The sequence below is a fragment of the Phenylobacterium sp. T106 genome, assembly GCF_057219735.1.
This window is the reverse complement of the sequence record NZ_JBXVWA010000004.1, coordinates 437303-493337: the sequence shown is the minus strand read 5'-3', so window position 1 is coordinate 493337 and position 56035 is coordinate 437303. Positions and strand designations below refer to the sequence as shown.

Here is a 56035-nt window from a genome sequence, read left to right as displayed (position 1 = left end):
TTGGCCTTGTCGAGGTGGCGCACGAAGGCCTCGATGCCGCCCTCGTAGCTCATGACCTCCTCGAACGGCTCGGCGCCGCGCAGGTCCTTCAGCCAGATGGTCACGCCCGAGTTCAGGAACGCCAGCTCGCGCAGGCGGTGCTCCAGGGTCTTCAGGTCGAAGTCGATGAACTTGAAGGTGTCGAGCGAGGGCAGGAAGGTGACCTCGGTGCCGGTCAGCGGCTCGCCGTTCTCGCGGAGCGGCGAATCGCCCGTCACCACGAGCGGCGAGACGGCGTCGCCGAGACGGAACTCCATCTCGTGGACCTTGCCGTTGCGATGGATCTTCAGCTTCAGGAAGTCGGAGAGCGCGTTCACGACCGACACGCCCACGCCGTGCAGGCCGCCCGAGACCTTGTAGCTGTTCTGGTCGAATTTCCCGCCCGCGTGCAGCTGGGTCATGATGACCTCGGCCGCCGAGACGCCCTCGCCCTCGTGGATGTCGGTGGGGATGCCGCGGCCGTCGTCGGTGACCGTGCACGAGCCGTCGGCGTTGAGGATCACCTCGACGCGCGTCGCCCAGCCCGCCAGCGCCTCGTCGATGGCGTTGTCCACCACCTCGTAGACCATGTGGTGCAGGCCCGAGCCGTCGTCGGTGTCGCCGATGTACATGCCCGGGCGCTTGCGGACGGCGTCCAGCCCCTTCAGGACCTTGATGGACTCCGCGCCGTACTCGGCCGCGCCGTTGCCGCCATTCCCGGTCTCGGGGGTCTCGCTGTCTTCGCTCATCACGCGTCCGGTTGAATCCGCCCGGAACGCCCACCTGGACGCCCGGCCCGATCCGATAGAGGGGTTGAGGGCGCCGCCCGCAGGATGAAGAGGCGCCGCCGCCGGCCGTTCGCGGGCCGATTCTCGTTGTGGAATATAGGGGTTCCCGGCGCCTTATGCACCTCCCGCGTACGCGTGCGCGCGCGAAGGTTTGAGTTCCATTCTTTCGGCATTACGCTCCGGCAGAGCGCGAACGTCGGGGGGCGGCTTGGAGAGGTGGCTGCTGGCGGCACTGGTCTTCGCGCCGTGGGCGGCCACGGCCGCGGACCGGGTCGCGACTGTGGTCGAGCCTGACTGGGCCGAGCTCCCCTCGCCAGAGCTTCTGTCCGCCAACTATCCCAAGGCGCCTCTGCTGCTCGAGATCGAAGGTTTGGCGCAGATCAGCTGCGACGTGGACGAGAGGGGTCGGCTGAGCGGCTGCAACGTGGACCGTGAGGTCCCCGCAGACCTGGGCTTCGGCGTCGCGGCCATTCGGATGAGTTCCAGCTTCCGGATGAAGCCAAGACTGTTCGCCGGCGTGCCTGTGTCGGGCGGGACCGTCTGCATTCCGGTCCGCTTCACACTTCCGCCGCGCAGCGATTCCCGGCGGCCGGCGGGACCTCCATCGGCGGAGGCCCTCCGGGCCGTTGACGCCCTGGAGCTGGCGCCATTGTTTCTCGCCTCTCTCGACGCAGACCTGACGGCTCTGGAACAGGACGACGGCGCAGCGACGCCCAAGGCGTCCCGGGCGGCGGCGACCGCTGCGCTTCGACGGGCGATCGAGGCGCGGAAATCCGGGGCGCGCGAAGCCCTCGCGCAGGCCATGACGGCGGACCTCTCCAGAGACGAGATCATGGCGTTCCACGACTTCGCAGGATCGCCCGGCGCCGCGGTGCTCCAGCGAAGCGGAGAGGAGGTCGCCGCGGCGATCACGCGCGCCGTACCGCGCATGGCGGACCTGATCGGCGCGGAGGTGAGCCGGACGCTCTGCGGCCGCGAAACGTGCGACGGAGCCGGCCTGCCGCTGCAGCCCCCCTCATCCGGAGCCTCCGCCCCGGCCACGGAACAGGCGCCGTCACCCGCAGTCCAGGCCGCACGGGAGCTCATGGCGGCGCTGGATCCGATAAAGCAGATGGAACCCGGGATCGGGGTGCAGCTCGCGAGGCTGAAGGCCGCCTCGGAAACCGGCGACCCTGTCTCGAAGATGACGGCCGAACTGGTGGAGAAGGCGCTCCGCCGCGTCCTGGCCGATCTCGTAGACGAGGCCGCCGTGGCCCTCGCGGCAAGCTCGCGCGAGGACGACATCCGGGCCGCGACGGCCTTCACTACGGCCCCGGCCGCACGCCGGGTAGCGTCGAGCGGCCCGGACGCACCCGGTCTCAGCTCGTTCGCCTCCGAGATCGCCGCGGCGGCGCGTACGACATACTGCCAGGACCACGATTGCACCAGGCCGCCGCCACCTCGCTGACCGGCTGACGCCTGCCGCCGGGCTGAGGTCGGCGCCTCTCCATGCCCCCAGACCCATGAGCTGGCGCGTCGGCGCCCAAAACGCAGGCAGGGCGCGGGCGACGGGGGCGCCGGGGCGGGTTTGGCGCGCGGGACGTGGCGGAGGTCGCCTATGGCTTGGCCATGTCCGCGGAACTGCTCGACCTCTGCGGCGACCTTCCGGTCGTCGATTTCGCCCCCGGCGAGGCCCTGCTCGACGAGGGGCAGACCTCGGGCCGCCTCTATGTGCTGATCGGAGGCGAGGTCGAGATCGTGAAGGGCGACTTCCAGATCGACGTGGTGACCGAGCCCGGCGCCATCTTCGGCGAGATGTCGGTGCTTCTGGCCGCGCCGCACATGGCGACGGTCCGGGCGGTGACGCCCTGCCGCGCCTACCGGTCGACCGAGGGCGAGACGTTCCTGCGGTCGCACCCCGAGATCGCCTATCACCTGGCCCGGGTGCTGGCGCAGCGGCTGAACGGGGTGACCGGCTACCTCGTGGACCTGAAGCGGCAGTTCGAGGGCGAGCGCAGCCACCTGGGCTTCGTGGACGAGATCCTCGAGACCCTGGTGCACAACCAGGGCCCGGCCTTCACGCCGGGCTCGGACCGGGACCCGGGATAGCGGGCGCCCACGCGGGCAGACCCGCAAGCGACTCCACGGGGCGCGACAGAGGCGCGTCCAGGCGCACGATCTCGGCGCCGGCTAGCGAGATCCAGGCGGCGGCGGGCTGGGCGGTGTCGAGGATCACGTGCGCCGGTTCGGGGCCGATCTGCTGGCCGGCGTTGAAGACCCAGGTGTCGCCGATGCGATCGACCCACGAGCCCTCGCGCTTGAACGGGGCCTGGTGGATGTGGCCGCAGAGCACGATGTCGGGGCGGTAGAGCTCGATCCAGGCCGAGAGGTCGGCGTCGCCCCACGACCGGCGGCCGTCCCAGCTGGTGGGCGAGTCCGCGGGCGGCGCGTGATAGACCCAGATCCAGGGCCGGCGGGGCGCTGCGGCGTCGCGCGCCAGCTGGTCGGCGATGCGGGCACGGGCGGCCGGCCCGTCCCACCAGGGGCAGATGGTCACCCGGGCCGCGTCCAGCTCGAGGGTGTCGCCGTCGGTAGGCACGCCGAGGCGGCGCACCCGCTCGATCCAGGCCGGGATCCGCTCTCCGGCGGCGTCCCGCCGGTCCAGGTCGTGGTTGCCGGACGAGACGACCAGGCGCGTCGTGCGCGCCAGCCGCTGCAGGTACTTGAGGATCACCACCACCTGCACATTGCCGTCCAGGCTGCTGGAGATGTCGAGGTGGTCGCCCGCGATGACCACGAGGTCGAACGCCGGCGCGGCGGCGGCCGTCCAGTCATACTGCTTCAGCGCATAGTGCAGGTCTGAGACCAGCAGGATCCGCATCGCCCTCCCCAGCGAACGCGGGGCCCGAACCCCGCGCGGACGCTGGGGCCGCGCCGGCCGCGGCGTCAATCGGGCGGCCCGCTCAGGCCGCGGGCGCCGCCAGATGCTGCAACAACAGGCGATTGATCGCGTCCGGGACCTCGTCGGTGAGGAAATGACCGGCGCCTTCGATCACCTCGAACCGGTAGGGGCCGGTGACGAAGTCGGCGGTGGCCTCGGCGGCCATCCGGCCCACCGTGCCGTCGGCGTCGCCCCAGACGTAGAGGGTGCGGGCGGCGACGGGCGGGACGTCGGCCGCGCGCAGTGAGCCGGCGCCGGCGCGGTACCAGGCCACGGCGGCTTCGAGCGCGCCGGGCGGCGCAAGCGTGTCGATGTAAGCCTGCGCCGTGGCGGCGGGGACGCCGGCGCCGGCGAACATGGCCCGCAGCCCGGCGAAGTCGTCCGCGCGCATCGCGGTCACGGTGGCGTCGTCCTGCAGCGCCTTGTGATGCCCGGACCGCTGCGCCTGCCGCGGGTCGCCGGCGAAGGCGCGGGCGAACGCGGCGGGGTGCGGCCGCGAGAGGACGGCGAGGCTCAGGAGCCGCTCGGGCGCGCGCACCGCCGTCAGCCAGGCGATCTGGCCGCCCCAGTCGTGGCCGACGAGGTGGAAGCGGGCGTGCCCCAGGGCGTCCATCAGGGCGAGCGCGTCGCCGACGATGAGGTCGGCGGCATAGGCCGCGACGCCGTCGGGCCGCGCGCCGGCCGAGTAGCCGCGCTGGTCGGGCGCGATGGCGCGGTAGCCAGCCGCCGCCAGCGCCGCGCCCTGGGCGCGCCAGGCCGCCCGCGACTGCGGGAAGCCGTGCAGCATCAGGACGGGCGCGCCGTCGTCGGGGCCGTAGAGGTCGACAGTGAAGTCGAGCTGGCCGGCGCGAAGGGTTCGGGTGTCAGGCATGGGGCCGAGCGTAGGCCCGGCGATCCGCGTCCGCCAGGGCGTGAGGGTCTGCACGCGGCGGCCGCCCATCCTGGCGAACGCCTGACGATCGGGCGTTTCGGACTCGCTGATCTCGATCGAGGCGGCGCTGTCGACGAAAGACCGGGCCTTCCTACTTTGCGGGGGTCAGCCCGGAGGGCTCCACGCGGAACCCCTGCGCCCGCCCCGCCAGCCCTTCGAACAGCGGCTCGTCGGCGCCGGTGAGGAACGCCTGCAGGCCCAGGGCCTCGATCTCGTCGAACAGCGCGGCGCGGCGGCGGGCGTCGAGGTGGGCGGCGACCTCGTCCAGCAGGAGGATCGGGGCGGGCGCCTCGGCGCGGGCGAGCCGGGCGGCCTGGGCGAGCACCAGGTTCAGGATCAGCGCCTTCTGCTCGCCGGTGGAGCATTCGGCCGCGGCGCGGTCCTTCTCGGCGTGGACGACGGCGAGGTCGCCGCGGTGCGGTCCGGTGAGCGCGCGGCCGGCGGCGGCGTCGCGCTCGCGGGCGGCGGCCAGGGCGCGGGCCAGCCGCGCCTCGATCTCGGCGAAGTCCGCCCCCTCCCCCGCCATACGTTCCCAGTCGCCGGTGAGCGACAGCCGCGCCTGCGGGAAGGGCCGTTCGCCGCGCGTGGCGATCTCGGCCGCCAGCGCCGCCAGGGTGCGCGCCCGCGCCTCTGCCATCAGGGTTCCGGACTCGGCCAGCCGGGCTTCCAGCGCGTCGAGCCAGGCGGCGTCGGCGGGGCCGTCGGTGAGCAGGCGCATGCGTTCGCGCAGCGCCTTCTCGTAGGCCTGGACATGGACGGCGTGCTGCGGCTCGGCCGCGAAGACCAGGCGGTCGAAGAAGCGTCGGCGCTCGGCCGCCCCCTCGAGGAAGAGGCGATCCTGCGCCGGCGTCAGCCAGACCTGGCGCATGTGCTCGGCGAGACGCCCGGGCGGCGCGGGCTGGCCCTCCACGCGCACCACCCGCCGCGCCGCCCCCGCCTGCTCGACCCCGGTGCCCAGACGGACCTCGTCGCCGCCGGCCCTCAGGGTCACCGACACGGCCCAGGCGCGACCCGTCGCCTCGCCGGGCAGCCTGCGGCCCACCTCGGCCAGGGCCGAGCCGCGGAGGCCGCGTCCGGGGATCAGGAAGCTGACGGCTTCCAGGAGATTGGTCTTTCCCGCGCCGTTCGGGCCCGCCAGCCAGACGGGGCGCCCGTCGAGCGCCAGCTCGGCGCCCGCGTAGCTGCGGAAGTCCGTCAGGGAGAGGCGGGTCAGGGCCGTCGCGGTCACCGCGGCGTCTTAGCGGGTTTCCGCCGGATCCGGGAACAGCCAGGGACCCGGCGGCGGCGGGTCTTCGGCGCCGTTGAGGTCCGGATTCCGCCAGCGGATGTCACAGGCGTGGCCATATCTGCGTCCTGGCCGCACAGACGAGACGAGGAACGACACATGGACCAGACCGCCAAAGCCCGAGCCTTCCACGAGCTGCACCAGGGCCCCGAGGTGCTGGTGCTGGCCAACGTGTGGGACGCGGCGTCCGCCGCCACCGTGGAGGCGGCCGGGGCCAAGGCGCTCGCCACGTCCTCGGCCGCCGTGGCCTGGGCGCACGGCTACGCCGACGGCGACGTGCTGGCCGTGGAGACCACCTGCCGCGTGGTGGCCGAGATCGTGAGGATCACCGACCTGCCGGTGAGCTGCGATTTCGAAGGCGGCTTCACCGACGACCTGGGCGTCCTCGCCGACAACATCAGGCGGGTGATCGACGCCGGCGCGGTGGGGATCAACTTCGAGGACGGCGGCCGCGACCCGGAACTGCACGCGCGCAAGGTCGCCGCCGCCCGCGCCGCCGCGGAGACGGCCGGCGTCGACCTCTTCATCAACGCGCGGACCGACGTCTACCTGCGCCAGCTTGCGCAAGGCGACGCGGCCGAGGCGGAGGCCATCCGTCGGGGCCGGCTCTACGCCGACGCCGGCGCCAGCGGGGTGTTCACCCCCGGCGCCGCTGATCCCGAGCTGATCCGGCGGCTGGCGGCGGCGCTGCCGCTGCCTCTGAACGTCATGGCCTGGCCCGGCGTCCCCGATGCGGCGACCCTGGCGAGCCTCGGCGCACGGCGCCTCTCGGCCGGCACGGGGACGTTCCGTGCGGCGTTCGCCGCCCTGGCGAAGACGGCGGCCGCGTTCCTGGAGACCGGCGACGTCCACGGCCTGGGGGCCGCCGGCGATGGCGCGCCGGCGCTGCAAAAGCGGTTCTCGGGCGGGTGACCTCGGCGCACCGGCCGCCTATCTTGCGCCGATGACCGAGACGCTCGACGCCGAGACCGCGGCGCTGCCCGACACCCCCCGCGACGCCACGCAGGACGGCCCCGCGATCCGCCTGTACCTGGTGGACGGGTCGGGCTTCATCTTCCGCGCCTTCCACGCGCTGCCGCCGCTGACGCGCAAGTCCGACGGCCTGCCCACCGGGGCGGTCGCCGGCTTCTGCAACATGATCTGGAAGCTGTTGGTGGACATGAAGGCGCAGCCCGACGCGCCGACCCACCTGGCGGTGGTGTTCGACAAGTCGGAGGTGACGTTCCGCAACAAGCTGTACGACCAGTACAAGGCCCACCGGCCGCCGCCGCCCGAGGACCTGGTCCCGCAGTTCCCGCTGGTGCGCGAGGCCACGCGCGCGTTCGGCGTGCCCTGCCTGGAACTGGGCGGCTACGAGGCCGACGACATCATCGCGGCCTACGCCTGCAAGGTGCGCGACCTGGGCGGCGAGGTGGTCATCGTCTCGTCCGACAAGGACCTGATGCAGCTGGTGGGCGACCGGGTGTCGATGCTCGACACCATGAAGAACGTGAAGATCGGCCCCGACCAGGTGATGGAGAAGTTCGGCGTTCCGCCGAGCCGCGTCGTCGATGTGCAGGCCCTTTGCGGCGATTCGGTGGACAACGTGCCGGGCGCGCCGGGCATCGGGATCAAGACGGCCTCGGCGCTGATCAACGAGTACGGCGACCTCGAGACGCTTCTGTCGCGGGCGACCGAGATCAAGCAGGAGAAGCGCCGCCAGACGCTGATCGAGTACGCCGACCAGATCCGGCTCTCGCGCCAGCTGGTGCAGCTGGATTGCGACACGCCGCTGCCCGAGCCGATCGACGACCTCGCGGTGCGCGACCCGGACGCCGGCGTCTTGCAGGCCTTCCTCGAGCAGATGGAGTTCCGCACCCTGTCGCGGCGGGTGAGCGAGGCCATCGCCCCCGGGCGCGAGGCGGGCGTGGCGGCGGTGATGGCCGAGATCAAGGCCGCCGGGCCGACGGCGCCGACGCACGAGGCCATCGATCACGCCGTCTACGAATGCGTGCGCGACGAGGCGGCGCTCGAGGCCTGGATCGCGCGGGCCTACGAGACCGGGATCGTGGCGTTCGACACCGAGACGGACGCGCTGGGCGCCTTCCAGTCGAACCTCTGCGGGATCTCGCTGGCCGTCGCGCCGGGCCAGGCCTGCTACATCCCGGTGGGCCACGCGGGCGAGCATGAGGGCGGCCTGGCGCTCGACGCCCCGGCCGACCTGCAGCAGGTCGCGCAGGACGTCGCCCTCGCCCGGCTGAAGCCGCTGTTCGAGGATCCGTCGGTGCTGAAGGTGGCGCAGAACGCCAAGTACGACATGGCGGTGCTGGCGCGGCACGGCATCCGCGTGTCGCCCATCGACGACACCATGCTGCTGGCCTTCGCCCTGGAGGGGGGGCTGCACAACAAGTACGGCATGGACGAGCTCAGTAAGCGCGTCCTCGACCATGAGCCGATCCCGTACAAGCAGGTGGCCGGGACCGGAAAGGCCCAGAAGAGCTTCAAGCACGTGGACCTGGCCGCGGCGACCGCCTACGCGGCCGAGGACGCCGACGTGACGATCCGGCTGTGGGAACACCTGAAGCCGCGGCTCGCGCACGAGCGGATGGCCACGGTCTACGAGCGCTTCGAGCGGCCGATGCCGGCGGTGCTGGTGGGCATGGAGATGGAGGGGATCAAGGTCGATCCCGAGATCCTGAAGCGGCTCTCACACGACTTCTCGGTGCGCATGGTCGAACTGGAGGCCGAGGCGCACCGCGTCGCCGGACGGCCCTTCAACCTGGGCTCTCCGAAGCAGATCGGCGACATCCTGTTCAAGGAGATGGGCATCGCCTCGGGCAAGACCACCGCCACGGGCGCGCAGTCGACGGACGCCTCCCTGCTCGAGGACCTGGCGGCCCAGGGCCATGAGCTGCCGCGCATCCTGCTGGACTGGCGGCAGCTGTCGAAGCTGAAGGGCACCTACACCGACAACCTGGTGGATGCGATCCACCCGCAGACCGGCCGCGTGCACACCAGCTACAGCCTGGCGGCGGCGACCACCGGCCGCCTCGCCTCCACCGACCCCAACCTGCAGAACATCCCGATCCGCACCGAGGAAGGCCGCAAGATCCGCAAGGCCTTCATCGCCGAGCCGGGGCACGTGCTGATCAGCGCCGACTATTCGCAGATCGAGCTGCGCCTGCTGGCGCACATCGGCGACATCCCGCAGCTCAAGCGGGCCTTCGCCGAGGGCCTCGACATCCACGCCATGACCGCTTCCGAGATGTTCGGCGTGCCCGTCGAGGGCATGCCGGCCGACACCCGCCGGCGGGCCAAGGCGATCAACTTCGGCATCGTCTACGGCATCTCGGCCTTCGGCCTCGCCAACCAGCTGGGCATCCCGCGCGAGGAGGCCGGCGCCTACATCAAGACCTACTTCGAGCGCTTCCCCGGCATCCGCACCTACATGGACCGCCAGATCCAGCAGGTGCGCAGCCAGGCCTTCGTCACCACCATCTTCGGCCGCAAGGTCCACATCCCGGCCGCGCGCGGAAAGAGCCAGGCCGAGCGCAGCTTCGCCGACCGCGCGGCGATCAACGCCCCGATCCAGGGCGCGGCGGCCGACGTCATGCGCCGCGCCATGATCCGCATGCCCCAGGCGCTGCTCGACGCGGGCCTGAAGGCGAAGATGCTGCTCCAGGTGCACGACGAACTGGTGTTCGAAGCGCCGGAGGCGGAGGCCGACCAGGTCATCGCGGTGGCCAGGCGGGTGATGGAGCGCGCCGCCGAGCCCGCCGTCTCGATCAGCGTGCCCCTGGTCGTCGAAGCGCGCGCCGCCGCCAACTGGGACGACGCGCACTGAGGCGCCGGCTTAGACGATCCAGCCGCTCGACGTGGCTTGAAGGTCGGAGACGTCCAGACCCAGGAGCACGATCTTGTCGCCGTTCGACCAGCTGATCGTGACCCCCGAAGGCGTCTGCGAAAGCGTCGGCTTGAGACCCGCCGCCAGGTAGTCGGACACGACGATCGCGTCACGCTCGCCGGAGGCGCCGAAGTCGGTCACGACGTCCTGACCGTCGCCGCGGCGAAACACGAACGTGTCGGCGCCAGGGCCGCCGGTCAGCCTGTCCGCACCCACGCCGCCGTCGATCGTGTCGGCGCCCGCGCCGCCGTCAAGGGTGTCGGTCCCTTGACGGCCCTTGAGTTCGTTGGATCCCGTGTTGCCGACGATCTTGTTGTTCAGCTCGTTTCCGCCGGCGGGGACGTTCCATCCGCCGGTCAGCACCACATTCTCGAGGTTCGCCTTCAGCGTCACGCCTTGCGCTGTCTTGACGGTGTCGATGCCGCCGCTGGCGTATTCGGTGATCTTGTCGCTGCTGTCGGACACGTAGACGTCATTGCCCGCGCCGCCCGCCAGGGTGTCGGCGCCCTCGCGCCCTTCAAGCGTGTCGCCGGAGGGCGTCCCGGTCAGGGTCTCGCCGAGGGCGCTGCCGACGATGCTCTTGCCCGCGCCGCTGGGCGACCAGAGGGACCGCGCCAGGTCGCCGCCGTCCGCCGCGGCCGGCAGGGTCGTGTTGAACCCCGCGACGACCGACGTCGAGCCGGGCGTGTGCAGCGAGTTGGCCCTGTTGAACAGCATTTCGCCGCCGCGAACGCCATCGAGCTTGATCCAGGACGTGTAGTCGCCGAAGCCCTGCACGACATTGTGGTCGACGACCACATCCCGACCGTTCTGGACGTAGATGCCGTTGTAGAGGGCTCCGACAACCAGATTGCCGCGGATGAGTACATCCAGGTAGGGCAGGTTGCCGACCTCGTCGCGCAGGAAAATGCCCTGGTTGGGCGTCCCGTCCCCACGCATGTAGACGTTGTCGACGATCGTGATGTGATGCGCCGACTTCGTCGTGTTCGTCGTCCAGAACTGGATCGCGTCCGGGTGCTCGTTGTTCGGCCGGCGGAAGTCGGTGAGGGTGTTGCGCGCGATGGTCACATAGGACGAGCCGCCGCCGCGGATGCCGTCCATCGATATATCGTGGAACGTGTTGTCCGAGATCGTCAGTCGCTCGCTATCCGAGTGGCCGATGCCCGAGAAGAGGTTATGCAGTTCCGACTGCTTGATCGAAATGTCCGCGCTCTGCGAGATGTAGAACCCGGGGGGACCATTGGAGAAATCGCCGTCCTCCGAGCCGTGGATCTCATCGCGCAGGAACGACACGTAGCGCGATGTGGTGACCTCGATCTTTGAGACCAGCGAGAACTCGAGATCCTGGAACGACAGGTTGCTGCTACCGCGGATGACGAGCCCGTGCAGCACGGCCGGGTTGGCCGCATCGGCCGACTTGAAGGTCACCTGCGATTCCGGGTTGAAGCTCAGAATCTTGATCGCGGCGTAGTCACCGGCCCCGAGCTGGATCGTGTCGCCCCCTTTGGCGACGCCGAGCGCGGCGGCGAGTGATGCGTCATCGTGCACGTCTATGATCACTTTGATCTCCGGACAATATATCGCGCATGAGCACTGATATTCGGCCAATATTCTGACGGAGAAATCACATCGTTCGGTCGCGACACGTAACAATGTGCGACTTGAACTAGACCTGTTGAAGCTCGATTAGATGCTGAACTATGCGATTCACCCATCGGCCACGACTTGTTAGTCAGCCATTGCTGACTTGCGAAGGCGCAATGGTGTCGCAGGAGAAATACGTAGTCGCGAGAAGGGCATGTCCATACGCGCCCCGGTGAGAAGGCCAGCAGCGAGAGCCGCTAGGCGCCTCACCGCGCGCCTGCGCCGGGCGCTGCTCGACGCGGGACTCAGGGCTTTGAGTCTGCCTACGCCGAGACCTGCAGGAACCGGCGGGTCTCGCCCTCCAGGCGCACGGCGCTGAGCACGCCCGTGAAGTAGACGCCCGTATCGACGTTGATGCGGTTGGCCTTGACCTCGGGCCGCCCCGGCGCGGGCGTGTGTCCGTGGACCACGACCTTTCCGAAGTCGTCGTCGCTGTCGAGGAAGGCGTGGCGGATCCACATCAGGTCGCGCGGGGACTGCTCGGCGAGCGCGACGCCCGGCCGGACGCCCGCGTGCACGAAGTGGTAGTCGCCGATGGTGCGGGACAGCTCCAGTCCGCGCAGGAAGCCGCGGTGCGCGTCCGGGACCGCGGCGGCGAAGCGCGCCCGGGCCTCGGCGCAGGCGCGCACGTCGTCGGGATCGGGCGCGGCGACGCCGTAGGACTCCAGCGTCTCCCGGCCCCAGCTGCCGATCCAGGCCGGCGCGAAGGCGGGCTCGTCGAGGAACCGCAGCATCGCCTCCTCGTGATTGCCGCGGAGCGGCGCGGCCTCGACGTCGGCGCGGCCCGCGAAGGCCAGCACCAGGTCCATAGCCCCACGGCTGTCGGGCCCCCGGTCCACGTAGTCGCCCACGAACACCACCACCGGCCGCTCCGCCGGCCGGCTCGCCTCGGCGTCGCGCACGATGTCGGCCAGCAACCGCTCCAGCGCCCCGGCGTAGCCGTGCACATCGCCCACCGCATAGACGAGCCGGCCCCCGGTGGAGGGCGGTGATGGTGTCCGGCGGTCTGTCACGGAAGGGTCCTGGTGGAGCCGAGGGGAGTCGAACCCCTGACCTCCTCATTGCGAACGAGGCGCTCTACCAACTGAGCTACGGCCCCAGGAAGGCGCGGAATAAGTCGATTGCGGGCGCTCCTGTCAAGCGGCCACGCCGGGCGGGGCGACGAACGGCCAACTTTGTCGCGGCGGCAAACCCGGCTAGAAGCAGCCCCCGAAGGCCATAGGACCCGTCCATGATCGCAATCATCCAGTTCGTCTTCTTCGTGGCGAGCGGCCTCCTCGAGTTCATCAAGTGGGCGATCATCATCAGCGCCGTGCTGTCGTGGCTGGTGGCGTTCAACGTGCTGAACATCCGCAACCAGTTCGCCTACAACGTGGTGCGGTTCCTCGACGCGGTGACCCAGCCGGTCCTGCGCCCCTTCCAGCGGCTGATCCCGCCGCTGGGCAGCGTCGACATCAGCCCGATCGTGGCGATCCTGGTCATCGTGGGCGTGCAGCGGTTCATCCTGCCGGCCCTGGCGAACTTCCTCATTGGCGTCGTCGCCGTCTGAGCCCCTGCGCCTGACGGTGCGCGTGACGCCGAAGGGCGGGCGCGACGCCGTCGACGGGTGGAGCCTGGACGACGCCGGACGGCCTGTGCTGCGGCTGCGGGTCTCGGCCGCGCCGTCCGAGGGGGCCGCCAACGCCGCGGCGACGGCCCTCGTCGCCCGCGGGCTGGGCGTGCCGAAGTCGGCGGTGCGGGTGATCGCCGGCCAGACCGCACGGCTCAAGCGCCTCGAGATCGACGGCGTGAACGCGGACGACGTCGCGCGCGCCTTCGGCGCCCCCTGACGCGGAACCCGCGGCCCACAACGCGGTTTAGACGCTGATCGCCCGGCCGTTCCCCTAGTGGGTCGAGGGCGACCACGATCGGCCCGGCCCACACCCCCCTGGCATCCCCCCGACCGAGGCCGGGCCGATCCCCCCTCCGAACCGTCGAGACCAGCCCCGCGGAACGCCTCGCGCCCGCGCCTGTTCTGTGATTGCGTAGCTTGCCGAGGAGCACACCGATGACCGACGCTGGACCTCATTCCGGGAAGGGCCCGCGGACGTGGGTCCGCACCGACGAGCGCCTGTGCGAGGAGGTGTCCGAGCGGCTGATGGAGGACCGGCTGATCGACGCGAGCGAGGTGGAGATCTCTGTGGCGGACGGGACCGTCACCCTCACCGGACACGCCCCGGGCGCCTCGGACGTGACGCACGCCGAGATGCTGGCCCGGCAGACCCCGGGCGTGACGGCCGTGATCAACCGCCTTGTCGTCCAGGCGGGCCCCCGGGCCGTCGAACGGCTGGGCGAGCCGAACCCGTACGATCACTATGAGGGCCGATGGGGGCGGTGGGTCCCGCCCGTCATCACCTGACGACAACGGAGCCGCGATGCCGAGCCGAGCCCACCTTGCCCGCCTGATCGCCGACGCGCGGCGCATGGTGGTGTTCACCGGCGCCGGCATCTCCACGGAGAGCGGCATCCCCGACTTCCGCAGCCCCGGCGGGGTCTGGAGCAGGATGAAGCCCATCTATTTCCAGGACTTCGTCGCCAGCGAGGAGCGGCGCCGCGAGGCGTGGGAGCGCGCGTTCGGCGGGCGCGCGGGCTGGGTGGGGCGCGAACCCAATGCGGGCCACCACGCGGTCGCGCGGCTCGTCGCGTCCGGCAAGTGCGCCGCGGTCATCACCCAGAACGTCGACAACCTGCACCAGGCCTCGGGCGTGCCGGCGGACAGGATCATCGAGCTGCACGGCAACGCCAGCTACGCCACCTGCCTGGAATGCGGCGAGCGGCACGAGCTCGACGAGCTGAAGACGCTCTACGAGGCGACCGGTGACCTTCCGGCGTGCCGGTCCTGCAGCGGGATCGTGAAGACCGCGACCATCTCGTTCGGGCAGGCCATGCCGGCCGAGCCCATGGCGCGCGCCGAGGCGGAGACTCTGGCCTGCGACTTGTTCCTCGTGCTGGGCTCGTCGCTGGTGGTCTATCCGGCGGCGGGCTTTCCGGTGCTGGCGAAGAAGAACGGCGCGAGGCTGGCGATCGTCAACCGCGAGCCCACCGACATCGATCCCTACGCGGACCTGGTGCTGCACGACGAGATCGGACCCGCGATGAGCGAGGCGACGTCCGCGAATTCGTGACCTGGGCCCGCGTCCACCCCCTCTCGCTTCGCGAGCTCCCCCACGGGGGGAGCATGGTCGGGAGGGTCCTTCCGTCCGGTTTCCCGCGCTCGCCCCGCGACGGGAACAGCCCCTGGGCGCTTCTGCGGCGAAACCGGGCGCTGGGGCGCTATTTGCCTTTGCGCGGCCATTTCGTCACACCCTCGCCTTGATCTTCACGCTATGCGCTCCGCCGCATGTCCCTGGAGCGCTCCGTGATCCGCATCCTCGCCGTCGCCGGCCTGTCCCTTTCCGTCCTCTCGGCCTGCAGCTCGGGGGGCGGCGACGCAGCCGCTTCGGACGACCCCAACGTGGCCCTGCGCCCGCTGATCGCGCAGTGGAGCAAGGACATCGAGGCGACCCACTCCGCCTGCTCGGCGAAGGTCGAGGGCAAGGGCTGCCAGGACTTCCAGGTGACCTGCAAGGCGGAGCACGCCGTGGGCGCGGCCGACGCCCAGCGGGGCGTGACGGCGCAGGTGATCGCGGCCATGACCTTCGCGGGCCGCAACCCGGACGGCTCCACCGGCAAGTCCGGCTCGTCGTTCGCGCTGTTCTCCAAGGCCGCCGACGGGTGGACGCGCGGCGAAGCGATGCCCGTCAACCTGCAGACCTGCGCGCCGGTGTAGGCCGGCTTCAGCCGCGCGCGCCGACGATCTTCTTCACCTGCGCCGCCTGGCGGCGAGCGACCGGCACCTCGGCGCCGGACTGCAGCACGACGGCCGACGGGCCGCCGGGGCGGCGCGCCAGGCGCACGATGCGGTCGCGCCGGACCAGCGCGCCGCGGTGGACGCGCAGGAAATCGGCCGGGTCCAGCTCGGCCTGAAGCTTCCGGATGGCCTTGCGCACGAGGAAGCTGCGGCCCCGGCTGTGGATGCGCACATAGTCGCGCTCGGCCTCGACCCAGTCGATCAGCGCCACGGGCAGCCGCAGCCGGTCGCCGCGGTCCGGCACCCAGATCTCCTCGGCGAAGCCGCTAGGGGGCGGCTCGGTCTCGGCGGCCCGAAGCGCCGCGACCACCTCCTCGAGCTCGACGATGCGGGACCGCGCGGCCCGGCTCTGGAGCGCCTTGCGGGCGCGTTCCAGCGCCGCGTGCAGACGGTCGAACTCCACCGGCTTCAGGAGGTAGTCCACGGCCGCGAGCTCGAACGCATCGGTGGCGAAACGGGAGAAGGCGGTGACGAAGATGAAGGCCGGCGCACGCTCGGGATCGATGGCCCGGGCGAGGTCGAGGCCCGACAGGCCCGGCATGCGGATGTCCAGCAGGACCACGTCGACGCCGCCGCCGGCGATGAGGCGCAGGGCCTCCTCGCCGGTGCTGGCCTGGCCCACCACCTCGGCGTCACGCGCCTTGTCGATGGCCATCTGCAGTCGTCGCAGGGCCGGGGGTTCGTCGTCGACGATCGCCACCCGCAGGGGCGTCGTCGCCTGCGCGATGTCCTGGATCATGCCCGCTCCAATGGAATTTCGACCGAGGCCAGGAAGCCCTGGGGCCGGCGCGGTCCGCAGGTGAGCTCGGCGGCCTTGCCGTAGATCAGCTCCAGCCGGCGACGGACGTTCTCGAGCCCGAGGCCCAGCTTCGGCGGCGCATGCCCGGCGCCGTCCTTGCCGTCGTCCGAGACGGTCAGCCGCAGCCGGCCGTTCGAGGCCTCGGCCGAGATCTCGATGGTGACCGGCGCGTTCGAGCGCGCGACGCCGTACTTGACGGCGTTCTCCACGAGCGGCTGCAGGATCAGGCTGGGGGCCAGGGCGTCGCGCAGGTCGGCCGGGATGTTCTCCACGTAGTTCAGCCGGTCCTCGAACCGCGCCTGCTCGATCAGCAGGTACTGGCGCTGGGCCTCGATCTCATCCGAGAGCGGCGCCTTGTCGGGCAGCTCCTTCTCCAGCGTGTGGCGCAGGAAGGAGGACAGCGAGAGCACCACCCGCTCGGCCCGCTCGTTCTCCTTGGCGAGGATCAGCGAGCTCAGCGCGTTCAGGGTGTTGAACAGGAAGTGCGGGTTGATCTGGTAGCGCAGCATCCGGTTCTGGGCGTCGATCGCCATGGCCTGCGACGCCAGAAGCCGCAGGTTCTTCTCCTTCAGCTCCTCCTCGTAGCGGATGGCGAAGTAGAGGGCGCACCAGCTGATGAACGTCCAGAAGAACATCGAGGCGGTGAACGAGAGCGAGATCGGCGACAGGGGCTCGACCTTCCACAGCGGCGCGATCAGGTAGAAGACGACGTAGTTCAGGTAGGCGTAGGCGAAGCCGCCCAGGATCGACAGCACCACGGCGGCCACGAGGCGCCGCCAGATCGGCTGGTCGGCCAGGGCCGAAAGGATGCGGCCGATCAGGAGGCAGGCGGCGAAGCCGAAGATGGCCATGGCCAGGCGGCGCAGCGCCATCTCCCCCGCGTGCGGCATGGGATCGGCCATCATGCGTGCGGTCACGATGACGTAGGTCAGCGTCCAGAGGACGAAGTTCGCGACCAGGTAGTTGTTGACGCGCGGCAGACGCATCTTGCCTCCCCCAGGCGGGGCATTCTGACGCCTTCGGCGCCACAACCAAGGCCGCTGGTCGACGCCGCTGCGCCGTTCGCCGCAATTCCGGGCGCATTTCCGGACGACCCGCGGCTTTCGAGCCGCCCCGCGCTGCGACGGCGACGCGGCTGCGACCGCTTGTCGCGGCCGCCTGTCCGCCCGCTGCAAATCCCGACCTTTCGGCCGGACCGGGACGCCCCTCGCCGCAATTCCCATGAAGCCGGAGCGGCCGCTGTCATGCTGGCCTCCGGAAGTGTCACGGAGAGGGAGATCGCGCGTGCCGGTGCGTCCGCCATCGCTCAGGGCCATAGCCGCTTTCGAGGCCGCCGCGCGGCACGAGAGCTTCACCAAGGCCGCGGACGAGCTCAACCTGACGCAGAGCGCCATCAGCCATGCGATCCGCTCGCTGGAGCTCCGGCTGGGGGTGGACCTCTTCGAGCGCTACGGCCGGACCGTCGCGCTGACCGAGCCGGGCCGAGCGTTCGTGAGCCGCCTCCGTCTGTCGCTGAACCTGATCTCGGAAGCCTTCGAGACGCCCGCGCGGCCGGGCCGCGCGCGCCTGGTGGTCGCCGCCAGCGCGGGGGTGGCCGAACGCCTGCTCGCGACCCGCCTCCCCCAGTTCCTGGCCGGCAATCCCGACCGCGAAATCGAGCTCAGGACCGTGAACGGGGCCGCCGAGGTGACCGCGGGCGAGGCGGACGTCGCGGTGCTGTACGGCGCCGGCGCCTGCGCCGGGCTGACCCAGCGCCGCCTGGCGGGCGAGGTCCTCTTCCCGGTGGCCGCGCCGGGCCCCGACCTGCCGCGGCGCCCCGAGGAGCTGGTTCGGGCCGCGCTGATCCATCAGCCCGAGCACCCGTGGCGGGTCTGGCTGGAGCAGATCGGCCTCTCCGAGCTGCCGACGCCGGCGACCCTGATCGCCGACAGCCCGCTGGCCGCGCTCGAACTGGCGCGCAACGGCGCCGGCGTGTGCCTCGCCCGCGGGCTGCTCGTCCGCGACGACCTGCGGACCGGCCGGCTGGTCCGGCTCTTCGACGCCGAGGCGGCGCTGCGCGAGGACTACACGGCGGTCTGGAACCCGGCCTCGCCGCGCGCGGACCTGGTGCGGCCGTTCGTGGACTGGCTGGCGGGCGCCCTGGACCCCGGCCCGGCCCCGGTGCTGCACGCGGCCTGAGCGGGCGCCTTACCTCCGCCGGATCAGTCGCCGATCAAGAGAAAGGGCCCTCGCCGGAACGAGGGCCCTTCGGTGTCGATGCCGTCGGCCGGGCCGGCGACGTCAGAACCTCGCGGTCACGCCGACGAACAGCTTGCGGCCCAGGAGGTCGTAGGTGGGGTACGAGTTGGGCGACCCCGTCTGCGAGATGCGGTTGTTCACCAGCGGCGGATCCTGGTCGAGCAGGTTGTTGATCCCGCCTCGCAGGGCGAACTTCTCGTTGATGTTCCAGATCGCCGAGACGTCCAGGTAGCTGCGCTGCGGCAGCTTGGGGTTGAACGGGTTCGTCGCGTTCTGCCCGATCGTGGGTTCGTTCGTGTCCTGCTCGTACGTCATCGAATGGATGTACCGCCAGGTGAGCGAGGCGGTGACGTCCCAGGGCGTCGTCCAGGTCATCCGCAGTGTGTGCCGCCAGCGCGGATTCAGGGTCTGGCACTGGGCGCCGAAGAGGCCCGCGCAGTCGTAAGCGTCGTCCCCGGGCAGCGGCGTGGTGGTGTTCTTGATGAGGTACGTGCCGGCAAGGTTCAGCGACACGCTGCCCCAGCCTTCGAGGCCCCAGTCTTCGATCGGCAGGACGTAGCTCGCCTGCACGTCCACGCCTGAGTTGGTGCCGGCCCCGACGTTGATGTTGGAACCGTTGATGTAGCCTCCCGCGCCCACCGTGGTGCCGAACAGGATGCCGTTCTGGGCCCGCACGATCTGGCTGCAGAAGCTGGGGTCGCCGGACTGCAGGCAGCGGGTCAGCGTGACGCCCAGGGGGATGGCCCCGATGATGTCGGTCAGCTTGATGTGGTAGTAGTCGACGCTGGCCGTGAACCCCCGGATGAACGCGGGCCGCGCCGTGACGCCGACCGAGAAGGTCTTCGCCGTTTCCGGGCCGAGCGCCGGGTTGCCGCCGTTCAGCACCGCGCACTGGCCCGACGGGCACTGCGGGATGTTCAGATACTGGGCCGCCGTGATGCCGGTGTTCAGGCATTGCTGCAGCGTGGCCGGGTTCACGGCGCCGGCGGCGCACGGGTCCTCGCCCACCTGGCTCGTGTTGGTCACGGCCTGCGGGGTGTAGAGTTCCAGGATGGACGGCGCGCGGATCGCCTTCTGGTAGGAGCCGCGGAACGTGAAGTCCCTCACGGGCGCCCAGGAAAGGCCGGCCTTCCAGGTCTCGGCCTGGATCCCGGTCGAGTAGTCCGAGTAGCGGAAGCCGACCTCGGCGGTGAGATCGTCCGCGAAGGCCATGCCCTGTACGAGGGGAATGCGGGCCTCGCCGAAGCCTTCCAGCACGCGCAGGCTGTTGTCGATCGGCGTGGACGCGCCGCCGGCCCCGGAAAGATCGCCCGAGAGCAGGGCGGAATCGGGCGCGTACTCGAGATGGTCGCGGCGGTGGTGGAAGCCGAAGGCCACGCCCACGCCGTCTTCGGCCCATGGCGACTTCACGCCGTAGTCGCCCAGGTCGCCGGTGATCGTGCCTTCGACAATGCGCTCGGCGATCGAGCCCCTCGCGGTGCCCTCGATGTCGAGATACGCCAGGGCCGCGTCGGTGACGCCGCCGTCGCGGAAGATGTTGTAGGGAACGCAGCCGCCGCCCGAGATGCAGACCGGGCCATTCGGCCCCTGGACGACCTGCAGCGCGTTCTGCAGCCGCTGGATCGACAGGTAGTTCTCCGAGGCGTTGGAGAGCGAGGTGTAATAGTACGAGCCGTACAGGTCGTACTTCCACGAGCCAGCGATCTCGCCCCGGCCTCCGAACACCGCGCGGTAGTTCGTGTGCTCATAGACCTGGTTTCGCCCGCCGCCTTCGATGTTGCGGCGGCCGATCAGCAGGTCGACGCTGGCGCCCGACGCGATCATCGCCGGCGTACAGCCCAGCACGCCCTGCTGCTGCCCGCTCAGGAACGGGTTGTTGCAGTTGACGAGGAAGCCGCCGTTCGGCGAGGCGCCGCTGCCCTGGAACAGGCCGGTGGGCGCGATCAGCACGTCGGTCCGGTCCCGCATGAAGCCGAAGTCGCCGTAGAACTCGAGGTGCCGGTTGACCTCGTAGCGCGCCAGGAAGCCCGCCGTGTAGCGCGTGCCCTTGTGCAGCAGGTAGGCGAAGTCGTTGGAGTTGAAGAGCGGAGGGGGCGTGGTGTTGGCCGTGGCGCTCCAGGGGACGAAGGTGTTGCCCACGACCGCGACCTGAGTGGGCGCGCCGGGCAGGTTGAACCCACCGCCGAGAGCCCGCACGTACTGGTTCGAATTGGGCGAGCCCGCGCAGCTGACAGTCCCGTTGGGGTTCAGCACGATCTGGCAGGCCGAGAAGTCGCGCTTGGACTGCGTGACCGGATCCTGGTCGTGATAGGTGAAGTAGCCGGTGACGTTGCCTCGACCCTCGTCAAGGTTCGCGCCCATGATGATCGAAAGATCGCGGGACTTGCCGTCCCAGCGGTTCTTCTTGGGTTGGGCGATGCCGCGGGCGGCGAGCAGGCCCTGAGCGAACTCGTTGTGCTGCTCGTGCTGGTACACGCCCCACTGGGCGTCGATCTCCACGCCCTCGAAGTCGCGCTTCATGATGAAGTTGACGACCCCGGCGACCGCGTCCGAGCCATAGGTGGCTGAGGCGCCGCCGGTCAGCACGTCGACCCGCTCGATCAGCTGCGACGGAATCTGGTTCAGGTCGGGCGAGGGGTTCGGATTCCCGGTATCGGGGTCGCCGATGCCCAGACGCCGCCCGTCGACCAGGACCAGCGTCCGCTGCTGGCCCAGGCCGCGGAGGTCGACGGTGGCGGTGCCGCCAGGCCCGGACAACGGGTTCGAGGTGGTGGAGAAGCCGGTCTGGCTGTTCTGGCTGACCTGAGGCAGCTGGTTCAGGATGTCGGCGGTAACGGGTCGACCGCCCAGCGTGACCTCCTGCGCGCCGACGACCTGGACGGGACTGACGCTGTCGAGGTTCGGCGAGGGAATCCGCGTCCCGGTGACGACCACCTCCGCAACCTCGTCCCCGGCCGCCTGCGCCTGGGCCTGACCGGCGCCGAGCGCCACTCCACAGATCATCGATGACGCCAGCAGGCGTGCGCGCATGCTCTTGATGTTCAAGGTCAAAATCCTCCAACGGCCGGCGGCGCAACGCGCGCGCCGGGCCGATCCCCACATGAAAGCCGGCCCCCGGACACGGCCGGGGGCGCCCGACCGCGCGAACAGCGCCGCCTGGAGGAAAACTATTGTCGCGCTCAGCTTGGCTTTACTGAATTTGTCTTATGCGAGACATGAGACAGCTTCATGTGTCGCCGGGCGCACATGGCATCGCGCCGAGGCCTGCCATCCTATTTAGCTTTATTACTCAATGACGTATTCGCCCTCTCGCGAGGTCGGAGTCCGACGTCGGCGAGATCTGGCGCACGCCAGGGTCGCCATACGTTGCTGGAAGAATGTTGCAAAAAGAGAACAGCGCTCGGCGCGGAATACAATTGTCACATGCATGTGACACATGAAGGCGGCTCATGGGAAGTATGACGACAAGTCGTCACAGTCTCTGATCTTTCCAGGCTAAAGTCATCGGGCATCGGAGCTCTCGGCGTCCGGTCGATTGCAGGAAGAGGCTGATATGACCGCCATCGCCTTCGAATTCGCCACGGGCGCCGCGTTCCCGCGCCCCGCCGCGCCGGCGCATGCGCCCCGGGTCCTCTGGATCGATTCGGACGCCGCGGCCGTGGAGCCGGGCGCCGACATGCTGCGGCGGCACGGCTTCGAGGTCTCGCGCGCCGAGAGCGCCGCGGAAGCCCAGCCCATGCTCGACGCCGCCGGCGCCGACCTGGTGATCCTGGAGACCGCCCTGCCCGACGCCGACGGCCTGACGCTGTGCCGCCGGCTCTCCGAGGCGGAGACGGCCCCCGTGCTCGTGGTGGCGAAGGCCGCGGACACCCTGGACCGCGTCGCCGGCCTCGAGTTCGGCGCCGACGACGTGATGCCCAAGCCCACCCACCCGCTGGAGCTGCTGGCCCGCGTGCGCGCGCTGCTTCGGCGGGCGGCGCGGCAGGCCCGCGGGCAGGCCGAAGGCGCGCTGCAGACGTGGCGGTTCGACGCGGAGCTCGGCTACGTGACCGCCCCCTCCGGCCGCACCGTCCGGCTGAGCCCGGCCGACGCCGCCCTTCTCCGCGTGCTCGTGGCCCGGCCGGGCGAGGTGCTGCGCCGCGAGGCCCTGGTGACCCTGCTGCACGGCGAGGGCGGGACGGCGGGCGGCCGGTCGATCGACGCGCGCGTCGCGCGCCTGCGCCGCACGCTCGCGACGTGCGACGGCGCGGGCGAGATGATCAAGACGCTGCGGGGCGGCGGCTATCTCTTCCAGGCCCAGGTCATGGCCCGCAGCGGGCTGGCCGCCGCCTGACCGTCCGGAAGAAGAAGATCGGCAAGAAGAAGGATGGTGCCGCCAGGGTGACTCGAACACCCGACCTACGCATTACGAATGCGCCGCTCTACCGGCTGAGCTATGGCGGCTCCTGTCCGGGACGGGGCTTTTACCCGCAAGGTCACGATTTGCAAAGCGTCAGGCGCGCGCGCCAGTAGTCGTCCAGGGCGCGGACGAACGCCGCATGGGTCCAGCCGCCCGCGGCCGCGAGGGCCCCGGCCCGCATCGCCCCGGCCTCAGGACCCTGCGCCTCGGCCAGCTCCACGGCCCGGACCAGCGCGTGGGCGGTCGCCTCGCAGTCGTCCTCGCCGACCCAGAGGCCGTTGTCCGCATTGGCGTACTCGCGGGCGCCCACGCCCGTGAAGCCGGCGATCAGGCAACCGCTCGCCATGGCTTCGGCGATGGTCAGGCTCATGCCCTCGAGCCGTGCGAGGCTGAGGAACACGGAGGCGGACGCCAGGGCGGACGCCGTCTCGGCCTCGGTGCGGCCGTCGATCAGCGCCCAGCGGTAGTCGCAGCCGGGGCGCAGGCGGGCGTACAGGTGGCGGATCACCCTCAGCTCGTTGCGGCGCTTGCGCGGCGTGCACGCGATGACGCGCGCCTTGGCCGCCGGACGGAATAGGCGCTCGTCGGCGAAGGCCGGGACGGTCGCCACCTCGTCGTGATCGACGTAGCGGCGGACCCAGGCCGCAACCCCGTCGCTGCAGGCCATGAAGGTGCGGTAGGCGGCGGCGCGCTCCGGGGGAATGGCGGGCAGGCCCAACACCGACGAATAGGGGTTCTGCACGAAGACGACCTTGGCGTTGGGCAGGGCGGCTGCGGCGTTCAGCTCGGCCGCGGCGTCATCAGGGAACACCAGGATGTCGTCGGGCCGGGGCTCGCCCGAGGCGCGCTCGACCGGCGCCTCGTGGCGGAACCACCTCGGCAGCGCTCCTGACGGCGGCGCGCGCACCACGGCGTCGAAGCCCAGGGCGGCCAGGGCCTCCACGTGACGGAAGGCCATCTTGTTGCCCCCGCTCGGAAACTCGGGATTGGGGACGAGGTAGACGATCCGGGGCACGCGCAACGCCTCCCAGGCGCACGGCGCGGCGGACGGGTCCGGCGCGCACTTGGGTTACGCGAAAGGGGCGCGATCGCGTCGCGACGCTACCGATAGCCGTCAGGATCGCGGCAACGCAACGGCGGCGTCACGCGGCGGCGCTTCTGGGGCCCAGAGCCGCGGCCCCAGCCAGGCCACCGCGATCCCGGCCGCGACGCAGACGACGCAGAGCGTCACCATGATCCAGAACACGGGCCCCATCAGCGGCCGGAGCCGCGCATCGTCAGGATCGGGCCGTGCGGCCTCCGGGGGCTCGGGCGGGATCATGCTGCCGGCTCAGGGCCGCCGGTCGATCAGGTTGAGCAGAGCCGCCTCGAGCGGGAACGGCGGGAACGCCTTGGCGGCCATGGGCGTGCGCGCCAGCGGCTTCACCACCGCCTTGGACAGCCCCAGCGCCCGCAGGCGGGGCGCGGGATGCGCCTTCAGCACCTTGGCCAGCACCTGCGAGGCGCGCGGGCTGTGCAGCAGGACGGCGTCGCAGCGGGCGAGGTCCTCGGCCTCTGCCGCCTCCAGCGCCACCGGGGCGGTCTCGTAGAGGATCAGCCGGCGCGCCTCGACGCCGTGCTTCTCCAGGGAGCCGGCCAGGTCGCCTGCCGGCTCGGCCGCGCCCGGGTGCAGCACCGCCCCGCGCAGTTCGCCGCGGCGCACCGCGATGCCCTCGGCCAGGGCCTCCACGTCGCCGTCCGCCGAGAGCACCGACCGGAAGCCCGCGCTGCGCGCCGCCTGCGCCGTGGCGGCGCCCACGGCGAAGACCTTGAGGCTGCGCTCGCCGCTGGCGTCGGCGAAGGCGCGGACGCCGTTGGCGCTGGTGAAGGCGAGCGCCGCGACGCCGCGCAGGTCGACCTCGACATCCGGCAGGACCTTCACCGCCAGCAGCGGGGCCACGACGGCGTCGTGACCCAGCGCGCGCACGCGCTCGGCCGTGACGTCGGCGCCGGGCTGGGCGCGGGTGATCCAGATCCTCTGCCTTCGGGCCATGTGGCGGGGTCTCTTGTCCGGCGGCGCCGGGGGCGGGAGCGACGATGCGGCCACCCGCTCCGGTCTTCAATCCCCGGATCGCCACACGGGCCAAGATCGCCGCCGAGCGTGGCCGTTGGGCGACGGCGCCCCGTCAGAGGACGATGGCGTCGCCCCCGTCGGCCTTCACCGCCGCGCCGAGCGAGGCGCCCAGGTCGCGGGCGGACGCCATCGGATCGGACAGCTGCGAGAGTTCGGACGCGCCGACGTGGCGGAACCGCGCCGTGCCGCCGGGGGACAGGGCCTCGACGACGAGGTTGAGCGTGCCGCCGCTCAGCCACGCGTGGGCGCCGACCGGCGTCTTGCACGAGCCCTCCAGCGCGGTCAGGGCGCCCCGCTCGGCGGCGACGCAGAGCGTGGTGGTCTCGCACACCAGCCCCGCGACCCAGGGCTTGTCGCGGTCGGCTTCGCGGGTCTCGACGGCGAGGGCCCCCTGGCCCGGCGCCGGCGGCGACTCCACGGGGTCGATCAGGCTCTTCACCTCGCCGTCCAGGCCCAGCCGGCGAAGGCCCGCGTAGGCCAGCAGGATGGCGTCCGCCTCGCCCGCGGCGAGCTTGGCCAGCCGGGTGTCCACATTGCCCCGCAGCATCTGGACGTCGAGGTCGGGCCTGCGGTGCAGGCACTGGGCCTGGCGTCGCAGGCTGGCGGTGCCCAGCCGCGCGCCCTGCGGCAGATCTTCCAGGCGCTCGGGCCCGCGGCTCAGGAAGGCGTCGCGCGGATCCTCGCGCTCGGGCACGGCCGCGATGCACAGGCCCTCGGGGAGCAGCGCCGGCATGTCCTTCATCGAGTGGATCGCGCAGTCGATCCGGCCCTCGAGCATGGCCTCCTCGATCTCCTTGGTGAAGAGCCCCTTCCCGCCGATCTCGAGCAGGCGGCGATCCTGCACCCGGTCGCCGGTGGTGGTGATGACGATGAGGGGGGCGACGGCCTCCACCTCGGCAGGGTTGGCGGGATCGGCCCCGAGCAGCGCGGCGATGCGGCGCTGCATGTGGCCGGCCTGGGCGAGGCTGAGCTTCGACCCGCGGGCCCCGATACGGACGACAGGTTGCGTGGCCACGGGCGGCAGTCTACCTCGGAACGAAATCTGACGTGGGCTGCTACAGGAGCCGCCCGCCCCCGGCAACCGGATGACCACGCTTCCACCCGCCACCCAGACCGTCCTCGGCCTCGAAACGAGCTGCGACGAGACCGCCGCGGCCGTGGTGCGCCGCCATGCGGACGGCCGCGTCGAGGTGCTGAGCTCGGTGGTCGGCAGCCAGATCGCCGCGCACGCGCCGTTCGGGGGCGTGGTGCCCGAGATCGCCGCGCGCGCGCATGTTGAGTCGATCCAGGCCATCGCCGAGGCGGCGCTGCGCGAGGCGGCCCTCGCCTACGGCGACCTCACCGGCGTCGCGGCGACGGCGGGACCCGGCCTGGTGGGCGGCGTCATGGTGGGCCTCTCGTTCGGCAAGGCCGTGGCGCTGGCCCGAGGGCTGCCCCTCGTCGCGGTGAACCACCTGGAGGGCCACGCCGTCTCGGCGCGGCTCGCGGCCGACCTGCCCTACCCGTTCCTGCTCCTGCTGGTCTCGGGCGGGCACTGCCAGCTTCTCAGCGTGGAGGGCATCGGCGCGTGCCGCCGGCTGGGGTCCACGATCGACGACGCCGCCGGGGAAGCGTTCGACAAGATCGCCAAGGCCCTGGGCCTGCCCTACCCCGGCGGTCCGGCGCTGGAGCGGCTGGCCGAGGGCGGCGACCCCGCGGCCTACGAGCTGCCGCGGATGCTGCTCGGCCGCAAGGACTGCGACTTCTCGTTCTCGGGGCTGAAGACCGCGGCCGCGCGGCTGGCCGAAGGCGCCACGACGCCGGCGCAGCGCCGCGACCTCGCCGCGGCCGTGCAGGCGGCGATCGCCGGCCAGCTCGCCGAACGGTCGGACCGCGCCATGAAGCTCTATGCCGCGGAGCACGCCGGCTCGGGCCTGCGCTTCGTGGTGGCGGGCGGCGTGGCCGCCAACGGGACCGTCCGGGCGCGGCTGCAGGCCGCCGCCGCCGCGAACGGCTTCGCGTTCGCCGCGCCGCCGCTGGCCTACTGCACCGACAACGCCGCCATGATCGCCCTGGCCGGGGCCGAGCGGTTGGCGGCCGGACTGTCCGACCCGCTGGACGCCGTGGCGCGGCCGCGCTGGCCGCTCGACGAGGTCGCGGCGGCGGCGGCGCCGACCCACAAGGCCGGCCGCAAGGGGGCCAAGGCATGACCGGCGCGCTCGACCGCGTGGGGGTGATCGGCGGCGGCGCCTGGGGCACGGCCCTGGCGCAGGTGTGCGGCCGGGCGGGCCGCGGGGTGACGCTCTGGGCGCGCGAGCCCGAGGTGGTCGAAGCCGTGAACATGCGGCACGAGAACGGGGTCTTCCTGCCCGGCGTCCCGCTCGACCCGATGATCCGGGCGACGGGCGAGATGTCCGCGCTGGCGGACAGCGATTTCATCCTGGCGGTGGCGCCGGCCCAGCACACCCGCGCCGCGCTGTCGGCCTTCGCGCCCCACGCACGGCCGGGCCTGCCGATCGTGCTCTGCTCGAAGGGCGTCGAGCAGGGCTCGCTGAAGCTGATGACCGAGGTGCTGGCCGAGACGGTCCCGCAGGCCGCGGCCGCCGTGCTGTCGGGGCCCAGCTTCGCCGGCGAGGTGGCGCGGGGCCTGCCGACCGCGGTGACCCTGGCCTGCGCCGACGAAGCCCTGGGCTGGGCGCTGGCCGAGGCGATCGCCACGCCGACCTTCCGGCCCTACCTCGCCGGCGATCTGACCGGAGCCGAGGCCGGGGGCGCGGTGAAGAACGTGCTCGCCATCGCCTGCGGCATCTCGGAGGGCCGCGGCCTTGGCCGCTCGGCCCACGCGTCCCTGATCACCCGCGGATTCTCGGAACTCACGCGGCTGGCGATCGCCCTGGGCGGCCACGCCGAGACCGTCGCGGGCCTCTGCGGCCTGGGCGACCTGGTGCTGACGTGCTCCAGCCCGCAGTCGCGGAACATGAGCGTCGGACTGGCGCTCGGCGGCGGCCAGACGCTGGAGCAGGCGCTGGCCGGAAAGCTCTCTGTGGCGGAAGGCGTGGCGTCGGCGCCCGCGGTGCGCGACCTGGCGCGCCGCCTGGGGGTCGAGACGCCGATCTGCGAGGCCGTGGCCGCGATCCTGGCGGGCGAAGTCGGCGTGGACGACGCGATCCGAGGCCTGCTGGCCCGCCCCCTGCGCGAGGAGACGTGAATGCCGCTGTTCCTGCTCACCTGTATCGACAAGCCCGATTCGCTGAACGTCCGGATGGGCGCGCGCGAGGCGCACCTCGCCTACGTCCGCCAACGGCTGGACCAGGTGAAGATCGGCGGCCCGCTCCTCGACGACGCCGGCGACATGGCCGGCTCGATGCTGATCCTGGACCTGCCGGACCTGGCCGCCGCCGAGGCGTTCACGCGCGACGATCCCTACGCCCTGGCCGGCCTGTTCGAGCGGGTGGAGATCCGCCCGTTCCGCGTCACCGTTGGCCAGCTCTGAGCCTGCCAATCCCGCCCGTCCGCCGGCCGGCGTGCGGCTGTGCGCCCTCGACGAGATCGGCGACCCGGGCGGCAAGTCCTTCCGCTTCCGAGAGGGCGATCGGCTGTTCGCCGGCTTCGTGCTCCGCCAGGGCGACGGGGCTGCGGGCTTCGTGGATTCGTGTCCGCACGCGGGCTGGCCGCTCGCGCCCCTCGACGACCGCTACCTGACGCGCGACCAGCGCCACATCCTGTGCGCCGGCCATGGCGCGCTGTTCACCCTGGACGGACTCTGCGTGTCCGGCCCCTGCCATGGTCAGCGCATCGCGCCCTGGCCGGTCGAGGTGCGCGACGGCGAGGTCTGGACCGTCTAGAGCCTAAAGCGAGAGCTTGGGCGCTTTCGATCCCACTCGTGGGGACGCGCTCTGACGCCGGCCGTCAGGGCTTCGCGGCGCGCTCCCTCGCGATTTCGGCCAGCGCCGCCTCGGCCCGGCCGACGGCGGCGGCGTCGTTGCGGTTGCGCGCCTCGATGAGCTGGCCCGTGGCTTCCATCTCCCGCACCGGCAGCAGGTGGCTCGCGTCGGCCGGCTTGAAGGGAAGCGTCTGGATCTTCGCCAGCACCGCCCGCTGGCGCGCCGCTTCGGGCGTCTCGCCGACGCCATAGCCGAAGATGAAGTCGTCGATCTGCTTCCGGAGCGCCGGATCCAGGTCCTTGCGCCGGACGATCGGATCCTCGGGGATCCTGGGCGAGCGCCAGACGATCTCCACGGACGAAAGCGTGCGACGCGCGATGTCCGTGTCCAGGAGCTGAAGCCGCTCCATCGAGGCGGTGTTGTTGGTGGCGGCGTCGAGCAGGCCGCCGGACACGGAGAAGAGGTTGGTTTCGTGGTTGGCCGAGCGGACGGTCTTGAAGCACGCGGCCGGGTCGATCTTCCGCGGCGCGAAGAGGTAGGTCATCGGCGCGAGCGTGCCCGACGTGGACTTGGGATCGCCCATGCCGAACGAAAGGCTTCGGTCGCATTTCAGGATGTCGTCGAGGGTCCGTCCCGACCCCTTCTTCACGATGATCACCGCCTCGTAGCCGTCGACCCCATTCGGGTTGACCGACCGGGCGAAGACCTCGCCGCCGGCCCGGCGCACGGCCTCGAGGCCCGACTGGTTGGTGAACCAGCCGAGGTCGGTCTGCTTGAACCGCATGGCCTCGACCAGCGCGGTGTAGTTGGAGCCGTAGTACGCCTTCACCGGCCGGCCGAGGGCCTTGGACATGTCGGCCAGGAAGGGCGCCCAGTCGGCTTCGGCGCTGGCCTGGCTCTCGGCCGAGAGGATCGAGAAGACGATCTCCTTGCGGTCGGCCTCCTTGGGCGCGGCGCAGCCCGCGAGCGCGGCGCAGGCGGCGGCCAGGCCCAGGATCGTTCTGCGGTTCATTTCGTCTCCAGCGGCGGCAGCCGAAAGCCCACCACCTCGCGGGCGGCCCGATTCACGCCGAACATGACGCCGCTTTGGCTGGGGTCAAAGACGATCGCCTGGCCGGGGACCGGAATTCCCACCGTCGCCACCAGCTTCAGGACGCCGCCGCCCGGAGGCGCCTCCATCACATAGAGCTCCGGACGGTCGTGGCCGGTCACATAGAGCCGCCCGTCGGGCCCCAGGGCGCCGCCCGAATTGCTGTAGGGCGCAAAGCGGCCGAGGACCTCGGGCGGAAACGTCCAGCGCGCCGCCTCGCGCCACCCGTCGTCGAAGCGGACGACGGTGGTGGCGCGGTGATCGCGGCCCGGCTCTCCTCCGCGCCCGTCGTAGTTGGCGAACCCCGCCCACCATCCGCCGCCGTGGCGGTCAACCCAGGTGAGCGATCCCGGCGCGCCCGGCAGCGGGATCGTACGCAGGTGGCGCAGCGTGGCAGGGTCGAAGACCTCGACCTGCGAGGTCATCGGGACCTTGGGATAGTTCGAGGCCGCGCAGACCAGCTCGGCGCCGATGACGGCGCAGGAATTCATGTGCGGGAACTTCGCCGGGTCGCCGCGGAATTCGCCCAGGCGCGCGCCGGTCTTCCGGTCGTACCGGGCGATGACCGAGTTATCGACGGCGTAGATCGACCGGGCGTCCACCGCCACGCCCTGGTCGGCCTCGGGCGCGGGCAGGCGGGTCAGCGCCACGGCGGCGGCCAGCAGGACTTCAAGCACGGGACAGTCCGGGCCGGCCCGCCTCGACGACGAAGGTCGCCAGGTCGCGGACGGGCGAGGACGGCACGAACGCATTGTCCACCGCCCGGAAGGTGACCCGGCAATCCCGGGCGGTGAGCTCCACCCGGCCGTAGCCGCGGCGCTGGCCCTCGGCGAACTTGAGGTGCGGATTGCGCGCCACGCTGGCGGCGAGGCTATCGTTCGCCGCGCCCAGCGAGCTGATCGAGCCGCCGACGAACTCGCTGGCGAGCGGCGCATCGCCCGGCCGCAGGGCCAGGTCGCCGGCGAAGAAGCAGTGGATGTCGCCGCCGAGCGCCACGGGGTTCGGCGTCTTCGCGTCGCGCCAGGTCTCCAGCACGCGCCGCCGGGTCTGGGCGTAGCCGTCCCAGCCGTCGTTCGAGACGCGGCCGTCCTCCAGCCTGAGCTCGCCCATCAGGTACTGCTGGGCCAGAACGTTCCACCGCGCGGGGCTGTCCTTGGCCCGGCCCTCCAGCCAGCGCTCCTGAGTCCGTCCCAGCAACGAGCGGGAGGCGGCCGTCCGGTCGGGACAGTCGTAGGGGATGCGCTTCTCGTCCGAGACCGCCTCGCAGGTGCGACGATCCCGGTACTGGCGGGTGTCGAGGAAGTTCAGCCGGGCCAGGCTTCCCCAGTCCAGCGACCGGTAGAGCTGCAGGTCCGGGCCCACCGGGACCTGCTTCCGGCGGAGCGGCATGTTCTCGTAGTAGGCCTGGTAGGCGGCGGCGCGGCGGCGAAGAAACGCCTTCGGGTCGGGGTTGCTGCGGTCCTGGTCGCGGCCGTAGTCGTTGACCACCTCGTGGTCGTCCCAGATCACCATCCAGGGCGCCGCGGCATGGGCGGCCTGCAGGTCGCCGTCGGCCCGGTACCAGGCGTGCCGCAGGCGGTAGCCTTCGAGGTCGACCGGCTCGTGCGGCGGGTGCGCCCGCAGCGCGCCCGCCTTGGCGGCCTGCTCGTAGATGTAGTCGCCGAGGAAGAGCACCAGGTCGGGCGTCTCGGCGGCGATGCCGGCGTGCGCGGACCAGAAGCCGGCCTCGAACTTCTGGCACGAGCCGTAGGCGAGCCGGAGCCGCTCGACCGGCGCCCCCGCCGCCGGGGCCGTGCGGGTGCGGCCCACGGGGCTCTGGTGGCCCGCGGCGGTGAAGCGGTACCAGTATTCCCGATCCGGCCGCAGCCCGCCCACCTCCACATGCACGGCGTGGCCGGCCTCCCAGGCGGCGATCGCCTGGCCCCTGCGCGCGACGCGCGTCAGGCCGGCGTCCTCGGCCACCAGCCACTCGACGATGACCGGCGCCCGGCCCATCCCGAAGCCGGGCTCGCGCGGCCGCGGCGCGATGCGCGTCCAGAGGACCACGCCGTCGGCCGTCGGATCGCCCGAGGCCACGCCGAGCCCGAACGGATACTCGGCCATCCGCGTCTGGGCGATCGCCGAGGTCCACGCGCCCGGCATGAGCGCCGCCCCCGCGAGCCACGCGGCCTGGCGCAGCAGATGGCGTCGGTCGGTCACCATCGGGCCTGCACGCCCACGTAGTAGGTCCGCTTGTAGCGTTCGTAGTTGGTCAGCCAGTCCTCGCGGCCGCCCTGGTACTCGCGCAGCTTCTCGTCGGTCAGGTTCTGCAGGTCCACGTACACCTCGACGCGATCGCTCAGGGCATAGCTTACCTTCGCGTTCAGGCGGCGATAGTCGTCATCGAAGGTGTCGGCGTCGAGATTGCCGCCGATCGACTGCGGCGCCTTGCCGGTGTGGTGGTAGGAGAGCGCGGCCTCGATCGGGCCCTTCTGGTAGAAGAGCTGGGCGCCCCACAGGAGGTCGGACTGGCCGATGAAGGGCAGCTCGCCGCGGCCCGGGACGGTCAGTTCCGAGTCGGTCAGGGTGACGTTCGCCGCCAGCCCGAACCCGCCCCACAGGCCGGGCAGGAAGGTGAACTGCTGCTGGTACTGCACTTCGAGACCGCGGATCTCGCCCCGCTCGGCGTTCCGGGGCTGCGTGTAGAAGAGGCGGCTGAAGGTGCGGCCGTCGAGCTGCACGCCGGTCCGCGTCTCCCGGAAGCTGAAGATCGGATCGTCGATGCGCTTCAGGAAGGCGCCCGCGGAAAGCAGCCCGCCGGGCGCGAAGTACCATTCGACGGAGAGGTCGAAGTTCTCGGACCGGAACGGGTCCAGGTCGACGTTGCCTTCCGAGAGCTCGCCGTCGAGCGTTCCGTCCGGGTTGGTCACCACGGTGAGCAGGCCGCCCGGCCGGAGCTGCGGGTACTGCGGTCGGCCCAGCGTATGGGTGTAGGCGGCGCGGACGATGACGTCTTCCGCCGGCGTCCAGCGCAGGTGCACGTTCGGCAGGAAGTCGCTGTACTCGCCGCTGCGCCGGACGGGCGTGACCACGCCGCCGCTGAGGCGGAAGCCGCGGATGTCGGTCTCGGTGGACTCGACCCGCCATCCGGCCAGGACGGTCACCGCGCCGAGGTCGATGTTCGCCATCGCGTAGCCGGCCGCCACGCGCTCGGTCAGGCTGTAGTCGCTGAGCGTGTCGTTGGACAGGCTGGTGGCGTTGTTGCGGACGATCCTGGGGCCGTTCAGGTTCTGCGCGGTGAACGCCTTGATCGCATCCTCGTCGATCACGAAGCGGTTCGCGTAGTCGGCCTCGCCCAGCGAGACCGCCATGTCGGGCCCCCGCAGGCCGAAGTCGGCCAGGGTGAACCGGTTGGCAGCGGCCGCGGCGCGCTCGAACAGGTCGGTGCGGCCGTCGAACTTCTTGTCGGTCTCGCGCAGCTTGAACCCGACCTTCAGGAAGCTCTCGGTCCCCATGTCGAGGTCGCGGCGCAGGTCGAAGCGGGCGGCCTTGTTCGTCTCCTCGCCGCTCTCGTCCTGCGCGGTGTACTGGCGGAAGCCCAGGTCGCTGGCGGCCAGGCTGCGCGGCGTGGCGGTGTAGAGCAGCGGGCCCATGTCGAAGTCGACCGTGGCGGCGCCGCCCCGGAACAGCCAGAGCTGGTTGGGCTCGATCAGCTCATTGTAGCCCCAGGAGACGTCGTACTCGACCCGCCAGGGCCCGCGGACATGCCAGGCGCCCAGCTGGAAGGTGGAGAGCGACTTCTCCTTGTATTCCGTGCGCAGGTCCTGCCGCGCCTCGACGTTGCGCGCGACGCCGGTCGTCCCGTCCGGGTTGAGGGTGACGTTGGCGAGGTTGGACGCGAAATCCAGCCGGAACCGCTGGCGGTACTCGTTCTCGGTGAAGCGCGAATACAGGCCGCGGAAGAACACGCGGTCGTCGTCGCTCGGCCGCCACTCCACGGCGCCGCTGACACCGATCCGCTCGCGCTCGAGCGTGTAGTTCGTGAACTTGAGGTTGATAGGCAGGCCGCCGCGGGCGACGCCGGGCACGGTGCGCCAGTCGTCCGGGAAGAGGCCGTCCGAACGGTAGTCGCGGTACGAGTAGCTGACGCCCAGCAGCGCGCCCCAGTCGCCGCGGACCATGCCGAGGGTCACGTCGCCCTGGACGGGCGTCTTCTCGTTGAATTCCTGGTAGCCGACCTGGGCCGAGACCTGGGCCGTGAGGTTCTTGCCGGAATCGAAGGGGGATCGGGTGACGAGGTTGATGGTCCCGCCGATGCCCTGGGCGTCGCGGTCCGGCGTCACCGCCTTCAGCACCTCGAGGCGCCCGAGCAGCTGCCCGCTGACGATGTCCAGCGGCAGGGCGCGGCTGTCGCCGTCCGGGTTGCCCACCTCGACGCCGTTCAGCGTCACGTTGTTGAGCGTCGAGGGCGTGCCGCGGATCGAGACATAGCGGCCCTCGCCCTGGTCGTAGGCGACGCCGACGCCGGGCAACCGCTCGAGGTTCTCGGCCACGTTCTTGTCGGCCAGCCGCCCGATGTCGTCGGCCGCGATCGCGTCGACGACGCCGAGCGCCTCCCGCTTGGTCTCGATCGCCAGCTGCTGCGAGGCGCGCTGGCCGGTCACCACCAGCTCCTCGACCACCTCCTGGGCGAGAGCCGGCGAAGCGGCGAGCGCAGCGCCCAGCGCCGCTCCGCTCACGGTGCAAATCCAGCGCGTCATGGACATCCCCTTCTGACCTGAGGCAGCCGCTTAGGCGGCCCGCGTGTCAGTCGCGCTGCGGTTCGACGATGGTCCCGTGACGATTCATTGCGCTTGAGCGTCCGGCCCATGGGCTGTAGGCCGCGCAGCCATGCTGCAAGGACTTTCCCACCAGGCCCGCGAGGCCCGGAGCTGGCCGTTCGAGCAGGCGCGCCTGCTCCTGGACCGCGTCACCCGCCTGCGCCTGTCGGACGCCGAGCGCGACCTGGCCGCCACGATGTTCGGCGAGGGCAAGTACCTGGAGGCCGTCGCCGCCCTGCCCGCGCTGGCGAAGCCGGTGGTGTTCCAGTGCGGCTACGGCGCCTCGGGCCTCCCCCACCTGGGGACGTTCGGCGAGGCGACCCGGCCGACCATCGTGCGCAACGCCTTCCGGGCGCTGACCGAGGACGCCATCCCCACGACCCTGATCGTCTTCTCCGACGACATGGACGGGTTCCGGAAGATCCCCGACAACGTGCCAAACCGGGAGATGCTGGAGGAGGATCGCGACAAGCCGGTGACGTCGGTGCGCGACCCGTTCGGCGAGTACGAGAGCTTCGGGGCGCACAACAACGCCCGCCTGCGCGCCTTCCTGGACGGCTTCGGCTTCGACTACACCTTCATGAGCTCGACCGAGACCTACAGGTCCGGCCGGTTCGATGACGTCCTGCTGCGCATCCTGGCGCGGTTCGACAAGGTCCAGTCGATCATGCTGCCGACCCTGGGCGAGGAGCGGCGGGCGACCTATTCGCCGTTCCTGCCGATCAGCCCGAAGTCCGGCCGCGTGCTGCAGGTCCCGACCCTGGAGCGGCATGTCGAGCGGGGCACGATCGTCTTCCGGGACGAGGACGGCGAGCTCACCGAGGTCCCCGTCACCGGCGGCCACGTGAAGCTGCAGTGGCGGCCCGACTGGGCGGCGCGCTGGACGGCGCTGGAGGTGGACTTCGAGGCGTCGGGCAAGGACCTGGTGGACTCCGTGCGGGTCTCGAACCGGGTGTGCCAGGCGCTGGGCGGGACGCCGCCCGAGGCGTTCCACTACGAGCTCTTCATGGACGAGAACAACACGAAGATTTCGAAGTCCAAGGGCAACGGCCTGACCATGGAGGAATGGCTGCGCTACGGCACCCCCGAGAGTCTGACCTACTACATGTACCAGTCGCCGAAGTCGGCGAAGCGGCTGTTCTTCGACGTGATCCCGAAGGCGACCGACGAGTACCTGCAGCAGCTCGACGCGCTGAACCGCAAGAAGGCCGAGGGCGACAACGCGGCGCAGCTCGACAACCCGGCCTGGCACGTGCACGGCGGCCACCCGCCCGGCAGGGGTTCGCCGGTGAGCTTCTCGCTGCTTCTGAACCTGGTCTCGGCGGCCGACGCTTCGACCAAGGACCTGCTCTGGGCCTTCATCGGCCGGTACCTGCCGGGCGCGACGCCGGCGAGCGAGCCGCTGCTCGACAAGCTCGCGGGCTACGCGATCAACTACTACGAGGACTTCGTGAAGCCGGCGAAGCGGTTCCGCGCGCCGACCGCGCAGGAGCACGCGGCCATGCAGGCGCTCGTGGACAAGCTTCGCGCGCTGCCGGCGGGGGCGGACGCCGAAGCGATCCAGAACGAGGTGTTCGAGGTGGGCAAGGCCGCCGGCTTCGAACCGCTGCGCCTTTGGTTCGCCGCGCTCTACGAGGTGCTGCTGGGGCAGAGCCAGGGGCCGCGCTTCGGCAGCTTCGTCGCCATCTTCGGCGTCGACCGGACCATCGAGCTGATCGAGCGGGCCCTGGCCGGAGAGCTCGTCGCGGGCTGAGCCGCGCCGTTCAGTCCTCGTCCGAGCCGATCGGCATGCCGGGCGGCGCCTCCGGCCGCCGTTTGGGCTGGGCCAGGACACGCGCCAGCTCGTCCCTGTCGGTCAGCAGGGCCGCCAGCGTCAGGCGGTGCGCGCGCTCCGAGGCGTCGGCGCCCGGGGCGGCCTTCAGGCGCGCCGCGAGGTCCGAGAGGCGGTGGCCGATCTCGGCCTTGGCCGCCGGGGCCACATCGGGACGGCGCGCGGCCGCGGCAAGCTCGAGGGCCGTCCGGGTCTGGACCCGGCGCGCGATCTCGGCGTACCGCCCGGAGGCGGGCGCAAAGGCCTGCGTCAGCAGCCGGTCCACGACCTCGCCCGGGCCCGGCTGGGCCGGATCGCGGCGGCGCTGGTCCACGAGGCGGGTGAGACGCTCGGGCGCCAGCAGGTTGTCCAAGACCAGGCCGGCCGCCACGTCGGCCGCCGAAAGGCTGTCGAACACCGGGCCGCCCGCGCCGTCGAAGACCTCGATCTGGTACTGGCGGTCGGTGTCGCCGGACTGGCCCGAGGACAGCAGGGGGATCAGCGCCTCGGGCGTGTCCAGCGCCTCCGGGGCCATGGCGGCGAGCAGGCCGGCGAGCGCCGCGCGCTGCCGGTCGGCCGGAACGACCGCCGCCGTCGCCGAGGCGTCGCCCTTCACCGCGTAGCTGAAGTCCACGCCGCCCAGCACCTTGGCCGCCGCCTCGAGCTGGTAGCGGTGCAGCAGGTAGATCGGCGCGTACTTGCGCTTCAGCGCCTGCGCCGCCTCGCCCGGGCGCAGCGCCTGTGGGCCGAAGCCGGCGATCGCCGCGCGACGCACGGTCATCACCCGCGCCAGTTCGGCCACCGGATCGGCGCCGTCGTCCCAGATGGCGCCGTGGGGCTGGCCCGAGCCGATCGGCCGGGCGTCGTTGTCGGCGGTGTAGCGCAGGGTGGCGGCGGCCTTGCGGGCCTTGGCCTCGGGATCGCCGTCGCCGTAGAGCCAGTCGACGATGAACCGGTCCCACGCGCCGACCCCGACGCCATAGGCGTCCGACAGGTCGATCCTGCCATCCGTCAGCTTCACCCGCGGCGCGGGGTAATCCATCACCGAGGCGCGGTCCTGCGACGAGGCGGCGAAGTTGTGCGCGAAGCCGAGCGAATGGCCGACTTCGTGGGCCGAAAGCTGGCGCAGGCGGGCGAGCGACACCTGGATCGGATCGTTCGGTCCGCCCTTGCCGCTCTCGGCCGCGCCGACCAGGCCCTCGAAGATCAGCATGTCCTGCCGGACGCGGAGCGACCCCAGCAGCACCGAGCCCTTGACGATCTCGCCGGTGCGCGGGTCGGTCACCGCCTGGCCGTAAGACCACCCGCGGGTCGCGCGGTTCACCCAGTTGATGACGTTGTAGCGGACGTCCAGCGGGTCCGCGCCCTCGGGCAGGACCTCGACGCGGTAGGCGTCCTTGAAGCCGGCCGCCTCGAACGCGGCCGCCCACCACCGGACGCCCTCCACCAGGGCGGTGCGGACGGGCTCGGGCGCCGCGCGGTCGACGTAGAAGACGATCGGCTTCCTGACCGGCGAGACGGCGGCCGCCGGGTCGGTCTTCTCCAGCCGGAAGCGGCGCGCATAGCGCTGGACGATGTCGCGGTCGAGCGGGGCCGCATAGTCCATCACGAGGCCGTCGAAGGCCCCGGACCGCGGGTCGAAGGGGCGCGGCGTGTAGCCCGGCTCGGGAAGCTTCACCAGGCTGTGCCGCACGGCCAGCGTCACCAGCCGCGGGTCCGGCGCGATGTTGCGGACCTCGGGCCCGGGCGTCTCGGAGGCGAAGGTCTGGAGCGCCTCGAACTCCACGTTCTCGGGAAAGACCCTGACCGCGGAAGGATCGGCCACCGACAGCTCCGCTACCGGCTTGAAGCCGGCTTCCCCGCCCTGCTTCAGGGCGTCGGCGATGCCGATCACGTCGCGGGTGAGAAAGCCGGACAGGTCGACCAGAAGCCGGCCGTCGGCCAGGGTCTGCTCGATCTTCCCCTGCCAGACCACCGACGTGGCGAAGGCCTCGCGCGCGGCGGCCTGTTCGGCTTCGGGCGCCCCGGCGGCGCGGAAGCGGGGGTTCTCGAACTCGGCCAGCACCCGCGGGCCCACGCGACGGAAGGCGAGGACCTGGGTGTCGCCCAGGCGCGCGCGGTCGAGTCCGACGGGCGCGGACCCCAGGCCGGTCCTCAAAGCCGTCACATAGAGGTAGCGGCCCGCGACCCCGTCGGGACCGGGCGCGGGCAGGGCCGCCAGGATCCGGCCCTTGGCCGCATCGACATAGATCGGGACCAGGCCCTCCTGCCGGGTCAGGCCCGCCAGGGCGTCCGGCGGAGGCGCAGGACGGGCCGCCAGCGCGGGCGTGGACCAGGTGAGAACCGCGGCCGCCGTGGCCGCCAACCAGAAACGCTTCAACTCGGATCCCCCGGCCGTTCGAGGTCGAGCCTAGCGGCCGGGCGCCCGCGTCGCCAGAGCGTCATCCATCCTGCGCAGCTTCGCCACGTTCCCGTCCGACTTGCGAGGCACAATCGCCCTCCGCGGCATCCCCAGGCCCGCGATCAGGGGCATGAGTTGCTCGTTTCGGGTCGTTGACGCGGCGAGTCTCCCTTGACGTAAACGGAAAGCCGCGTAGGGTTTGTTATCAACGATAATACGAGGGAGGCCACCAATGCCCATGGACCTGCGTCGTCCGCTGCGGACCTACACGATCCGCCAGCTCTGCCTCGAGTTCAAATGCACCCCGCGCGCCCTGCGCTTCTACGAGGACAAGGGCCTGCTGAACCCGGCGCGCGACGGGATGAACCGCGTCTATTCCTACCGCGACCGCGCCCGGCTGCAGCTGATCCTGCGCGGCAAGCGCGTCGGCCTCTCCCTCTCCGAGATCGGCGAGATTCTGGATCTCTACGAAGCCGACGACACGGGCGCCCAGCAGGCCGCCAAGAGCCTGCGGAAGTTCAAAGAGCGGATCGTCGCGCTCGAGCAGCAGAAGACCGACATCGACGATGCGATCGCCCAGCTGCAGGCCGGGATCACCGAGATGGAGCGCCGCCTTTCGGCCACGCGCCCCGATCTTCTGCCGCGCGCCGAGGCCTACGACCAGACGATGCGCCGCCAGCTCGACGGCGTGGAGGCGTAGGCCCGCTTCCCAGGCTCGTCCCGGCGATCGCCGGGAGCCCGATGGCGAACCGCGAGCGCGGGTTCTATAACGCTCGCGGCGCATCCCGGCCGGACCCGGCCTGAGACCTGGGTCCCGGCCGTCGTCGGGATGAGCGGAGGGAAGTTCTGAGCATGACCTACCAGGCCCCCGTGCGGGACTATGTCTTCCTGCTGCGCGACGTGCTGCAGCTGGAGCGCTACGCCAACCTGCCGGCCTTCGCCGACGCCTCGATCGACACGGTCGAGGCCATCCTGGACGAGGCGGGGAAGTTCACCTCCGAGGTGCTCGCGCCGCTGAACGGGGTGGGCGACAAGGAGGGCTGCGCCTGGAGCCCGGACTTCAGCGTCACGACCCCCGCCGGCTTCAAGGACGCCTACCGCCAGTTCGTCGAGGCGGGCTGGCCCGCGCTGGGCTCGGACCCCGCCTACGGAGGCCAGGGCCTGCCGCACGTGGTCAACATGGCCGTTTCCGAGATGACGTCGGGCGCCAACATGGCCTTCGCCATGTACCCGGGCCTGACCCACGGGGCCTATTCGGCGATCCACGTGGGCGGCTCGCAGGCGCAGAAGGACCTCTACCTGCCCAAGCTGGCCTCGTTCGAGTGGGCCGGCACCATGAACCTCACCGAGCCCCACTGCGGCACCGACCTCGGCCTCCTCAGGACCAAGGCGGTTCCCCAGGCTGACGGGACCTACCGCATCTCGGGCCAGAAGATCTGGATTTCGGGCGGCGAGCAGGACCTGACCGAGAACATCGTCCACCTGGTCCTGGCGCGGATCGAAGGCGCGCCGGCCGGCGTCCGGGGCATCAGCCTCTTCATCGTGCCGAAGTTCATCCCGGACGCCGAGGGCAAGCCGGGCGTGCGCAACTCGGTGAAGTGCCTGGGCCTGGAAGAGAAGATGGGCATCCACGGCAACGCCACCTGCGTGATCAGCCACGAGGAGGCCACCGGCTGGCTGATCGGCGAGGAGAACCAGGGCCTGCGCCTGATGTTCGTGATGATGAACGAGGCGCGGCTGGGCGTGGGGCTGCAGGGCGTGGCCCAGGCCGAGGCCGCCTACCAGGCGGCGGCGGCGTTCGCGAAGGAACGCCTGCAGGGGCGCTCGCTCACGGGCCCCAAGAACGCCGACGGCCCGGCCGATCCGATCATCGTCCACCCCGACGTGCGGCGGATGCTGATGGACATGCGCGCCATCGTGGAAGGGGGGCGCGCGTTCATGGCCTGGACGGCGCTGCACGGCGACCTGGCGCACGCCAGCCCGGACGAGGCCGCGCAGCAGAAGGGCCGCGACTACATGGCCCTGATGACGCCGGTGGTGAAGGCGTTCCTCACCGACCGCGGCTTCCAGGTCTGCTCCGACGCCATGCAGGTGCACGGCGGCTCGGGCTTCACCGAGCACTTCCCGGCCAGCCAGTACCTGCGCGACGTGCGCATCGCCCTGATCTACGAGGGCACCAACGGCGTCCAGGCGCTGGACCTGGTGGGCCGAAAGCTGGCGGCCGACGGCGGGCGCGGCGTGATGAGCTTCTTCGCCGAACTCGACGCCTTCACGGCCGCCGAGACGGCCGCGGAGATGAAGCCGTTCACCGAGGGCCTCGCCAAGGCCAAGGCCGAGCTGCAGGAGGCCACCATGTGGCTGATGCAGAACGGGCTCGCCAATCCCGACAACGCCGGCGCCGCGTCGACCGACTACCTCCACCTCTTCGGCCTGACCGCGTTGGCCTACATGTGGGCGCTGCAGGCCAAGGCGGCGCTGGCCAGGATCGCCGCCGGCGACGCCGACCCGTTCTACGCCAACAAGCTGGTCATCGGCCGCTACTACGTCGAGCGCGTCCTGCCCGAGACGTCGAGCCGGCTGGCCAAGCTGAGGACCGGCTCGGAGCTTCTCATGACGCTGCCGGCCGAGGCGTTCTAGGTCCGGCGATGGCGACCTATCGCGCCACCGTCGAGTGGACCCTGAAGGACGGCGAGGACTTCGCCAATGGCCGCTACAGCCGCGGGCACACGGTGAGCTTCGCCGAGCACGTGGTTCCGGCCACCGCCTCGCGCCATGTGGTCGGCAAGTGGGCCGCGCCGGGGGCGGTCGACCCGGAGGAGATGCTGGTGGCGTCGATCTCCAACTGCCACATGCTGACCTTCCTCCATCGCGCGCGCCTGGCCGGGTTCGTGGTCACCCGCTACCGGGACGCCGCCGAGGGGGTGATGGAGAAGAATGCGGACGGCCGCATGGCCGTGACCCGGGTGACGCTCCGCCCAAAGATCGCCTACGAGGGCGCGCGCCCGACCCCGCAGCAACGCGACCAGTTGCACCACGAGGCGCACGAGGAGTGCTTCATCGCCAACTCGGTGACGTGCGAGATCGTGGTGGAGGAAGCGGCGCTCGATTAGTTCGTATTTTGTTCTTGACGGCCCTCCGGCTTCGCCTAAGGTCAAGCTTGCTTGCGAGGGAGGACGTCGTGGGATTCAGCGGGAGTTGGGCCGCCGTGCAGGGTGCGCCGCGCGACGGGGTGCTGGCCGCCCTGGGCCTCGAGCCATCGGGTCAGAGCGACGCTTTCCCGGACTTTCGCGTCTGCCTGGGCGAGTTGCCCGGCGGCTGGCTGCTCCTCTGGTACGATCGCGACCTCAGCACGGCGTTCGAGGCGGCCCGCGACCTGTCCCGCCTGGGCCCGGCCCTGGCCTGCGCGATCGAGGAGCACGTGATGTTCCAGGAGGCGCGGGGCTACGCCGACGGCGCCGAGGTGTGGCGCGTGACCCACGATCCCAATAGAGGCGGAACCCTCTACCATCTCGAGACCGACGGCGCGCCGCCTGCCGAGCTCGCCAGGATTCACGCCGACCTGAAGGCCCAACAGGACGCCGAGGGCGGCGAGACGGCCGGCGTCGACCTCATCTGTGACGTGCCGCTCGAACTGGCCAGGTCGATCTGCGGCTTCAAGCACGACCTGGATCCGCCCGACGGCGTCGTCTTCGAAGAACTCCGCCAGGCGAAGCGCGCGACGGGAACGTCCAGGCCCGGCTTCTTCGCGCGGTTGTTCGGAGCCCGTTAGCGACAGGCCGCGACAGAGCGTCCTCCCCCGCCCGTCCGACGGCCGTCTCCGCAGTCGCTCGCTCGAATCGCGGAGGACGCGGAGAAGACCGCGGAGTCCGCGCGCCGCCGCACCTTCCTCTCCCGCAAGCGGGAGAGGGGGACCGCCCGCCGAAGAGCGGGTGGTGGAGAGGGCAAGCGGCAAGCACAGCGCGGAGGACGACGTTCGCGACGCCAACGCGGTGATGGCCGCGTGGGGTCGCGACTTCCCAGGTCTAGCGGTCGTTCATCGCCCCGAGCCTGACCCGCCTGAGCTAGCCGCGCTCGTCGAGGGCCTAAGCCGCGCTGGCATCGCATTCACGCGCATACCAAACCCGGTCGATGCGCAGTATGTGTGTCGCCTTAGCATTGGTCCGATTGGGGCATCTTCGGCACAGGCATCACCCGCTGACTTGCCGGGGCAACCGGAATCGGGGCGAGCAGGCGGCTGAGGCGTTCGTCCAGCGCAGCGAGGTCCCTGAGCTGGCACTCCCAGATCACCTCCACCCGCCAGCCGGACGCGGCCAGCGCCTCGGCGCTGCGGGCGTCGCGCGCGGCGTTCCGGCCAACCTTGGCCACCCAGTAGTCGCGGTTCTGCTTCGGGACCCGCGCGCCGCGCGGGCAGTCGTGGCCGTGCCAGAAGCAGCCGTGGACGAAGATCGCCAGCCGCCGGCCGGGCAGGACGACGTCGGGCGCGCCCGGCAGGTCCTTGCGATGCAGCCGGTAGCGCGCGCCAAGCCGCGTGAGCGCGCGGCGGACGACGAGCTCGGGCGAGGTGTCGCGCCCCTTCACCCGCCGCATGACGGCCGAGCGCTTGGCGGGATCGAAGACGTCGGTCACGGCCGCAGGGCCTTCGGCGAGGGCCCGAGCCGGAAGCTGCCCGCCAGCACACGGGCGGCGTGGCGGCGCAGACCCGGCGCCTGCGACAGCGGGGCGAAGATGTGGTTGCGGAACCATGGCCAGAACCGGCTGCTCGATTGAAACAGCGGTGTCAGGAGACGGGACAGCAGCTGATAGGGCGCCGTCTGGAGGCGGCGAGCGAACTGGTAGCCCGCGACCTGGGTAGGACGTTCGACCCGCTCGGCGAGCTCGACCCCATCCAGCAGCGCGAGGTTGGCCCCCTGGCCGAGCTGCGGACTGGTCCCATGAGCCGCGTCGCCGATCATGACCACGGCGCCGCGATGCCAGCGCCCGAACGCGACGTCGCGATAGATGGCCCGCGAAAAGCCTTGGGGGGTCAATTGCGACAGGACCGGCTGGGCTTCAGGCCACATCCGCGCAACGCGGTCGCGCCAGGGCTCGAACGCGTCGCCGAAGGCGTCCATCCCGGAGACCGGCAGCGACCAGAAGAAGCTCACCTGCGGCGGCTGGCGGGCGCTGTCCCGGCCGACAGGCAGAATTCCGATCATCACGGACGCGGCGTCGTATCGCTGATGCAGCCGGCCCGCATACTGCCCGTCGGGGTCCTCGGCGTTGGCCCACACCGCCCCCCAGGGATAGACCGGCGCGCGGGCGCGGGGATGGATGATCGATCGAAGCCGCGAGGCCGACCCGTCCGCCGCCACCACAAGGTCGAAGGGGCCGTAGGTCTGGCCCTGCGCGTCCCGCAGGCGCGGCGCGTCGAAGTCATCGACCGCGGCGATCGCCGTGCCGGCCTGTAGCGCGACCCCCGCATCCTGCGCGGCGTCGTGCAGGACCCCGAACAAGCTGGACCTCTGCACGCCGACGCCGAACGCGCCGGTCCGCCAGCGCGAATAGCGCATGTCCATGATCGCCCGGCCGGAGAGGTCGCGCCCGTCGAGATGGTCGATGCGGGCCCCGCGCGCCAGCACCGCCTCATGCAGGCCCAGCCGACGAAGAGCCGCGAGGCCCGACGGCTGCAGGAGCAACCCAGACCCGACGGGACGGGGCGTCTCGAACGCGTCGAAGAGGCGGACCTTGCAGCCCTTGCGCGCCAGGGCGACCGCCGCCGTCAGTCCGGCGACGCCGCATCCGACGACCCCGACCCGCAGGACCTAGAGCCCGTCGAAGAGGGCCGTGGAGATGTAGCGCTCGGCGAAGCTGGGGATGATGGCGACGACGAGCTTGCCCTTCATGTCGTCGCGGCTGGCCACGTCGAAGGCCGCCACCAGCGAGGCGCCCGACGAGATGCCGACCGGGATCCCTTCCTCGCGCGCCACCCGCCGCGCCATCTGGAAGGCGTCGTCGTTGGTGACCTGCACCACCTCGTCGATCACGCTGCGGTCGACGATCGAGGGGACGAAGCCCGCGCCGATGCCCTGGATCGGGTGCGGGCCCGGCTGGCCGCCCGAGAGCACGGGCGAGGCCTGCGGCTCGACGGCGATCATCTTCACCGACGGCTTGCGCGCCTTCAGCACCTGGCCGACGCCGGTGATCGTGCCGCCGGTGCCGACGCCGGAGATCACCGCGTCGACCGCGCCGTCCGTGTCGTTCCAGATCTCCTCGGCCGTCGAGACGCGGTGGATTAGCGGGTTGGCGACGTTGTCGAACTGCTGCGGCATCACCGCGCCGGGCGTCGCCTCGACGATCTCCTTGGCGCGGGCGACGGCGCCCACCATGCCCTTTTCACGCGGAGTGAGCTCGAGCTTCGCGCCCAGGATCACCAGCATCTTGCGCCGCTCGATGGACATGCTCTCGGGCATGACCAGGATGCACTTGTAGCCCTTGGCCGCGGCCACGAAGGCGAGCGCGATGCCGGTGTTGCCGCTGGTGGGCTCGACGATCGTGCCGCCGGGCTTCAGCACGCCCTTGGCTTCCAGGTACTCGATCATCGCCACGCCGATGCGGTCCTTCACCGAGGCGAGCGGATTGAAGAACTCGAGCTTGGCGACGACCTCGCCCTTCGGCTTCAGCGCGGCGGTCAGGTGCGGCAGCCGCACGAGGGGCGTGTCGCCGATCAGGTCGAGGACGGAATCGTGGATGCGGCCCCGCCCGGAACGGCGGTAGCGCGCGGCGTCGTAGGCCTTGTCGGGGGTGGCGTCCATGGCCGGACCTCTCGGAGCATCAAGGACCGCGACCTTAGGCCTTTGGCGGCCATTTGGAAGCGAGGACCGGGCCGATGGACGCCAGGTTTTCTAACAGGGCCCCTGGGTCGGCTTGTCCCGGCAGTTGGCCACCGGGACAGTCTTTCCCGTCGTGCCGGCCGCGTTCGTCAGGTCGATGGCCAGGGTCGGCGTCAGCCAGGCGTCATAGTCCCGCTGCAGGGCCGCGATGGTCTGGCCGGTCGCGCCCTCCACCAGGCGGACGGAGGCGGCGCCGGGGTCGGACTCGGCGCCCGGGTCGCGTCCCTGGAACGCCGCGTAGACCTTCGCCAGCAGGCCCTTTTCCTGGAGGTAGAGCGTGAAGTAGCGCGCGGTGGCGAGGTGGGCGGCCACCTCCTCGGCCGAGTACTCCTGTTCCCAGCGGTCGTCGCCCACCGCGTCGGCGCGGTCGAAGCTGAACCAGGGGCTGGCCACGAGCTTGTCGAGCTTCGGCGCCTGATGCCGCAGGTCGCGCAGCACACGGCCGCGCCAGTTGGGCAGTCCCCGGAACCCGGCGCTGTTGCGGTTCGACACCTCGTAGAGGCTGGCCAGCCCCTCATCCAGCCATTGGGGCACGTCGCCGAAGTTGGCGCGCACCAGCAGGTGGAACAGCTCGTGCAGCAGGGTGCCGCCCTGGGCGCCGCGGATCATGGCCACGGTCGAGAGGTCGTCCTGGTAGGTGTAGCCGAGCGTGGACGGGCTGACGTTCAGGCCGTGCGCCGCCTTCGCCACCCGCTGGACCGCCGCGATGTCGGGCAGCAGGTAGATGGTGATGTAGCGGTCGGGCGGCGCCATGCCGTAGGTCCGCTCGAGGAAGGTGACGTAGTCGTCGAGCATGCGGGCGAGGGTCCGAAGCTGGGCGTTGGTCTGACCCGCGGCGACCACGAACGCGAAGCGGCCGAGCGGGCGGACCGTCGCGCCGGGCGGCGCCAGCGGCGCGAGGGCGCGGCGGATGGCGTCCGGCTCGCCCAGCGGGACGAGCCGCGCGGCCAGCTCTTCCGGCGGGATCGGACGCTCCTGGCGGGCGGGGTAGGCCGCGGCCGCCTGGCCGTCCTGGCCCAGCATGTAGAACAGCTTGCCGCGCGCGGTTGCGCCGGCGCGGACCAGCTGGTCCAGCCCCGAACGGGCGCTCACCGACATCGGCGCCGGCTGGGCGGCGCCGAGGCAGAGGTCGCGTTCGGCGAGCACCTGCCGCCGGCTCTGGGCCGACAGGGCGTAGGCGTAGAGGATGTAGTTCAGCGTGTTGGCGCCCCAGCCGCGGCGGGCGGCGATGCGGCAGGCGCTGGTTCCCAGCATGTAGTCCACGTCGGCCGTGCGGCCGAACGGCTCCCGCCGAAAATCGTAGAGCAGGGGATAGGCGTTGGGATAGCGCGCCCCCAGCCAGTGGCCTCGCCCTTCCGAATAGAGCGGCGAGCGCTGGGCCACCGCCGGCTCGGCGCCGGCCAGGCCGAGGATGAGCGCCGCAGCCGCGGCGACGAACGCGCGTGTCATGGGACTTCCTTTCCGAACAGCTCCTCCTCCTTCGCGGCCAGCGCCGCGGGATCGGTGAGCGGCGCAGGCGGCGGAAGCTCGGCGGCGGGGCGCTGGGCGCCGGCCACGTAGATCGGCGCGTCCGAGGTGCTGAACTCGAAATCCACCGTGAGCGTGATCACCATCAGGGTCGTGCCCAGGACGGCCAGGACGATGCCGGGTGAGGACGTGGCGAGCGCGCCCTTCATGCCCGACCCCTCGGCGGACAGGCGGGTCTCGGATTCACTCAGTCGCGCCAGGATGAAGATCGACCCCGTCAGCGCCAGGATCATGCCGGTGAGGAAGCCGAGGTGGCGGGTCCAGGCGCGCAGCATCAAGGTGGCGTTCACCTGGGCGTAGCGGTGGTCGAGCGCGCTCTTCTCGAGCAGGACCAGGGTCTTCCAGCGCAGGTACTCGCCGTCGGGCGGAACGGACTTTTCGTAGGCGGCCATCGCGGCGGGGATGCGCTCGTCGGGCTGGTAGGCCACCGCGTCGCCCAGCTTGCCGAGCTGGAGCAGGGAGCTGACGAAGAAGAACAGGCCCATCAGCGAAATGGCGGTGACCAGGAACGGCAGCAGCCGCTTCTGCCAGGTCGCGCGCTCGCGCCGCTCGCTCGCCGTCTCGGCCATGACCCCTCCTGCCGGAGACGGCCATCCTAGCCCGGCTGCGCCGGAACACCAATCCAGGGTGGTTGCGAGCCAGGTGGCTCGCCCAATCCGGGCGTCTACTCGGCCGCGATGGCCGCCGGCGCGGCCAGCAGGGGCTCCAGCAGCTCGCTCGCCAGCCAGCGCACGACGGGAACGGCGACGCCGTCGCCGGCGACGTGCAGGGCCGCCGTGGCGGTGTTCGGCAGGCGGTAGTTTTCGGGCAGGCCCATGAGCCGCGCCGCCTCCCGCGGGGTCAGGAGGCGGGAGCGGACCCGGCCGCCCTCCACCACCACGATCGCCTGCCGCGAGGAGCCGCCGCGCGGCGTCCGCAGGCAGCCGGCGAGGCCGTCGAAGCGGACCTCCGCGCGCTGCACGCGCTGGCCGTCCTCGACGCGGGTCCGGCGGAAGACCGCGCCCACGGCGCGCCCGCCGCGGGCCTCCAGCCGGGCGCGGTGCAGCGGTCCCATGAGCTGGAGCAGGCGCGCGGTCTGGGCCGGCGTGTGCCAGCGGACGTCGGCGTCGGGCTCGAGCAGGGCGGCGAGGTCGGTGTTGCGCGCCGGCGGCCGGGCGAGCCGCCACCAGGCCCAGGCGGCCGCCAGCGCCTCCGGCAGCGCGGCGTGCGCGGCGCGGACCGCGCGGGTATGGAACGGGCTGTCGCCGACGAGGCCGGGCGGCGCCTCCCGGGCGGCGATCACGAACAGTCGGGGCCGCGACTGGGGAAGCCGCGTGGCAGCGTCGATCTCCAGCGCCCCGAAGCGGTAGCCGCGACGGGCCAGGGCCGCGCCCAACGCCGCGAAGTCGGCGCCCCCGCGCGAGGTGAGCAGCCCCACCACGTTCTCGATCACGATGAGCCGGGGCGCGCGGCCCTCGTCGTCCAGCGCCTCCATGAGCCGCCAGAAGCCGAAGAAGGCCGAGGACCGTCCGCCGCCGAGCCCGGCCCGCGTGCCCGCGAGGCTGAAGTCCTGGCAGGGACTGGAGGCCCAGGCGAGATCCGCGCGGCCCGGGAGGTCCCCCGCCTGCAGGGCCCACACGTCGCCTTCGCGGAAATGCCCGGCCGCGTCGGGGAAGTTGTCGCGGTAGGTGGCCGCCTTCACCGGATCGAAGTCGTTGGCGAAGGCGCAGGCCCAGTCCGCGCCCAGCCCGAGCCGCGCCATGCCGCCGCCGGCGAAGAATTCGTAGAAGGCGCGGGGCGGGCGACTCATGTGGGGTGCGAGTCTAGCCCGCCCCGCGAAGATCGGAAGGCGCAGGCCGCTGGAGGAACCTGGAGCGGCCGGCCGCCTCCGTGACGCCGGCAGGCGCTTCAGCCCCGGCCGGTCGCCGTCACGATCGCTTCGACGTCGCTAACGGCTCTGGAAACTTGCCGGTTAACGCGCGCAAGGTGGGCCATGCGTTCTCAAGCCCTCCTGCCGTTCCTCATCCTCCTCGCCGCCTGCCAGCCGCAGGATCCCAACGGCAAGCCCGCCGCGCCGCCCGCCGATGCGCCGCCCCCCGCGGCCGCGGCTGCGCCCGCGCCGGCGCCGGCCGCCATGGACATCAGCCAGCCGATCACCGCTCGCGGAACCGAGCCCTTCTGGGCCCTCGTCATCGAGGGCGGGACGCGGATGACCCTGAAACGCCCCGACCAGCCGGACCTGACCGCACAGGCGCCGGGCGCGGCGCTGAGCCCAGGCCGCGCCGTCTGGGTGGCCAAGGCGGCCGACGGCCAGCAGATCACGGTGACGCTCTACGCCAGCGACTGCTCGGACGGCATGAGCGACGCGCGCTATCCGATGGCCGCCGAGGTGGTGCTGCTGAACGAGAGCCTGCGCGGCTGCGCGGCGAAGACCGCGGAGCTGCCCCGCGGCGGCTGAGGCGGCGCTACTCGCCGATCTCGAGGGTGTCGATCTGGCCGGGCCGTTCCACACCGCCGATGTCGGGGCGGGGCATGGCGAAGCCGGCGGTGACGGCCGCGGCCGCCGCGACGGCGATGACGATCTTCAGGCGCATCGGCGTCCTCCTTCTGGAGGTTCCTGTCGTTTCGGGTCGCCAGGAAATGCAGCCGCCGTCCGCGGGTTCCGTGCCCAGGACGAGCAAGTCCGCCCTTGACCGACCGGTGCGGCAGGGCGGCAGAATGCGGAAAACACGGTACGCGACATAGGGAGCCCGGCCATGGAGAAGGCCTTCGATCTCGTCCTGCGGGGCGGCACGGTCGTGGACGGCACGGGGGCGGGCGCCTTCGAGGCGGACGTGGCGGTGAAGGACGGCGTCATCGCGGCCGTGGGTCGCGTCACCGGGTCGGGCGTCGAGGAGATCGACGCCAGGGGCCAGCTGGTCACCCCCGGCTTCGTCGACATCCACACCCACTACGACGGGCAGGCCACCTGGGACGGTCGCATGCAGCCCTCGTCGTGGCACGGCGTGACCACGGTCGTGATGGGCAACTGCGGCGTCGGCTTCGCGCCCTGCCGGCCCGACGACCACGACCTCCTGATCCGCCTGATGGAAGGGGTCGAGGACATCCCCTTCCCCGTGCTGGCCGACGGCCTGCCGTGGAACTGGGAGACCTACCCGGAGTACCTCGACCGGCTGGCCGAGCGGTCCTTCGACGTCGACATCGGCAGCCAGCTGCCGCACGCGGCGCTGCGCGTCTATGTGATGGGCCAGCGCGGGGTCGACCGCGAACCCGCCACCGAGGCCGACATCCACGCCATGGCGGCGATCGCCAAGCGGTCGATGGAGGCGGGCGCGCTGGGGTTCGGCACCTCGCGGACCCTGAACCACCGCAGCTCGGACGGCTCGCCCATCGCCACCCTGACGGCCGGCGAGGACGAGCTGACCGGCATCGCGCTCGGCATGGCGGCCGCCGGCCGGGGCGTCCTGCAGGTGGTGTCGGACTTCAACGACCCGGTCGCCGAGTTCGCCATGCTGCGGCGGATCGTCGAGCGGTCGGGCCGGCCGCTGTCGTTCTCGCTGCTGCAGAGCCCGCGCCAGCCCGAGCAGTGGCGGTACATGATGGAGCAGATGAGCGAGGCCAAGGCGGCCGGGCTCCAGATCCGGGCGCAGGTGGCGACGCGGCCCGTGGGCGTGCTCTTCGGCCTGGAGCTGACGGTGAACCCGTTCAGCTCGCATCCCAGCTACAAGGCGATCAAGGAGCTGCCGCTGGCCGAGCGGGTGGCGCGGCTGCGCGATCCCGAGTTCCGCGCCCGGCTGCTGGCCGAGGAGGCGGCGTCGAGCCAGGCCGCGGGGGCCTCGCCGATGCGCTCGTGGGACCGCTTCTACCTGCTGGGCCAGGACAGCCCCGACTACGAGCCCACGCCCGACCACTCCATCGCCGCGCTGGCGCAGCGGACCGGAAAGGCTCCGCACGAGATCGCCCTCGACCACATGCTGGACGGGGGGGCCGGCGAAGGGCGCGGCATGCTGTACCTGCCGCTGCTCAACTACGCCGACAACGGGCTCGACCACGTGTGGACCCTGCTGCAGCACGACTGCGTGGTCCCGGGCCTCTCCGACGGCGGCGCCCACGTGGGCATGATCTGCGACGGCAGCTTCCCGACCACGAACGTGGTGCACTGGACCCGCGACCGCACGCGGGGTCCGAAGCTCAGCCTCGAACACATGATCAAGGGCCAGTGCCGCGACACGGCCGAGACGGTGGGCCTCTACGACCGGGGGCTGGTGCAGCCGGGCTTCCGCGCCGACCTGAACGTGATCGATTACGGTCGCCTGACGCTGAAGGCGCCCAGCGTGGCCTACGACCTGCCGACCGGCGGACGGCGGCTGGTCCAGCGGGCCGAGGGCTACACCGCCACCATCGTGGCCGGCGAGGTCACCTACCGCGACGGAGAGCCCACGGGCGCCCTGTCCGGCCGCCTGCTGCGCGGCGCCCAGGCCGCGCCGGCGCGGATGGCGGCGGAATAGGGAGAGACGCCATGAACGCTGTGACCCCCGAGTTCCGGCCGCGCGAGCTGGAGACCGCGTGCGAGTGGACGGCCAGGGACGTGGCCGACCCGGCCGCCTGGACCGAGATCCTGTCGTCCGCCGAGGTGGACGAGCTGGAGGCGGCCGTGGCCCACGCCTCGGCGGTGTCCGACGACTGGCTGCGGATCGGCAAGGACCAGTTCCCGCTTCCGACCCTGGGCCCGCGCCTCAAGGCCATCGAGAAGGAGCTGATCGACGGCCGCGGGTTCGTGCGCATCCGCGGTCTGCCGCGCGAGCGCTGGACCAACGACCAGATGAGCCTCGCCTACTGGGGCGTCGGCATGCACCTGGGCAAGCCCTGGCCGCAGAACGCCAAGGGCCACCTGCTGGGCGACGTGACCGACCACGGCAAGGCGCCGGGCGACCCCACGTCGCGGGGCAACGAGATCGGCCTGGTCGGGCTGGACTTCCACTGCGACGGCTCGGACCTCGTGGGCCTGATGTGCCTGCAGACGGGCGTCTCCGGCGGTCTCTCCGCCGTGTGCAACTCGGTGGCGCTGCACAACCGACTGGTGCGCGAGCGCCCGGACCTCGCGGCCGAGCTCTACAAGCCGCAGCCCTTCGACTACCGCGGCGAGCAGCCGCCCGGCCGGCCGGGCTGGTACCTGATGCCGATCTTCACCGAACTGAACGGCCGCCTCTTCATCCGCCTGATCCGGCCCTACGTGCTGGCCAGCCAGCGGCATGAGGACGCCCCGCGGCTGACCCCCGCCGCGGTGGAGGCGCTGGCCTGGATGCAGGACATGGCCGAGGGCGGCGAGTACTCGGTGATCATGGAGTTCCAGCCCGGCGACATGCAGTTCATCAACAACTTCCACGTCCTGCACGGCCGCACCGCCTACGAGGACGACCGGGCCACGGGCAGGATCCGCCACCTGAAGCGCCTGTGGCTTGAGACCGAAGTGCTGGCCGAGCGGCCGGCGCAGTTCGTGAACCGGATGGGGACGCACTGGGCGCGGAACCTCACCATCAGCCGGATGGATGCCTGACCATGGGCGACCTCGTCATTCGAACCGACCGGGACGGCGCGGCGACGCTCACCCTGAACCGGCCCGACAAGCTGAACGCCCTGAACGTGGCGCTCTTCCAGGAGCTGGATGCGGCCGTGCGCCGGCTGGCCGGCGAGACCGAGACGGTCGGGCTGGTGATCGTGCGCGGCGCCGGACGCTGCTTCTGCGCGGGGCACGACCTGGCCGACATCGCCGCCGGCGAGAAGCTGCCCGAGCCGTTCTACCAGTCGAAGGTCATCGAGCGGCTGGCCAACCTGCCGCAGCCGGTGATCAGCGCGGTGCACGGCCACTGCTACACCGGGGGGCTTGAGCTCGCGCTGGCCGGCGACCTGATCTTCGCCGCCGAGGGCGCCCGCTTCGCCGACACCCACGCCAAGTGGGCGCTCACGCCGGTCTGGGGCATGAGCCAGCGCCTGCCGCGGCGAGTGGGAACCTATCGCGCCCGCGAGCTGATGTTCACCTGCCGGACGGTGATGGGCCCCGAGGCGCTGTCGCTGGGGCTCGCGGACTTCTGCGTCCCCGACGCCGAATTCGACGCCCGGCTGGACGAGCTCTGCGGCCAGATCCTCGCCAATTCGTGGTTCAGCCACCGGGCCAACAAGCGGCTGCTGGTCGAGACCGACGGCATGACCCAGTCCGAGGGCCTGGCCCACGAGATCTTCCGCGGCGCCGGACGCGGCCCCGACATGGAAGCGCGCATCGCGGGCTTCCAGAACAAGACGGTGAAGCAGGCGTAAGGCTCGGGCCTTCGCCCGCCGACAGGTCCTAGGCGCGCTTCTTCGCAGCGGGCTTCTTCGCCGCTGGCTTCTTCGCCGAGGCCTTCTTCGCCGGCGCCTTGCGGACGGCGGCGCTTCGGGCCGGGGGCTTGCGGCGCTCGCCGCCCTGACCCAGGCTGCGCTTCAGGGCCTCCATCAGGTCGATGACCTCGGCCTCGCGGGGCTCCTCGACCTTCTCGACGCCTTGGCCCTTCTCCTTCTGCCGGATCAGGTCGCGGAGCGCGTCCTCGTAGCGGTCGTTGAACTTCGAGGTGTCGAAGGGGCCCCCGAGCTGGCCGATGATCTTCCCGGCGATCTCGACCATGGCGGCGGGCGGCTTCTCGTCCGGGATGCGGTCGAACACCTCCCCCGCGTCGCGCACCTCGCGGTTCGAACGGATGGTGTAGGCGAGGATGCCCCGGTCGCGCGGCTCCAAGGCGATCAGCCGCTCGCGCTGGTGCATGACCAGGCGCCCGAGCGCGATCTTGCCGGCCTTGCGCATGGACTCGCGGATGACCGAGAACGCCTCCACCGCCATGTCCCCGTCGGGCGTCAGGAAATAGGGGTCGTTCCAGTACAGCCGGTCGATCTCGGACTCGTCCACGAAGCGTTCGATGTCGAGCGTGCGCGTGGTCTCCAGCCGGACGTTCCTGATCTCCTCGTCGGTGACCACGACGTAGTGGCCCTTGGAGACCTCGTAGCCCTTCACGATGTCGGCGCGGTCGACGGGGCCCGTCTCCGGATCGGTGGGGATCATCCGGATGCGGTTCATCGTCTCCTTGTGCAGCATGTTGAACTGCACGTCCCCGGAGCGCGCCGTGGCCGTGTAGAGCGCCACGGGGCAGCTCACGAGCGAGAGGCGCAGGTAGCCCTGCCAGGTCGGACGGGTGGCCATGGGAGACTCCGAATTTGCGGAGTCGGGAACGCGGCCGGGGCGACTCGGTTCGGCGGGTGTCTGCCCACGAAACGACGTCAGCGCGGCCCCACCTCGCGTTCGGCGGCGTCCAGCTCGGCCTTGCGGAAATTCGTGCGGACCCCGCCCGGCGAGCCGAACTCCATGAGGCGGTCGCCGCGCGGGTCATAGGCGGGCCATTCCGCGCAGGGCGCGCCGGATCTCGCGAAGGTCACCCAGCAGCCGTGCATCAGCGTCGCCATGGCCCGGTCCTCGGCGCTGACGGCGCTCATGGGCGTGCGCCGGCCCCAGTACTCGAAGACGTACTGGATCTCGGCCGCGTGCGCGGCGCGGGTCATCTGCGGGCGGAAGCGGCTGCCCACATACGAGAAGTGGTAGAGCCACGCGGGCGCGCCGGCCGACGCCTTGCCGGCGATCCACCGCGCCGGGGCGCCGAAGACCCGGTCGGTGAAGCGGTCGCGGTCCTGGACGGTGCGCAGGCCGCCGGCGAGCGGACCGCCGAACGCGACGGAGTCCTCGCCCGAGTTCCAGCCGATGATCAGCGGGACGTCGGCCGCCCGGCCGGCGGCGATGGCCTGGGCCGCCGTCTCCCTGAGCGTGCGGCCGTCGGGCGAGGGGTTGTACTCGGCCGACAGGGGGGTGAGCCGCTCGAAGGGCAGCGCGCGCAGGTCCGACCCCGAGGCGCCCGGCGTCGCGCCGGCCTTCTCGAGCAGGGCCACGCCTTCCGCTTCGGCCTGGGCGCGCGTGCGCGGGGGCGACCAGCCGCCGCCGGACTGGACCACCGCCTTGTGGAACAGTCCGCGCGCGCCCGGCGCCGCCAGCAGCGCCAGCACGCTGGCCCCGCCCGCCGACTCCCCGAAGATGGTCACGTTCCGCGGGTCGCCGCCGAACGCCGCGATGTTGCGCCGGACCCACTTCAGCGCCGCGATCTGGTCCATCAGGCCGAAATTTGCGTCGGGGCCCAGGGCGGGATGCGCGAGGTAGCCCAGCGCCCCCAGGCGGTAGTTGATCGACACCAGCACCACGCCGTCGCGCGCGAAGTTCTGGCCGTCGTAGACCCAGCCCGCCCCCACCCGATGGCCCCCGCCGTGGATCCACACCATCACGGGCGCCCTGCGCGCCGACTTCGGCGCGAAGACGTAGAGCTGCAGGCAATCCTCCGAGACGGGCCCGTTCGCGCCGCCGAAGGCGTTGGGCGTGCCGTCGGCGTTCATGGGCTGCGGACACGACGGGCCGTTCTTCGTGGCGTCGCGCTCGCCCTTCCAGCGCGCCGGCGGCTGCGGCGGGCGCCAGCGAAGGGGCCCGACCGGCGGGGCCGCGTAGGGGACGGCGCGGAACACATGGGCCCGCTCCGTGGCCTCGCCGGCCACGACGCCCGCCTCGGTGCGCGCCGACGGCGCCTGCGCCCAGGCCGCCTGTCCGGCCATGAGGAGCGCCGCCGCGACCCCCAGGAACATCCGCATCGCCCGCCTCCGCTCCGACTGCACCGAGTTTAGACCGGTCTTGCGCCGGCGTCGCAACCGCCCCCCTTTCCCGCCCCGCGG

At 71.6% G+C, this 56035-nt stretch carries 51 protein-coding genes and 2 tRNA genes (1 of these 53 only partly in view); 24 read left to right on the top strand and 29 right to left on the bottom strand.

Annotated elements, in window-relative coordinates; all coding sequences use genetic code 11:
• Positions 1 to 767: the beginning of a DNA topoisomerase (ATP-hydrolyzing) subunit B gene (gyrB, locus tag AC2D8W_RS12680; RefSeq protein ID WP_484671831.1), read on the bottom strand. It extends 1672 nt beyond the left edge of the window; the window shows 767 of its 2439 coding nt (coding positions 1–767); the start codon lies at positions 765 to 767; the stop codon falls past the left edge of the window.
• 247 nt (positions 768 to 1014) lie between these two features.
• On the opposite strand from gyrB, the gene AC2D8W_RS12675 reads away from it, so the two are divergent.
• Together AC2D8W_RS12675 and AC2D8W_RS12670 are read left to right on the top strand one after the other, a co-directional pair.
• Complete coding sequence (locus AC2D8W_RS12675; protein WP_484671830.1) at positions 1015 to 2253, top strand: TonB family protein; 1239 nt, start codon at positions 1015 to 1017, stop codon at positions 2251 to 2253.
• Between the two features lie 161 nt (positions 2254 to 2414).
• Entirely contained in the window at positions 2415 to 2894 is a 480-nt protein-coding gene (locus AC2D8W_RS12670; RefSeq protein ID WP_484671829.1) for a Crp/Fnr family transcriptional regulator, read from the top strand.
• On the opposite strand, the gene AC2D8W_RS12665 is transcribed toward AC2D8W_RS12670, so the two are convergent.
• The 3 genes from AC2D8W_RS12665 to recF all read right to left on the bottom strand — a co-directional run bounded on the left by AC2D8W_RS12665 (position 2863) and on the right by recF (position 5885).
• Entirely contained in the window at positions 2863 to 3666 is an 804-nt protein-coding gene (locus AC2D8W_RS12665) for a metallophosphoesterase family protein (protein WP_484671828.1), read from the bottom strand. The two genes, AC2D8W_RS12670 and AC2D8W_RS12665, sit on opposite strands and share 32 nt — an antisense overlap.
• 82 nt (positions 3667 to 3748) lie before the next feature.
• On the bottom strand, positions 3749 to 4597 hold the full coding sequence (locus AC2D8W_RS12660; RefSeq protein ID WP_484671827.1) for an alpha/beta fold hydrolase: 849 nt from the start codon (positions 4595 to 4597) through the stop codon (positions 3749 to 3751).
• 151 nt (positions 4598 to 4748) lie between these two features.
• Positions 4749 to 5885 (bottom strand): DNA replication/repair protein RecF, encoded by a 1137-nt coding sequence (recF, locus tag AC2D8W_RS12655; protein WP_484671826.1) that lies wholly within the window; start codon positions 5883 to 5885, stop codon positions 4749 to 4751.
• Between the two features lie 156 nt (positions 5886 to 6041).
• Between recF and AC2D8W_RS12650 the strand changes: the two genes are divergently transcribed.
• A complete protein-coding gene (locus AC2D8W_RS12650) occupies positions 6042 to 6854 on the top strand; it encodes an isocitrate lyase/PEP mutase family protein (RefSeq protein WP_484671825.1) in 813 nt (270 codons plus the stop codon).
• A gap of 31 nt (positions 6855 to 6885) precedes the next feature.
• Complete coding sequence (gene polA, locus AC2D8W_RS12645; protein WP_484671824.1) at positions 6886 to 9765, top strand: DNA polymerase I; 2880 nt, start codon at positions 6886 to 6888, stop codon at positions 9763 to 9765.
• 9 nt (positions 9766 to 9774) lie between these two features.
• Here the strand turns inward: polA and AC2D8W_RS12640 are convergent, their stop codons facing one another.
• The 3 genes from AC2D8W_RS12640 to AC2D8W_RS12630 all read right to left on the bottom strand — a co-directional run bounded on the left by AC2D8W_RS12640 (position 9775) and on the right by AC2D8W_RS12630 (position 12568).
• Complete coding sequence (locus AC2D8W_RS12640; protein ID WP_484671823.1) at positions 9775 to 11385, bottom strand: right-handed parallel beta-helix repeat-containing protein; 1611 nt, start codon at positions 11383 to 11385, stop codon at positions 9775 to 9777.
• 347 nt (positions 11386 to 11732) lie between these two features.
• Positions 11733 to 12425, bottom strand: coding sequence for a metallophosphoesterase family protein (locus AC2D8W_RS12635; protein WP_484671822.1), 693 nt, complete (start codon positions 12423 to 12425; stop codon positions 11733 to 11735).
• 67 nt (positions 12426 to 12492) lie between these two features.
• Positions 12493 to 12568, bottom strand: a tRNA-Ala gene (locus AC2D8W_RS12630).
• Positions 12569 to 12700: 132 nt separating this feature from the next.
• On the opposite strand from AC2D8W_RS12630, the gene AC2D8W_RS12625 reads away from it, so the two are divergent.
• The 5 genes from AC2D8W_RS12625 to AC2D8W_RS12605 all read left to right on the top strand — a co-directional run bounded on the left by AC2D8W_RS12625 (position 12701) and on the right by AC2D8W_RS12605 (position 15277).
• Entirely contained in the window at positions 12701 to 13018 is a 318-nt protein-coding gene (locus AC2D8W_RS12625) for a YggT family protein (RefSeq protein WP_293483427.1), read from the top strand.
• Positions 12999 to 13298 (top strand): DUF167 family protein, encoded by a 300-nt coding sequence (locus AC2D8W_RS12620; RefSeq protein ID WP_484671821.1) that lies wholly within the window; start codon positions 12999 to 13001, stop codon positions 13296 to 13298. The genes AC2D8W_RS12625 and AC2D8W_RS12620 overlap by 20 nt, the downstream gene beginning before the upstream one ends.
• Before the next feature lie 218 nt (positions 13299 to 13516).
• Positions 13517 to 13867: a BON domain-containing protein gene (locus AC2D8W_RS12615; protein WP_484671820.1), complete on the top strand. Its 351-nt coding sequence runs from the start codon at positions 13517 to 13519 to the stop codon at positions 13865 to 13867.
• 16 nt (positions 13868 to 13883) lie between these two features.
• The gene (locus tag AC2D8W_RS12610) at positions 13884 to 14633 is read left to right on the top strand and encodes an SIR2 family NAD-dependent protein deacylase (protein ID WP_484671819.1); all 750 of its coding nucleotides are present in this window, start codon (positions 13884 to 13886) and stop codon (positions 14631 to 14633) included.
• Positions 14634 to 14866: 233 nt separating this feature from the next.
• Positions 14867 to 15277 (top strand): hypothetical protein, encoded by a 411-nt coding sequence (locus AC2D8W_RS12605; protein WP_293481281.1) that lies wholly within the window; start codon positions 14867 to 14869, stop codon positions 15275 to 15277.
• A gap of 7 nt (positions 15278 to 15284) precedes the next feature.
• Here the strand turns inward: AC2D8W_RS12605 and AC2D8W_RS12600 are convergent, their stop codons facing one another.
• Together AC2D8W_RS12600 and AC2D8W_RS12595 are read right to left on the bottom strand one after the other, a co-directional pair.
• Positions 15285 to 16097, bottom strand: coding sequence for a LytR/AlgR family response regulator transcription factor (locus AC2D8W_RS12600; protein ID WP_484671818.1), 813 nt, complete (start codon positions 16095 to 16097; stop codon positions 15285 to 15287).
• Positions 16094 to 17143, bottom strand: a complete 1050-nt coding sequence (locus AC2D8W_RS12595) for a sensor histidine kinase (protein WP_293481279.1) — start codon at positions 17141 to 17143, stop codon at positions 16094 to 16096. The genes AC2D8W_RS12600 and AC2D8W_RS12595 overlap by 4 nt, the downstream gene beginning before the upstream one ends.
• 298 nt (positions 17144 to 17441) lie before the next feature.
• Between AC2D8W_RS12595 and AC2D8W_RS12590 the strand changes: the two genes are divergently transcribed.
• A complete protein-coding gene (locus AC2D8W_RS12590; RefSeq protein ID WP_293481278.1) occupies positions 17442 to 18335 on the top strand; it encodes a LysR substrate-binding domain-containing protein in 894 nt (297 codons plus the stop codon).
• A gap of 102 nt (positions 18336 to 18437) precedes the next feature.
• On the opposite strand, the gene AC2D8W_RS12585 is transcribed toward AC2D8W_RS12590, so the two are convergent.
• On the bottom strand, positions 18438 to 21440 hold the full coding sequence (locus AC2D8W_RS12585; RefSeq protein WP_484671817.1) for a TonB-dependent receptor domain-containing protein: 3003 nt from the start codon (positions 21438 to 21440) through the stop codon (positions 18438 to 18440).
• A gap of 508 nt (positions 21441 to 21948) precedes the next feature.
• On the opposite strand from AC2D8W_RS12585, the gene AC2D8W_RS12580 reads away from it, so the two are divergent.
• Entirely contained in the window at positions 21949 to 22728 is a 780-nt protein-coding gene (locus tag AC2D8W_RS12580; protein ID WP_484671816.1) for a response regulator transcription factor, read from the top strand.
• Between the two features lie 34 nt (positions 22729 to 22762).
• Here AC2D8W_RS12580 and AC2D8W_RS12575 read toward each other — a convergent pair.
• From AC2D8W_RS12575 to hemC, 5 genes are all read right to left on the bottom strand, one after another.
• Positions 22763 to 22838, bottom strand: a tRNA-Thr gene (locus AC2D8W_RS12575).
• 32 nt (positions 22839 to 22870) lie between these two features.
• Positions 22871 to 23809 carry a glycosyltransferase gene (locus tag AC2D8W_RS12570; protein ID WP_484671815.1) on the bottom strand — a complete coding sequence of 313 codons (939 nt, stop codon included), beginning with the start codon at positions 23807 to 23809 and terminating at the stop codon, positions 22871 to 22873.
• A gap of 99 nt (positions 23810 to 23908) precedes the next feature.
• A complete protein-coding gene (locus tag AC2D8W_RS12565; protein ID WP_484671814.1) occupies positions 23909 to 24115 on the bottom strand; it encodes a hypothetical protein in 207 nt (68 codons plus the stop codon).
• A 9-nt stretch (positions 24116 to 24124) separates the two neighbouring features.
• Positions 24125 to 24826: a uroporphyrinogen-III synthase gene (locus tag AC2D8W_RS12560; protein ID WP_293481272.1), complete on the bottom strand. Its 702-nt coding sequence runs from the start codon at positions 24824 to 24826 to the stop codon at positions 24125 to 24127.
• Between the two features lie 133 nt (positions 24827 to 24959).
• The gene (hemC, locus tag AC2D8W_RS12555) at positions 24960 to 25922 is read right to left on the bottom strand and encodes a hydroxymethylbilane synthase (RefSeq protein WP_293481271.1); all 963 of its coding nucleotides are present in this window, start codon (positions 25920 to 25922) and stop codon (positions 24960 to 24962) included.
• Positions 25923 to 25992: 70 nt separating this feature from the next.
• Between hemC and tsaD the strand changes: the two genes are divergently transcribed.
• From tsaD to AC2D8W_RS12535, 4 genes are read left to right on the top strand one after another with little or no spacing between them, the layout of a single operon-like run.
• Positions 25993 to 27096 (top strand): tRNA (adenosine(37)-N6)-threonylcarbamoyltransferase complex transferase subunit TsaD, encoded by a 1104-nt coding sequence (gene tsaD / locus AC2D8W_RS12550; RefSeq protein ID WP_484671813.1) that lies wholly within the window; start codon positions 25993 to 25995, stop codon positions 27094 to 27096.
• Positions 27093 to 28094: an NAD(P)H-dependent glycerol-3-phosphate dehydrogenase gene (locus tag AC2D8W_RS12545; RefSeq protein ID WP_484671812.1), complete on the top strand. Its 1002-nt coding sequence runs from the start codon at positions 27093 to 27095 to the stop codon at positions 28092 to 28094. The genes tsaD and AC2D8W_RS12545 overlap by 4 nt, the downstream gene beginning before the upstream one ends.
• Positions 28095 to 28379 (top strand): YciI family protein, encoded by a 285-nt coding sequence (locus AC2D8W_RS12540; RefSeq protein WP_484671811.1) that lies wholly within the window; start codon positions 28095 to 28097, stop codon positions 28377 to 28379.
• Positions 28366 to 28731 (top strand): Rieske (2Fe-2S) protein, encoded by a 366-nt coding sequence (locus tag AC2D8W_RS12535; protein WP_484671810.1) that lies wholly within the window; start codon positions 28366 to 28368, stop codon positions 28729 to 28731. Before AC2D8W_RS12540 ends, AC2D8W_RS12535 begins: the two co-directional genes overlap by 14 nt.
• A gap of 64 nt (positions 28732 to 28795) precedes the next feature.
• Here the strand turns inward: AC2D8W_RS12535 and phnD are convergent, their stop codons facing one another.
• From phnD to AC2D8W_RS12515, 4 genes are read right to left on the bottom strand one after another with little or no spacing between them, the layout of a single operon-like run.
• Positions 28796 to 29782 carry a phosphate/phosphite/phosphonate ABC transporter substrate-binding protein gene (phnD, locus tag AC2D8W_RS12530; RefSeq protein ID WP_484671809.1) on the bottom strand — a complete coding sequence of 329 codons (987 nt, stop codon included), beginning with the start codon at positions 29780 to 29782 and terminating at the stop codon, positions 28796 to 28798.
• Complete coding sequence (locus tag AC2D8W_RS12525) at positions 29779 to 30537, bottom strand: hypothetical protein (protein ID WP_293481265.1); 759 nt, start codon at positions 30535 to 30537, stop codon at positions 29779 to 29781. The genes phnD and AC2D8W_RS12525 overlap by 4 nt, the downstream gene beginning before the upstream one ends.
• On the bottom strand, positions 30530 to 32062 hold the full coding sequence (locus AC2D8W_RS12520; RefSeq protein ID WP_484671808.1) for an alkaline phosphatase D family protein: 1533 nt from the start codon (positions 32060 to 32062) through the stop codon (positions 30530 to 30532). Before AC2D8W_RS12520 ends, AC2D8W_RS12525 begins: the two co-directional genes overlap by 8 nt.
• The gene (locus AC2D8W_RS12515; RefSeq protein WP_484671807.1) at positions 32056 to 34599 is read right to left on the bottom strand and encodes a TonB-dependent receptor; all 2544 of its coding nucleotides are present in this window, start codon (positions 34597 to 34599) and stop codon (positions 32056 to 32058) included. Before AC2D8W_RS12515 ends, AC2D8W_RS12520 begins: the two co-directional genes overlap by 7 nt.
• A gap of 130 nt (positions 34600 to 34729) precedes the next feature.
• On the opposite strand from AC2D8W_RS12515, the gene AC2D8W_RS12510 reads away from it, so the two are divergent.
• A complete protein-coding gene (locus AC2D8W_RS12510) occupies positions 34730 to 36412 on the top strand; it encodes a lysine--tRNA ligase (RefSeq protein ID WP_484671806.1) in 1683 nt (560 codons plus the stop codon).
• Positions 36413 to 36422: 10 nt separating this feature from the next.
• On the opposite strand, the gene AC2D8W_RS12505 is transcribed toward AC2D8W_RS12510, so the two are convergent.
• The gene (locus AC2D8W_RS12505) at positions 36423 to 38849 is read right to left on the bottom strand and encodes a zinc-dependent metalloprotease (protein WP_484671805.1); all 2427 of its coding nucleotides are present in this window, start codon (positions 38847 to 38849) and stop codon (positions 36423 to 36425) included.
• A 253-nt stretch (positions 38850 to 39102) separates the two neighbouring features.
• Between AC2D8W_RS12505 and AC2D8W_RS12500 the strand changes: the two genes are divergently transcribed.
• From AC2D8W_RS12500 to AC2D8W_RS12485, 4 genes are all read left to right on the top strand, one after another.
• The gene (locus tag AC2D8W_RS12500; protein WP_293481260.1) at positions 39103 to 39570 is read left to right on the top strand and encodes a MerR family transcriptional regulator; all 468 of its coding nucleotides are present in this window, start codon (positions 39103 to 39105) and stop codon (positions 39568 to 39570) included.
• 152 nt (positions 39571 to 39722) lie between these two features.
• Positions 39723 to 41507: an acyl-CoA dehydrogenase C-terminal domain-containing protein gene (locus tag AC2D8W_RS12495; protein ID WP_484671804.1), complete on the top strand. Its 1785-nt coding sequence runs from the start codon at positions 39723 to 39725 to the stop codon at positions 41505 to 41507.
• A gap of 8 nt (positions 41508 to 41515) precedes the next feature.
• Positions 41516 to 41980 (top strand): OsmC family protein, encoded by a 465-nt coding sequence (locus tag AC2D8W_RS12490; RefSeq protein ID WP_484671803.1) that lies wholly within the window; start codon positions 41516 to 41518, stop codon positions 41978 to 41980.
• Between the two features lie 68 nt (positions 41981 to 42048).
• Entirely contained in the window at positions 42049 to 42639 is a 591-nt protein-coding gene (locus AC2D8W_RS12485; RefSeq protein WP_484671802.1) for a hypothetical protein, read from the top strand.
• Between the two features lie 380 nt (positions 42640 to 43019).
• On the opposite strand, the gene AC2D8W_RS12480 is transcribed toward AC2D8W_RS12485, so the two are convergent.
• The 6 genes from AC2D8W_RS12480 to AC2D8W_RS12455 form a co-directional block, all read right to left on the bottom strand.
• Entirely contained in the window at positions 43020 to 43496 is a 477-nt protein-coding gene (locus AC2D8W_RS12480) for a very short patch repair endonuclease (protein ID WP_484671801.1), read from the bottom strand.
• Positions 43493 to 44668: an FAD-dependent oxidoreductase gene (locus tag AC2D8W_RS12475; RefSeq protein WP_484671851.1), complete on the bottom strand. Its 1176-nt coding sequence runs from the start codon at positions 44666 to 44668 to the stop codon at positions 43493 to 43495. The genes AC2D8W_RS12480 and AC2D8W_RS12475 overlap by 4 nt, the downstream gene beginning before the upstream one ends.
• 3 nt (positions 44669 to 44671) lie before the next feature.
• Entirely contained in the window at positions 44672 to 45661 is a 990-nt protein-coding gene (cysK, locus tag AC2D8W_RS12470; RefSeq protein ID WP_484671800.1) for a cysteine synthase A, read from the bottom strand.
• Positions 45662 to 45751: 90 nt separating this feature from the next.
• Positions 45752 to 47188, bottom strand: a complete 1437-nt coding sequence (locus AC2D8W_RS12465) for a hypothetical protein (protein ID WP_484671799.1) — start codon at positions 47186 to 47188, stop codon at positions 45752 to 45754.
• Complete coding sequence (locus AC2D8W_RS12460) at positions 47185 to 47835, bottom strand: hypothetical protein (protein ID WP_484671798.1); 651 nt, start codon at positions 47833 to 47835, stop codon at positions 47185 to 47187. Before AC2D8W_RS12460 ends, AC2D8W_RS12465 begins: the two co-directional genes overlap by 4 nt.
• Before the next feature lie 95 nt (positions 47836 to 47930).
• Positions 47931 to 49055, bottom strand: a complete 1125-nt coding sequence (locus AC2D8W_RS12455; RefSeq protein WP_484671797.1) for a DNA cytosine methyltransferase — start codon at positions 49053 to 49055, stop codon at positions 47931 to 47933.
• A 183-nt stretch (positions 49056 to 49238) separates the two neighbouring features.
• Between AC2D8W_RS12455 and AC2D8W_RS12450 the strand changes: the two genes are divergently transcribed.
• A complete protein-coding gene (locus AC2D8W_RS12450; RefSeq protein WP_484671796.1) occupies positions 49239 to 49703 on the top strand; it encodes a COG3650 family protein in 465 nt (154 codons plus the stop codon).
• Between the two features lie 7 nt (positions 49704 to 49710).
• Here the strand turns inward: AC2D8W_RS12450 and AC2D8W_RS12445 are convergent, their stop codons facing one another.
• Positions 49711 to 49839: a hypothetical protein gene (locus AC2D8W_RS12445; RefSeq protein WP_484671795.1), complete on the bottom strand. Its 129-nt coding sequence runs from the start codon at positions 49837 to 49839 to the stop codon at positions 49711 to 49713.
• A gap of 162 nt (positions 49840 to 50001) precedes the next feature.
• Here AC2D8W_RS12445 and AC2D8W_RS12440 point away from each other — a divergent pair, with 162 nt between their 5' ends.
• From AC2D8W_RS12440 to AC2D8W_RS12430, 3 genes are read left to right on the top strand one after another with little or no spacing between them, the layout of a single operon-like run.
• Positions 50002 to 51753 (top strand): N-acyl-D-amino-acid deacylase family protein, encoded by a 1752-nt coding sequence (locus AC2D8W_RS12440; RefSeq protein ID WP_484671794.1) that lies wholly within the window; start codon positions 50002 to 50004, stop codon positions 51751 to 51753.
• An 11-nt stretch (positions 51754 to 51764) separates the two neighbouring features.
• On the top strand, positions 51765 to 52802 hold the full coding sequence (locus AC2D8W_RS12435; protein ID WP_484671793.1) for a TauD/TfdA family dioxygenase: 1038 nt from the start codon (positions 51765 to 51767) through the stop codon (positions 52800 to 52802).
• Between the two features lie 2 nt (positions 52803 to 52804).
• Positions 52805 to 53560 (top strand): enoyl-CoA hydratase/isomerase family protein, encoded by a 756-nt coding sequence (locus AC2D8W_RS12430; protein WP_484671792.1) that lies wholly within the window; start codon positions 52805 to 52807, stop codon positions 53558 to 53560.
• A gap of 28 nt (positions 53561 to 53588) precedes the next feature.
• Here the strand turns inward: AC2D8W_RS12430 and ku are convergent, their stop codons facing one another.
• Positions 53589 to 54473, bottom strand: coding sequence for a non-homologous end joining protein Ku (gene ku / locus AC2D8W_RS12425; RefSeq protein ID WP_484671791.1), 885 nt, complete (start codon positions 54471 to 54473; stop codon positions 53589 to 53591).
• Positions 54474 to 54550: 77 nt separating this feature from the next.
• A complete protein-coding gene (locus AC2D8W_RS12420) occupies positions 54551 to 55954 on the bottom strand; it encodes a carboxylesterase/lipase family protein (RefSeq protein WP_484671790.1) in 1404 nt (467 codons plus the stop codon).
• Positions 55955 to 56035 lie beyond the last annotated feature (81 nt).

Excerpts from the sequence above, each read along its gene's own strand:
- AC2D8W_RS12450 (WP_484671796.1), top strand. The coding sequence starts at position 49,239 with ATGCGTTCTCAAGCCCTCCTGCCGTTCCTCATCCTCCTCGCCGCCTGC.
- AC2D8W_RS12545 (WP_484671812.1), top strand. The coding sequence starts at position 27,093 with ATGACCGGCGCGCTCGACCGCGTGGGGGTGATCGGCGGCGGCGCCTGG.
- AC2D8W_RS12580 (WP_484671816.1), top strand. The coding sequence starts at position 21,949 with ATGACCGCCATCGCCTTCGAATTCGCCACGGGCGCCGCGTTCCCGCGC.
- AC2D8W_RS12670 (WP_484671829.1), top strand. The coding sequence starts at position 2,415 with ATGTCCGCGGAACTGCTCGACCTCTGCGGCGACCTTCCGGTCGTCGAT.
- AC2D8W_RS12520 (WP_484671808.1), bottom strand. The coding sequence starts at position 32,062 with ATGGTGACCGACCGACGCCATCTGCTGCGCCAGGCCGCGTGGCTCGCG.
- AC2D8W_RS12460 (WP_484671798.1), bottom strand. The coding sequence starts at position 47,835 with ATGGCCGAGACGGCGAGCGAGCGGCGCGAGCGCGCGACCTGGCAGAAG.
- AC2D8W_RS12515 (WP_484671807.1), bottom strand. The coding sequence starts at position 34,599 with ATGACGCGCTGGATTTGCACCGTGAGCGGAGCGGCGCTGGGCGCTGCG.
- AC2D8W_RS12660 (WP_484671827.1), bottom strand. The coding sequence starts at position 4,597 with ATGCCTGACACCCGAACCCTTCGCGCCGGCCAGCTCGACTTCACTGTC.
- AC2D8W_RS12465 (WP_484671799.1), bottom strand. The coding sequence starts at position 47,188 with ATGACACGCGCGTTCGTCGCCGCGGCTGCGGCGCTCATCCTCGGCCTG.
- polA (WP_484671824.1), top strand. The coding sequence starts at position 6,886 with ATGACCGAGACGCTCGACGCCGAGACCGCGGCGCTGCCCGACACCCCC.
- AC2D8W_RS12650 (WP_484671825.1), top strand. The coding sequence starts at position 6,042 with ATGGACCAGACCGCCAAAGCCCGAGCCTTCCACGAGCTGCACCAGGGC.
- AC2D8W_RS12455 (WP_484671797.1), bottom strand. The coding sequence starts at position 49,055 with ATGAGTCGCCCGCCCCGCGCCTTCTACGAATTCTTCGCCGGCGGCGGC.
- AC2D8W_RS12435 (WP_484671793.1), top strand. The coding sequence starts at position 51,765 with ATGAACGCTGTGACCCCCGAGTTCCGGCCGCGCGAGCTGGAGACCGCG.
- tsaD (WP_484671813.1), top strand. The coding sequence starts at position 25,993 with ATGACCACGCTTCCACCCGCCACCCAGACCGTCCTCGGCCTCGAAACG.
- AC2D8W_RS12430 (WP_484671792.1), top strand. The coding sequence starts at position 52,805 with ATGGGCGACCTCGTCATTCGAACCGACCGGGACGGCGCGGCGACGCTC.
- AC2D8W_RS12625 (WP_293483427.1), top strand. The coding sequence starts at position 12,701 with ATGATCGCAATCATCCAGTTCGTCTTCTTCGTGGCGAGCGGCCTCCTC.
- AC2D8W_RS12490 (WP_484671803.1), top strand. The coding sequence starts at position 41,516 with ATGGCGACCTATCGCGCCACCGTCGAGTGGACCCTGAAGGACGGCGAG.
- phnD (WP_484671809.1), bottom strand. The coding sequence starts at position 29,782 with ATGAACCGCAGAACGATCCTGGGCCTGGCCGCCGCCTGCGCCGCGCTC.
- AC2D8W_RS12495 (WP_484671804.1), top strand. The coding sequence starts at position 39,723 with ATGACCTACCAGGCCCCCGTGCGGGACTATGTCTTCCTGCTGCGCGAC.
- AC2D8W_RS12540 (WP_484671811.1), top strand. The coding sequence starts at position 28,095 with ATGCCGCTGTTCCTGCTCACCTGTATCGACAAGCCCGATTCGCTGAAC.
- AC2D8W_RS12560 (WP_293481272.1), bottom strand. The coding sequence starts at position 24,826 with ATGGCCCGAAGGCAGAGGATCTGGATCACCCGCGCCCAGCCCGGCGCC.
- AC2D8W_RS12500 (WP_293481260.1), top strand. The coding sequence starts at position 39,103 with ATGCCCATGGACCTGCGTCGTCCGCTGCGGACCTACACGATCCGCCAG.
- cysK (WP_484671800.1), bottom strand. The coding sequence starts at position 45,661 with ATGGACGCCACCCCCGACAAGGCCTACGACGCCGCGCGCTACCGCCGT.
- AC2D8W_RS12565 (WP_484671814.1), bottom strand. The coding sequence starts at position 24,115 with ATGATCCCGCCCGAGCCCCCGGAGGCCGCACGGCCCGATCCTGACGAT.
- ku (WP_484671791.1), bottom strand. The coding sequence starts at position 54,473 with ATGGCCACCCGTCCGACCTGGCAGGGCTACCTGCGCCTCTCGCTCGTG.
- AC2D8W_RS12595 (WP_293481279.1), bottom strand. The coding sequence starts at position 17,143 with ATGCGTCTGCCGCGCGTCAACAACTACCTGGTCGCGAACTTCGTCCTC.
- AC2D8W_RS12600 (WP_484671818.1), bottom strand. The coding sequence starts at position 16,097 with ATGATCCAGGACATCGCGCAGGCGACGACGCCCCTGCGGGTGGCGATC.
- AC2D8W_RS12615 (WP_484671820.1), top strand. The coding sequence starts at position 13,517 with ATGACCGACGCTGGACCTCATTCCGGGAAGGGCCCGCGGACGTGGGTC.
- AC2D8W_RS12420 (WP_484671790.1), bottom strand. The coding sequence starts at position 55,954 with ATGCGGATGTTCCTGGGGGTCGCGGCGGCGCTCCTCATGGCCGGACAG.
- AC2D8W_RS12510 (WP_484671806.1), top strand. The coding sequence starts at position 34,730 with ATGCTGCAAGGACTTTCCCACCAGGCCCGCGAGGCCCGGAGCTGGCCG.
- AC2D8W_RS12610 (WP_484671819.1), top strand. The coding sequence starts at position 13,884 with ATGCCGAGCCGAGCCCACCTTGCCCGCCTGATCGCCGACGCGCGGCGC.
- AC2D8W_RS12445 (WP_484671795.1), bottom strand. The coding sequence starts at position 49,839 with ATGCGCCTGAAGATCGTCATCGCCGTCGCGGCGGCCGCGGCCGTCACC.
- AC2D8W_RS12440 (WP_484671794.1), top strand. The coding sequence starts at position 50,002 with ATGGAGAAGGCCTTCGATCTCGTCCTGCGGGGCGGCACGGTCGTGGAC.
- AC2D8W_RS12665 (WP_484671828.1), bottom strand. The coding sequence starts at position 3,666 with ATGCGGATCCTGCTGGTCTCAGACCTGCACTATGCGCTGAAGCAGTAT.